General features: G+C 69.9%; 51 protein-coding genes (1 of these 51 running past the window's edge). 31 read left to right on the forward strand and 20 right to left on the reverse strand.

Going from position 1 to position 57,671, the window contains the following annotated elements; genetic code table 11:
• Positions 1-53 precede the first annotated feature (53 nt).
• The 7 genes from I4Q55_RS35855 to I4Q55_RS35885 form a co-directional block, all read right to left on the reverse strand.
• A complete protein-coding gene (locus I4Q55_RS35855) occupies positions 54-260 on the reverse strand; it encodes a hypothetical protein (RefSeq protein WP_206792026.1) in 207 nt (68 codons plus the stop codon).
• Between the two features lie 63 nt (positions 261-323).
• Positions 324-1,235 (reverse strand): hypothetical protein, encoded by a 912-nt coding sequence (locus tag I4Q55_RS35860; RefSeq protein ID WP_206792025.1) that lies wholly within the window; start codon positions 1,233-1,235, stop codon positions 324-326.
• A 103-nt stretch (positions 1,236-1,338) separates the two neighbouring features.
• Positions 1,339-1,719: an HAD family hydrolase gene (locus I4Q55_RS51080; RefSeq protein WP_206792127.1), complete on the reverse strand. Its 381-nt coding sequence runs from the start codon at positions 1,717-1,719 to the stop codon at positions 1,339-1,341.
• A gap of 271 nt (positions 1,720-1,990) precedes the next feature.
• A complete protein-coding gene (locus I4Q55_RS35870; RefSeq protein ID WP_206792024.1) occupies positions 1,991-3,163 on the reverse strand; it encodes an ABC transporter permease in 1,173 nt (390 codons plus the stop codon).
• Positions 3,160-3,843 carry an ABC transporter ATP-binding protein gene (locus I4Q55_RS35875; RefSeq protein WP_206792023.1) on the reverse strand — a complete coding sequence of 228 codons (684 nt, stop codon included), beginning with the start codon at positions 3,841-3,843 and terminating at the stop codon, positions 3,160-3,162. Before I4Q55_RS35875 ends, I4Q55_RS35870 begins: the two co-directional genes overlap by 4 nt.
• The gene (locus I4Q55_RS35880) at positions 3,840-4,913 is read right to left on the reverse strand and encodes a peptidoglycan-binding protein (RefSeq protein ID WP_206792022.1); all 1,074 of its coding nucleotides are present in this window, start codon (positions 4,911-4,913) and stop codon (positions 3,840-3,842) included. The genes I4Q55_RS35875 and I4Q55_RS35880 overlap by 4 nt, the downstream gene beginning before the upstream one ends.
• Positions 4,903-5,484, reverse strand: coding sequence for a hypothetical protein (locus I4Q55_RS35885; protein WP_206792019.1), 582 nt, complete (start codon positions 5,482-5,484; stop codon positions 4,903-4,905). The genes I4Q55_RS35880 and I4Q55_RS35885 overlap by 11 nt, the downstream gene beginning before the upstream one ends.
• Positions 5,485-5,562: 78 nt before the next feature.
• On the opposite strand from I4Q55_RS35885, the gene I4Q55_RS35890 reads away from it, so the two are divergent.
• Together I4Q55_RS35890 and I4Q55_RS35895 are read left to right on the forward strand one after the other, a co-directional pair.
• A complete protein-coding gene (locus I4Q55_RS35890) occupies positions 5,563-6,249 on the forward strand; it encodes a response regulator transcription factor (protein ID WP_206792018.1) in 687 nt (228 codons plus the stop codon).
• Positions 6,239-7,996 (forward strand): cell wall metabolism sensor histidine kinase WalK, encoded by a 1,758-nt coding sequence (locus I4Q55_RS35895; RefSeq protein ID WP_206792016.1) that lies wholly within the window; start codon positions 6,239-6,241, stop codon positions 7,994-7,996. Before I4Q55_RS35890 ends, I4Q55_RS35895 begins: the two co-directional genes overlap by 11 nt.
• A gap of 124 nt (positions 7,997-8,120) precedes the next feature.
• Here the strand turns inward: I4Q55_RS35895 and I4Q55_RS35900 are convergent, their stop codons facing one another.
• Together I4Q55_RS35900 and I4Q55_RS35905 are read right to left on the reverse strand one after the other, a co-directional pair.
• Positions 8,121-8,696 (reverse strand): GNAT family N-acetyltransferase, encoded by a 576-nt coding sequence (locus I4Q55_RS35900; RefSeq protein ID WP_206792014.1) that lies wholly within the window; start codon positions 8,694-8,696, stop codon positions 8,121-8,123.
• A 267-nt stretch (positions 8,697-8,963) separates the two neighbouring features.
• Entirely contained in the window at positions 8,964-9,557 is a 594-nt protein-coding gene (locus I4Q55_RS35905) for a PadR family transcriptional regulator (protein WP_206792012.1), read from the reverse strand.
• An 89-nt stretch (positions 9,558-9,646) separates the two neighbouring features.
• On the opposite strand from I4Q55_RS35905, the gene I4Q55_RS35910 reads away from it, so the two are divergent.
• From I4Q55_RS35910 to I4Q55_RS35925, 4 genes are all read left to right on the forward strand, one after another.
• A complete protein-coding gene (locus I4Q55_RS35910; protein ID WP_206792010.1) occupies positions 9,647-10,462 on the forward strand; it encodes an SGNH/GDSL hydrolase family protein in 816 nt (271 codons plus the stop codon).
• 54 nt (positions 10,463-10,516) lie between these two features.
• Positions 10,517-12,079 carry a sensor histidine kinase gene (locus tag I4Q55_RS35915; RefSeq protein WP_206792009.1) on the forward strand — a complete coding sequence of 521 codons (1,563 nt, stop codon included), beginning with the start codon at positions 10,517-10,519 and terminating at the stop codon, positions 12,077-12,079.
• Positions 12,080-12,083: 4 nt separating this feature from the next.
• Complete coding sequence (locus I4Q55_RS35920) at positions 12,084-12,737, forward strand: response regulator transcription factor (protein ID WP_307793337.1); 654 nt, start codon at positions 12,084-12,086, stop codon at positions 12,735-12,737.
• Positions 12,738-12,903: 166 nt separating this feature from the next.
• Positions 12,904-13,743 (forward strand): S1 family peptidase, encoded by an 840-nt coding sequence (locus I4Q55_RS35925; protein ID WP_307793343.1) that lies wholly within the window; start codon positions 12,904-12,906, stop codon positions 13,741-13,743.
• Between the two features lie 143 nt (positions 13,744-13,886).
• Here the strand turns inward: I4Q55_RS35925 and I4Q55_RS35930 are convergent, their stop codons facing one another.
• Positions 13,887-15,269, reverse strand: a complete 1,383-nt coding sequence (locus I4Q55_RS35930; RefSeq protein ID WP_206792007.1) for an MFS transporter — start codon at positions 15,267-15,269, stop codon at positions 13,887-13,889.
• Positions 15,270-15,370: 101 nt separating this feature from the next.
• Positions 15,371-16,300, reverse strand: a complete 930-nt coding sequence (locus I4Q55_RS35935; RefSeq protein WP_206792006.1) for a dihydrodipicolinate synthase family protein — start codon at positions 16,298-16,300, stop codon at positions 15,371-15,373.
• A 121-nt stretch (positions 16,301-16,421) separates the two neighbouring features.
• Here I4Q55_RS35935 and I4Q55_RS35940 point away from each other — a divergent pair, with 121 nt between their 5' ends.
• Positions 16,422-17,402, forward strand: a complete 981-nt coding sequence (locus tag I4Q55_RS35940; RefSeq protein WP_206792005.1) for a LacI family DNA-binding transcriptional regulator — start codon at positions 16,422-16,424, stop codon at positions 17,400-17,402.
• A gap of 22 nt (positions 17,403-17,424) precedes the next feature.
• On the opposite strand, the gene I4Q55_RS35945 is transcribed toward I4Q55_RS35940, so the two are convergent.
• Complete coding sequence (locus I4Q55_RS35945; RefSeq protein ID WP_206792004.1) at positions 17,425-19,329, reverse strand: maleylacetate reductase and hydroxyquinol 1,2-dioxygenase domain-containing protein; 1,905 nt, start codon at positions 19,327-19,329, stop codon at positions 17,425-17,427.
• Between the two features lie 11 nt (positions 19,330-19,340).
• On the reverse strand, positions 19,341-21,110 hold the full coding sequence (locus I4Q55_RS35950; RefSeq protein WP_206792003.1) for an FAD-dependent monooxygenase: 1,770 nt from the start codon (positions 21,108-21,110) through the stop codon (positions 19,341-19,343).
• Positions 21,111-21,212: 102 nt separating this feature from the next.
• On the opposite strand from I4Q55_RS35950, the gene I4Q55_RS35955 reads away from it, so the two are divergent.
• The gene (locus I4Q55_RS35955) at positions 21,213-22,175 is read left to right on the forward strand and encodes a LysR family transcriptional regulator (RefSeq protein ID WP_206792001.1); all 963 of its coding nucleotides are present in this window, start codon (positions 21,213-21,215) and stop codon (positions 22,173-22,175) included.
• 60 nt (positions 22,176-22,235) lie between these two features.
• On the opposite strand, the gene I4Q55_RS35960 is transcribed toward I4Q55_RS35955, so the two are convergent.
• Positions 22,236-24,194 (reverse strand): acetoacetate--CoA ligase, encoded by a 1,959-nt coding sequence (locus I4Q55_RS35960; protein WP_206791998.1) that lies wholly within the window; start codon positions 24,192-24,194, stop codon positions 22,236-22,238.
• A gap of 143 nt (positions 24,195-24,337) precedes the next feature.
• Between I4Q55_RS35960 and I4Q55_RS50350 the strand changes: the two genes are divergently transcribed.
• From I4Q55_RS50350 to I4Q55_RS36010, 10 genes are read left to right on the forward strand one after another with little or no spacing between them, the layout of a single operon-like run.
• Positions 24,338-25,258, forward strand: coding sequence for a VOC family protein (locus tag I4Q55_RS50350; RefSeq protein ID WP_206791997.1), 921 nt, complete (start codon positions 24,338-24,340; stop codon positions 25,256-25,258).
• Positions 25,255-26,475, forward strand: a complete 1,221-nt coding sequence (locus I4Q55_RS35970; protein WP_206791996.1) for a CaiB/BaiF CoA-transferase family protein — start codon at positions 25,255-25,257, stop codon at positions 26,473-26,475. The genes I4Q55_RS50350 and I4Q55_RS35970 overlap by 4 nt, the downstream gene beginning before the upstream one ends.
• Positions 26,468-27,265: an enoyl-CoA hydratase/isomerase family protein gene (locus tag I4Q55_RS35975; RefSeq protein WP_206791995.1), complete on the forward strand. Its 798-nt coding sequence runs from the start codon at positions 26,468-26,470 to the stop codon at positions 27,263-27,265. The genes I4Q55_RS35970 and I4Q55_RS35975 overlap by 8 nt, the downstream gene beginning before the upstream one ends.
• Entirely contained in the window at positions 27,265-28,488 is a 1,224-nt protein-coding gene (locus I4Q55_RS35980) for an acyl-CoA dehydrogenase family protein (RefSeq protein WP_206791994.1), read from the forward strand. The genes I4Q55_RS35975 and I4Q55_RS35980 overlap by 1 nt, the downstream gene beginning before the upstream one ends.
• A complete protein-coding gene (locus I4Q55_RS35985; RefSeq protein ID WP_206791993.1) occupies positions 28,485-29,240 on the forward strand; it encodes an SDR family NAD(P)-dependent oxidoreductase in 756 nt (251 codons plus the stop codon). Before I4Q55_RS35980 ends, I4Q55_RS35985 begins: the two co-directional genes overlap by 4 nt.
• A 17-nt stretch (positions 29,241-29,257) precedes the next feature.
• Positions 29,258-30,133 carry a 3-hydroxyacyl-CoA dehydrogenase family protein gene (locus I4Q55_RS35990; RefSeq protein WP_206791992.1) on the forward strand — a complete coding sequence of 292 codons (876 nt, stop codon included), beginning with the start codon at positions 29,258-29,260 and terminating at the stop codon, positions 30,131-30,133.
• A 22-nt stretch (positions 30,134-30,155) separates the two neighbouring features.
• Positions 30,156-31,031 carry a 3-hydroxyacyl-CoA dehydrogenase family protein gene (locus I4Q55_RS35995; protein WP_206791990.1) on the forward strand — a complete coding sequence of 292 codons (876 nt, stop codon included), beginning with the start codon at positions 30,156-30,158 and terminating at the stop codon, positions 31,029-31,031.
• Positions 31,028-31,813: an enoyl-CoA hydratase-related protein gene (locus I4Q55_RS36000; protein ID WP_206791987.1), complete on the forward strand. Its 786-nt coding sequence runs from the start codon at positions 31,028-31,030 to the stop codon at positions 31,811-31,813. The genes I4Q55_RS35995 and I4Q55_RS36000 overlap by 4 nt, the downstream gene beginning before the upstream one ends.
• Positions 31,810-32,787: an acyl-CoA dehydrogenase gene (locus I4Q55_RS36005; protein ID WP_206791985.1), complete on the forward strand. Its 978-nt coding sequence runs from the start codon at positions 31,810-31,812 to the stop codon at positions 32,785-32,787. Before I4Q55_RS36000 ends, I4Q55_RS36005 begins: the two co-directional genes overlap by 4 nt.
• Before the next feature lie 7 nt (positions 32,788-32,794).
• Positions 32,795-34,042, forward strand: coding sequence for an acyl-CoA dehydrogenase family protein (locus I4Q55_RS36010; RefSeq protein WP_206791983.1), 1,248 nt, complete (start codon positions 32,795-32,797; stop codon positions 34,040-34,042).
• A gap of 39 nt (positions 34,043-34,081) precedes the next feature.
• On the opposite strand, the gene I4Q55_RS36015 is transcribed toward I4Q55_RS36010, so the two are convergent.
• A complete protein-coding gene (locus I4Q55_RS36015; protein ID WP_206791982.1) occupies positions 34,082-34,798 on the reverse strand; it encodes a FadR/GntR family transcriptional regulator in 717 nt (238 codons plus the stop codon).
• 125 nt (positions 34,799-34,923) lie between these two features.
• Between I4Q55_RS36015 and I4Q55_RS36020 the strand changes: the two genes are divergently transcribed.
• Positions 34,924-36,084, forward strand: a complete 1,161-nt coding sequence (locus I4Q55_RS36020) for an alcohol dehydrogenase catalytic domain-containing protein (protein WP_206791981.1) — start codon at positions 34,924-34,926, stop codon at positions 36,082-36,084.
• Here I4Q55_RS36020 and I4Q55_RS36025 read toward each other — a convergent pair.
• A complete protein-coding gene (locus I4Q55_RS36025; RefSeq protein ID WP_206791980.1) occupies positions 36,075-37,274 on the reverse strand; it encodes a flavin reductase in 1,200 nt (399 codons plus the stop codon). The two genes, I4Q55_RS36020 and I4Q55_RS36025, sit on opposite strands and share 10 nt — an antisense overlap.
• A 158-nt stretch (positions 37,275-37,432) precedes the next feature.
• On the opposite strand from I4Q55_RS36025, the gene I4Q55_RS36030 reads away from it, so the two are divergent.
• The 5 genes from I4Q55_RS36030 (at position 37,433) to I4Q55_RS36050 (ending at position 44,087) form a co-directional block, all read left to right on the forward strand.
• Positions 37,433-39,010 (forward strand): ABC transporter substrate-binding protein, encoded by a 1,578-nt coding sequence (locus I4Q55_RS36030; protein WP_206791979.1) that lies wholly within the window; start codon positions 37,433-37,435, stop codon positions 39,008-39,010.
• A gap of 377 nt (positions 39,011-39,387) precedes the next feature.
• Positions 39,388-40,329 (forward strand): ABC transporter permease, encoded by a 942-nt coding sequence (locus I4Q55_RS36035; protein WP_206791978.1) that lies wholly within the window; start codon positions 39,388-39,390, stop codon positions 40,327-40,329.
• Complete coding sequence (locus tag I4Q55_RS36040; RefSeq protein WP_206791977.1) at positions 40,326-42,296, forward strand: dipeptide/oligopeptide/nickel ABC transporter permease/ATP-binding protein; 1,971 nt, start codon at positions 40,326-40,328, stop codon at positions 42,294-42,296. Before I4Q55_RS36035 ends, I4Q55_RS36040 begins: the two co-directional genes overlap by 4 nt.
• Positions 42,289-43,260 carry an ABC transporter ATP-binding protein gene (locus tag I4Q55_RS36045; RefSeq protein WP_206791976.1) on the forward strand — a complete coding sequence of 324 codons (972 nt, stop codon included), beginning with the start codon at positions 42,289-42,291 and terminating at the stop codon, positions 43,258-43,260. The genes I4Q55_RS36040 and I4Q55_RS36045 overlap by 8 nt, the downstream gene beginning before the upstream one ends.
• Positions 43,261-43,283: 23 nt before the next feature.
• Complete coding sequence (locus I4Q55_RS36050; RefSeq protein WP_206791974.1) at positions 43,284-44,087, forward strand: nuclear transport factor 2 family protein; 804 nt, start codon at positions 43,284-43,286, stop codon at positions 44,085-44,087.
• A 48-nt stretch (positions 44,088-44,135) separates the two neighbouring features.
• On the opposite strand, the gene I4Q55_RS36055 is transcribed toward I4Q55_RS36050, so the two are convergent.
• A complete protein-coding gene (locus tag I4Q55_RS36055; RefSeq protein ID WP_206791972.1) occupies positions 44,136-45,026 on the reverse strand; it encodes a fumarylacetoacetate hydrolase family protein in 891 nt (296 codons plus the stop codon).
• Positions 45,027-45,240: 214 nt separating this feature from the next.
• Between I4Q55_RS36055 and I4Q55_RS36060 the strand changes: the two genes are divergently transcribed.
• Positions 45,241-47,484, forward strand: a complete 2,244-nt coding sequence (locus I4Q55_RS36060) for a zinc-binding dehydrogenase (RefSeq protein ID WP_206791970.1) — start codon at positions 45,241-45,243, stop codon at positions 47,482-47,484.
• A 25-nt stretch (positions 47,485-47,509) separates the two neighbouring features.
• Here the strand turns inward: I4Q55_RS36060 and I4Q55_RS36065 are convergent, their stop codons facing one another.
• A complete protein-coding gene (locus I4Q55_RS36065; RefSeq protein WP_206791968.1) occupies positions 47,510-48,046 on the reverse strand; it encodes a cupin domain-containing protein in 537 nt (178 codons plus the stop codon).
• A 98-nt stretch (positions 48,047-48,144) separates the two neighbouring features.
• Between I4Q55_RS36065 and iolM the strand changes: the two genes are divergently transcribed.
• Positions 48,145-49,326: a scyllo-inosose 3-dehydrogenase gene (iolM, locus tag I4Q55_RS36070; protein WP_206791966.1), complete on the forward strand. Its 1,182-nt coding sequence runs from the start codon at positions 48,145-48,147 to the stop codon at positions 49,324-49,326.
• A gap of 52 nt (positions 49,327-49,378) precedes the next feature.
• Here iolM and I4Q55_RS36075 read toward each other — a convergent pair whose 3' ends face one another.
• A complete protein-coding gene (locus I4Q55_RS36075; protein WP_206791965.1) occupies positions 49,379-50,896 on the reverse strand; it encodes an FAD-binding oxidoreductase in 1,518 nt (505 codons plus the stop codon).
• 140 nt (positions 50,897-51,036) lie between these two features.
• On the opposite strand from I4Q55_RS36075, the gene I4Q55_RS36080 reads away from it, so the two are divergent.
• Together I4Q55_RS36080 and I4Q55_RS36085 are read left to right on the forward strand one after the other, a co-directional pair.
• Complete coding sequence (locus I4Q55_RS36080) at positions 51,037-52,683, forward strand: FAD-dependent monooxygenase (protein ID WP_206791964.1); 1,647 nt, start codon at positions 51,037-51,039, stop codon at positions 52,681-52,683.
• Between the two features lie 35 nt (positions 52,684-52,718).
• Complete coding sequence (locus tag I4Q55_RS36085; protein WP_206792125.1) at positions 52,719-53,096, forward strand: carboxymuconolactone decarboxylase family protein; 378 nt, start codon at positions 52,719-52,721, stop codon at positions 53,094-53,096.
• Between the two features lie 283 nt (positions 53,097-53,379).
• Here I4Q55_RS36085 and I4Q55_RS36090 read toward each other — a convergent pair whose 3' ends face one another.
• Positions 53,380-54,867, reverse strand: a complete 1,488-nt coding sequence (locus I4Q55_RS36090; protein ID WP_206791963.1) for a non-reducing end alpha-L-arabinofuranosidase family hydrolase — start codon at positions 54,865-54,867, stop codon at positions 53,380-53,382.
• Between the two features lie 464 nt (positions 54,868-55,331).
• On the opposite strand from I4Q55_RS36090, the gene I4Q55_RS36095 reads away from it, so the two are divergent.
• The 3 genes in view from I4Q55_RS36095 to I4Q55_RS36105 are tightly spaced (at most 52 nt apart) and all read left to right on the forward strand, a layout consistent with a single transcriptional unit that may run on beyond the window.
• Positions 55,332-56,012: a haloacid dehalogenase type II gene (locus tag I4Q55_RS36095; protein ID WP_307793336.1), complete on the forward strand. Its 681-nt coding sequence runs from the start codon at positions 55,332-55,334 to the stop codon at positions 56,010-56,012.
• A 17-nt stretch (positions 56,013-56,029) separates the two neighbouring features.
• A complete protein-coding gene (locus I4Q55_RS36100; protein ID WP_206791962.1) occupies positions 56,030-57,304 on the forward strand; it encodes an FAD-binding oxidoreductase in 1,275 nt (424 codons plus the stop codon).
• Between the two features lie 52 nt (positions 57,305-57,356).
• Positions 57,357-57,671, forward strand: partial view of an ABC transporter substrate-binding protein gene (locus tag I4Q55_RS36105; protein ID WP_242546940.1) — the beginning only. It continues 615 nt past the right edge of the window; the window shows 315 of its 930 coding nt (coding positions 1-315); the start codon lies at positions 57,357-57,359; the stop codon falls past the right edge of the window.

The raw sequence follows: 57,671 nt of genomic DNA on the forward strand, positions 1-57,671 counted from the left end.
AACAGCAACCCGGCCATCGCGGACGGGGTCGTGGTCGGCGGCGCGGTGGCGGTCTACACGAGCAGCGGCCTCGGCCCGGCCGCGGCCAACCCGGCCGCGCCCGCGGGCACGCCGGAGCGGTACCTGGACCTCTCCCTGTTCCCCGGCGGCACACTGCCGGCCGGGGTCACGATCACCGAGGGCCAGGCGTGGAACACGCTGGCCCGGATCGTCGCCAACCTCGCCACGGTCGGGTTGACGCCACGCGACGTGATCACCATGAAGGCCTACCTCAAACGCCCGGCCGGCGCGGCGGACGCGGACTACGCGGGGTGGAACCGGGCCTACCGCCAGTTCTTCGCGAACGTGGATCTTGCCACGGGTGACACGGTCCCCGTGCCGACGGGAACCGGCACGCCCATGCCGCCCAGGATCGCCAACACCGCACGGCCGGCGCGGGCGACGCTCGAGGTGGCCGGACTGGCGGTGCCCGGCTGGCTGCCCGTCCCGGTGGCCGGCTGCGCGGCGAGACGGCGTTGGAGACCGAGGACTGCCTTGGCCCTGGCGAACTCCGCCGGGGTGAACGGCAGCAGCGACCGGGTAACGACCACCACGCCGCCCTCGATGTCCGGCAGCCACATCACCGTTCCGTTCATGCCTTCACCGGCCCCTTTCCGGCGACGGCCGGCGGGTTTCCGTTCGATGCCGCAATCGCCCAGTACCGCCAGCAGCAACCGGATCAGGTCCGGTTCTTCCGCGGCCGCCATCGTCAGCACGCGGGTCGGCAGGTCGACGAACTCGTACACGTCCGCCGGGACGACCCGTACGTCCCGGCCACCGCCCAGTTCGGCGACCGTGGCGATGTCCGCCGCTGTCGCGCCGGCCGGCGCGCGGACGAGAAACTCGTCCACCACACCGTCCGGTACCGCGAGCACCTGCAACGAGACGATGTCGTAGCGGTGCGCCGCCAACGCGGCCGTCACCCCCGCCAAGCTCCCCGGCACGTCACGCACCGTGGCGCGCACCCGCCACGCCACCCCGCTCCGCGGCGGACCTCCGTCCGCGCCGCCGCCCGCCGGCTTCGGTCGCGGACGGTGGGCCCACCACCGGCGCCACGCGGCGGTGACGATCATGAGCCCGCCCAGCGCGAACAGCATGACCGGCCCGACGCGGTTGTGTTCCAACGTGCTGACGAACAGATCGGCAAGCCCGGTGGCGATGAACAGCGCGGCGAGCTCGATCAGCTCACGGCTCATCGAGGTCCTCGATCGATCGGCGGTCTTCGGCCGTACCCCGGCTTCGGTCATGCGGCCAGCATCCGCGGCCTCTCTTACCCCGCCCGCGTCGGTCTGTCACGATTCAGTTAACCGGCCGCGGCCGACCGGCCCGCCCGGGCAATCCGGCCGTTACCCACCACGGCCTCACCGGCGTGTGCTCACGGTTGTGGCACGGACACGAGTGCCTGGTGGTGGCGACCGGCCCGCGCGAACCTGCCCCAGACTGAGACTCAAGGTCGTTCAGCTCGGAACCGAGCAACGTGGCGAGCGTCTTGGCGGCAATCCGGGCGCCGGACGCTTGGTGGTGAGCCAGTTCGAGCACCGCCTGGTCCCGCGCGGTAGCGGGGTTCGGGACGGCGAGGACGGTCATCCCGGCGGCGTGGGCCGAGCGGATGCCCGACGCGGAGTCCTCGACCGCCACACAGCGGTCCGGGGCCGGCCCGAGGCGGCGCGCGGCGAACAGGTAGGGCCCGCCTCAGCGCCGTCTTGCCGCTCCTGTTTCGCAGCCTCCCAAAGCCGTCGCGGCTCGCCACCCATGCGCAGGCCGCGGTCGAGCGCGCCGACCGGTTCACACGATGGCAGGTTCCGCCCTTCCCGCCCGGCCAGTGCCGCGACCGATGGAGAAACCGACGAGGTGTTCCGGCGCCTCGCTGATCGCTGGGTGCGCTCCGATCGGGGATGTACACGGCAGCAGCGGCTCGATCCGGGTCTACGCCGTGATCGATGCCCGGCTCTCACAGGGCCAACGCCTCCGTCGGGGTGAGCCGGGACGCTCGCACGGACGGGTAGACCCCTGCGGCCGCGCCGATGAGCAACGCGCCGGCCAATCCACCGGCCAGGGTCTCCGGTTGTAGCACCAGCGGCCACTGCTGGCGGAGCACGTAGGCCGCACTGGCGCCGATGCCCAGGAGCAGGCCGAGTCCGCCGCCCAGACCGGACAGAGCCACTGCCTCGGTGAGGAACTGGCTGCGGATGTGGCCACGGGTGGCGCCCAGGGCCCGGCGGAGACCGATCTCGCTGCGGCGCTCCAGTACCGAGATCACCATCGTGTTGGCCACCCCGACGCCGCCGACGAGCAACGCGACTCCGGCCAGTCCCAGCAGCAGTGCGGAGAACGCCGTGTCGGTGGCCCGTTTCGCGGCCAGCACCTCGGACGGCTTGGTCACCTGCACGGCGTCGGGCCGCTCCGGGTTGGCCGTGCGGGGCAGGATCGAGCGCACGTCCTCGACGGCGGACTCGGCGGCCTGGACGTAGAGCAGGCTGGGGTGGCCGTCGAACCCCGGAAAGGCTTGCGCCGCGGCCCACCCCACCAGCGCCGACCGATCCAGCTCCGGGTGGAGCGGCAGCGGATCGAGCACGCCGATCACCGTGAACCAGCTGCCGCCGATGTAGACCTGCGGGGCCGGTTGCCGCGCCAGGTCGGGAACCCCCAGCCGCGATGCGGCGACGGCGCCCAGGACGACCGTGGGAAAGCGCTCGGTGGCCGCGTCGAGGAACCGCCCGGATCGGACGTGTCCGCGGACCGCGGACAGCAACCCGAGGTCGCTGGCTTGGACGGTTACTCCGGTCACCTCGGCGGGGTCCGAGTGGTCGGATCGGGTGATCCGGGCCGGGGTCTTGCCCACCGCCTGCACTTCGGTCACCGGGCCGATCCGGCGCACCATGGCGGTGGATTCCCGTGGCAGCGGCACCGGTGGCCGGAGCTGGACGGGCGAGGACACCACGAGGACATTGGTGCCCAGCGCGGAAAGCTGGGCGGCCAGCGCCTGCCGGCTCGACGCCGGGATCGTGGTCACCAGGACCAGCGTGGCGATGCCGATGGAGATGCCCACCGCCGACAGCGCGGCGCGGGCCTTGCGCGTGCGCAGGCCGACCAGGCCGACCGAGAGCAGATCACGGAGGTTCACCGCACACCGCCGGCGGTGTCACGGACGAGCCGGCCGTCGCGGAGCTCCAGCCGTCGAGGCAGCCTGGCCGCGATGTCCCGATCGTGGGTGATCACGGCGACGGTCGTTCCCTCTGCGTTCAGCCTGCCCAGCAGCTCGAGCACGGCCGCCCCCGTCGCGGTGTCCAGGGCGCCGGTCGGCTCGTCGGCGAGCAGCAGCGCCGGCTGTTTGACCACGGCGCGGGCGATCGCCACCCGCTGCCGCTCGCCGCCCGAGAGCTGATTCGGCCGGTGATCGGCGCGGTGGGCCAAGCCGACGCGCTCCAGTGCGGCCAGCGCCAGCGCCCGGCGGCGACGGTGGGGTATCCCGGCGTACAGCAGGCCGGTGGCCACGTTCGCGGTCGCGCTCAGGCCGTCGATGAGGTGGAACTGCTGGAACACGAAGCCGATGCGGCGGCCGCGCAGCGCGGACAGTTCCCGGTCGGACAGGCCGGCGACGTCCTGGCCGTCCACCTCGACAGTGCCCGACGTCGGCCGGTCGAGCGTACCCATCACGGTGAGGAGGGTGGATTTGCCGGAGCCGGACGGCCCCACGATCGCGAGGAGTTCGCCCGCCCGGATCGTCAGGTCGACACCGTCGAGCGCGCGCACCCCACCCGAGTAGGTCATGCCGGCCCCGCGGACGGCGAGTACCGGGGTCACGACGCGGTCACCACGATCATGCCCTCGGCCACGCCGGCGCCGCTGACCTCCACCATGCCCTGGGCGAACAGCCCGGTCGTGACCGGTACCAGAGCGCCGCCGGGGGGTTGCAGCGCATACCCGCCCTCCTTCAGCGCCAGCAGCGCGCCGACGGCCACCGCGAGCACGCCGTGTCTGCTCGTGGCCGGGAACGCGACCTGCACGGACGCCGAGTCCAGGGAACCGGCCTTGGCCGGATCGTCCAGGGCGACGACGAGATCCACCCGCTGCGAGGCCGGTGAGCCGTCACCGCTGCCGTCGGCGGAGTTACCGCCCTTGGCCACGGTCCCCACCGAGCTGACCGAACCGCCGGCGGTGCTCCCGTCGGGCAGCTTGACGGTCACCTTGTCCCCGGCCTTGTGCGAGCCGACATCGGTCGCGTCGATCTCGACGGTGACGGACTTGGTCGTGGCGCTCACCTCGAACAGCGAGTTCGTCGCCGGATCGCCGAGCTGCGCCTGGATCGCGCCCACACGCACCGGGCCGCCGAAAACGACGACGTCTCCCACGTCCACCACACCGGTGGGCTCCACGCCTTGGGCGGTCTGCCACCGTTTGATCGCGTCGATCAGGGATTGCGTGAGGACCGCTTCGCCCTTGCCGGCCCGCGGCTGCGTGCCGATGCGGTACCCGAGCGCATTGAGGTTGTCCGCCACCAGTTTGACGTCCTTGCCGACCAGGTCGGGGCGGTCGAGCTTGCGGTACAGCGGGGTGTCACCGAAGAACAGCGTGACCGGCTTGTCGTTGACGCGGTAGAGCTGACCGGCCCGGTCCACCGTCGCGCCGGTGGCGGGCAGCCAGGTCACGATGCCCGAGCCGGTTCCCCGGATCATCCGGGTGTGGCCGTAGCCCAGGGTACCGGCCACGGAAGTACTGGTGGAAAGGTCCGTCCGGCGCACCTGCGTGGTGCCGGGGGTGGCCGGCGCCGCCGCCATCGGCTGGGCAGGCGGCTCGGCGAACCACCAGACTCCGGCCCCGGTGACCGCCGCGACCACGGCCACGAGCGTGATCGTCACTGCTTTACCCGGCACGGTAGGCTTCCTTGCGGCAGTCGAACTGCACTTTGGCCTGCTCGTCCTGGGACATCGTCGGCCGGCCGTCGTAGTTCCAGCCACCACCGTTGGGCAGCGGGGTGACCTTCAGGCCGCGGTTGTTGAGGCAGGCGATCTCCTTGCGGTAGCCGTCCATGTAGTGCGGGTTGGTGTCGGGTGAGAGTTCCGGCGCGGGCAGCGGCTTGATGGGTTCGCACTGGTCGAAGGCGCCGTTGTAGGCCGGGTTCCGGCCCCGGATCGTGGCGTCGTTGTCTTTCGGCGCGAGTGTTCCCGGTTCCTTCTCGACGTAGGGGACACCGTGGTCCTTGAGGCACTTCCAGTACACCTGGGTCCAGCCCCACCATTCGGCGTCGGTGGTGTTGAGCGTCTGGCGCGGGTGGCGGTCCACTGTGGAACCCGTGGCGGTCGCCCCGGTGCTCGCCGAAGTCTTGCCGGTGGGCAAGGAGGCCACACTCGGCGCTGGGTCAGGCGGGCCTCCGCAGGCCACGGTCGCGCACAGCGCCGCCGCCACGCACAGGCCCAGCTTCAGCCGTCGGGAAATCATCGTCATGGGAACAGCTTTGGCGGATCTCGTCAGCATCCGGTTAAGGCGCTGTTCGAATGATGTCTCTCCGATTAGGTTGGGGCGATGTCCTCCCGTGTACTGGTCGCCGAGGATGACCCGCACCAGGCCCAGGTGATCCGCCTCTACCTGGAAGGTGAAGGGCACACCGTCGAAGTCGTGCACGACGGTCAGGAGGCGCTGGCGTGCGCTCGCGCGCGCCGGCCCGACCTGCTGGTACTCGATGTGATGCTGCCGGGGATGGACGGGCTCGACGTCTGCCGCACCCTGCGCACCGAGTCCGACGTCCCCGTGCTCGTGCTGACCGCGCGCGACTCCGAGTACGACCTGCTGCGCAGTCTCGACCTCGGGGCCGACGACCACATGACCAAGCCCTACAGCCCCCGCGAACTGGTGGCACGCGCGCGGACACTGCTGCGCCGGACGCGATTCGGTTCACAGACCGGCTTTCTGTCGCGGGTCGGGGATCTGGTGGTCGACCGGCAGCGGCACACCGTCCATCTCGCGGGCCGGCCGGTGGAGTGCACCCACGCGGAGTTCGCGCTGCTCGAGGTGCTTTCCGGCCAGCCGGACCGCGCGTTCACCCGGGAGCAGCTGCTGGAGCTGACCCGGGGCACCGACGCCTACGTCACGACGCGGACCATCGATGTGCACATACTCAACCTGCGCCGCAAGATCGAGCGTGACCCGGCCCGCCCGGCCCGCTTGGTGACGGTGTACGGCGTCGGGTACAAGCTCACCGATGCGGGCTAGGTTCGCCCGCCACCGCAGCCTGGTCGTCCGGCTGACGGGGGTCTCCGCACTGATCGCCGTCAGCTCCATCGCCGCGACGGCATGGCTGGCGGCCGAAAGCACGACCGAGGCGATCCGCCGGGAACAAGGGCGAGCGTTGTCCGCCGACGCGTCCATCTACAACGAGCTGATCGGCTACGCGTCGCGTAACCCGGCCTGGAGCGGCGCCGGCGACACCGTCCGCCTGCTGGCGGCGAAAACCGGCCGCCGGATCGTGCTGACGACGCCCGCGCGGGCAGCGATCGCCGACTCCGCCGGCGGCGCGGTGGCGCTGCCCGAGCAACCCCGCGCGGTGGTCGACCCGCTCCACGTGGACCCGGCGTTGCTGCCCGGTACCTCACCCGGCGGAATCGATTCCCGCGTGGTCGGACCGTACGCCCTGACCGCAGACGAACGCGTCAGCCTGCAGACCGCGGCCGCCCTGGCGCAGTTCTGCCTGCAGGACACGGGAGTTCCCGCACAGGTCCGGGAACTGCCGTCGGGACGGCCGGTCGTCAGCCCGCCCAGTGGCGGCTTCGTCCGCACCCAGTGCGACACGGACGCACTGGATCAGCCCACCCCGACCGAATCCAGGGCGCTCGCCGAGTTGAACACGCTGGTCGCCACCTGCCTGAACCGTCAAGGCGCCACCGAGCCCGCCGTGGTCACGCTCGGCTTCGCCATGACAGGCAACCAAACCCTGACGGCGAAGTCCTGTGTGGACTCCTCACGCCGGGCACAGCTGGCCGGGTACGTCGCCCCGCCCGCACTGCTGTTCGTGCTCGGTCCCGGCGGAGAGCCCCAGTCCGGGTTCCCGTTGTCGGCCACGAATTCCGCGCGCATCACCCTGCTGACGCTGGGGGTGGTCGGCCTGGCCGTGCTCGTCATGGTGGCCGTCACCTCCCGGCTGGCCCGGCCGCTGCGCGCGCTCACCGAAGCCGTGCGCCGGGAGCAGCGCGCCCCCGTGACCTCCCGGGACGAAATCGGCTACCTGGCCGAGGCGTTCAACACGCTGGTGAAGCGCCGCGAAGAGATCGAGCAGCAACGGCGCACGATGATCAGCGACATCGCCCACGAACTGCGCAATCCGCTCAACGCCGTCCGCGGCCGGCTGGAAGCAGCCGAGGACGGACACCTCCCACTGGACCGCGCGCTGACCCACTCCCTGCTGGAAGACACAGCGTTGCTCCACCACGTCATCGAAGATCTGCGGGACATCGCGGACGCCGACGCGGGGCAGTTGCGGATCCATCCCGAAGCGATGCGAGTCACCGACCTCGTCGACCAAGTCGTCGTCGCGCACGCCCCGGACGCCCCGGACGTCACCCTCACCGCCGCCGTAGCCGACCCGGACCTCGTGCTGATCGCGGATCCGGTACGCCTGCGCCAGACCATCGGCAACCTCGTGGGCAACGCGCTGCGGTACACCCCACCGGGTGGCCAGGTCACGGTACGCGCGGCGGCCGACGGCGACGAAGTCGTGTTCGAAGTCGCCGACACCGGAGCCGGCATCCCGCCCGAAGACCTGCCGTTCGTGTTCGACCGGTTCTGGCGCGCCGACAAGTCCCGTGCCCGGCAGACCGGAGGCAGCGGACTGGGCTTGGCCATCGTGCGGGACCTGGTCACCGCGCACGGCGGCACGGTCGCCGTCAGCTCGCCCTCGGGTGCGGTGTTCACCCTGCGACTACCACGGTCCGGCCCCGCGGAACGCCAAGGCGGTGATCGGTGAGCTGCCGCTTCTCGACGAGCGACCGCGCAGCGCTCAGCCGCACGAGCTGAGTTGACCTACAACCCCACCCTGGAATTTGCCACGGACCGGCAGCTTGACTCATCCCGGCGCGGCCGCGGTCGCCTCATCGGCAACGCTGCGGGCTCATCACCTTCTCGAACCTGAACATGTGATCGGTCCCGTCCCCGTCCTGCGAATCACCCGGCGAGGCCCGGTGATCATGGGGGTCCGGGTGGCCGGGGTGGAAGAACTCCACGATCGCGAAACCGCACCTGTTCACATAGAAATGGATGTTCCGCCGCTCGAAGTAGGGCGTAAAGGTGGTCCACACCCGCGTTTCCGGGTACCTCGCCTCAACAGCACGCCACGCCAGGACCCCCGTCCCCCGGCCTTGCTGATCGCCGTCCACGAAGAAGAAATCCAACGAGTTCAGCTGGGTGTGCTCGTCGATGGAGACGACCACGCCGCCGACCACACGATCCTCCCGGACCACGTGCAGCACCTCGGCGCCCGGCTCGCGCAGCGTCTGCCACACGTCCTCGTCCGAGGGAATCGGCTCGTCCGGGTCGACGCCGAGCTCGTGCACGGCGGCATCGGTGAACGCACGCTGAAGCCGCCGCGCGAAGCCGGAGTACTCGTCCGGCCGCGCCTCGACCAGCTGCACCAGCCCCCCGCCCGGGACGGTCCCGTCGACACCCACCCGCCGCTCCTTCACTCGTGGATTCGATGACGCCCGCGGCCCCGAGGTCCGCCGGCGACACCATGCCCCGACACCGTAACCGGTGTGCCCCGTGTGACCGGGTGCAGCAGGCTCCCGCTTGCCCTGGGGAGATGTAAGACGCGATCATCGGCGCTGTCCGAGCTGCTGCGCCTGCAGTAGTCCCGGGGTCGGCCCTCCGGGCTCTGCGCAGCACCAGGTTGGCGCCGCAACTCGCGGAGCGCGCCATCCAGCGCCGATCATGCCGCGCTACCGGGATGGATCCGAGGTGGGCGCCGGCTGACCGTCCCGCGTCGCCCGGTCGCGCAGGAGCGCGGCGGCCCGCACAGACCAGTCGTGGTGTTCCTGCTCGAACCGCCGGCCGCGCAAGCACGTCAGGTAGGGCCCGATCGGAGATCCGTGACGCAGGTAGGTCTCCTCGTCGAGGTCCCCGCGGAACCGCCGCAGGATCTTGTCGAGGATCTCCACCTTGGCCGCGGCTGCCGCGGCTCGCTGTTCCAGTTGCGCGATCACCGGTGCCGCGTCGACGTGGTCGACGGCCTGGACCTTGACCAGCAGGTCGTCGCGGATGAACGACGGCTTGCTCACGGCGGCGGCGAAATCCGCCAGCTCGGCGAGGCCGGCGTCGGTGACCCTGAACAACCGCTTGGTGGGACGGGTTCGCTGGACCACCTCCCGGCCGCTGATCAACCCGTCCTTCTCGAGCTTGGACAGCTCCAGGTAGAGCTGTTGCGGCCGGGCGTACCAGAAGTTGGCGACGCCCACGTCGAACGCCTTGGCCAGCTGGTAGCCGCTGTACTCGCCGGACAGCAACGCCGCGAGCACAGCATGCCGCAGACTCACCGGCGCGTCTCCTCGTCGTCGACATGGGGGCCGACGCCATCATAGCCATGGTTATGATTAGTCAACATTATGACTAGGAGGGTGGCGTGATGAGGCCCGAGGAACCCGTGCCCGGCGGCAAGTACCTGCGCTACGTCGCCTTGGGTGACAGCCAGACCGAAGGCGTCGGGGACGGTGACGACATCGTGGGCCTCCGGGGATGGGCCGACCGGCTCGCCGAACGCCTCACCATCGACAACCCCGATCTCCAGTACGCCAACCTCGCCGTCCGTGGCCGCCGCGCGGACGAAGTCCGGTCCGGGCAACTGGGGCCGGCTCTGGCGCTGCGTCCCGACCTGGCCACCGTTGTCGCCGGAGTGAACGACCTGCTCCGGCTCCGAGTCGAGACCGCCACGGTGGCCGGTCACCTGGAAGCGATGTTCGCCGCGCTCACCGAATCCGGGGCCCGCGTGGCGACCGTGACCTTTCCCGACCTCACCAGGATCATCCCCCTCGCCCGACCGGTTCGCTCCCGCATCCTCGACATCAACGACCGGATCCGGGCCGCAGCCGCTCGGCACGGAGTCGCCGTCGCGGAAATCGCTCTGCACCCCTCCGTCGCCGACCGCCGGTTCTGGAGCGAGGACCGGCTGCACTGCAGCCCCCTGGGGCACCAGCTGATCGCCGACGCGGTCGCGCACGCCCTCCAGGTGCCGGGCAGCGACGATTCCTGGAACGAACCCGCACCACCGTTGCCCGCCCCACCGTCGACGCACTGGCGCGCCACCGCCGAACTGCGTTGGGCAGCCACCTTTCTCGGCCCTTGGCTCGGCAGGCGCCTGCGCGGCCAGTCCTCCGGGGACCAGCGCACGGCCAAACACCCTCAACTCCACCGCATCAAGGACCACAGAGCTGAGTGTCGCTGACAACTCGGCACGTTCCGGCGAACCGCCGTTGGCGTGCGGTACGTGGAACCGGGTATGACGGGATTCCCTTTCTCGCCCGGTGCACTTCGGCTCACCTCACGAGCCGCGGCTTGCGGCCCGGAACTGGCCTCGCTGGTCTTCGTCGGCGGGGTCACTTACCTGGCCACGCAGTACATCGCCGTGACCTGGACTCCGGCCCCCTGGGAACAACCCGGCACCGGGTTGTTCGTCGCGGGTGCCGCGATCGTGCTCGCCGCCGCACGCCGCCGGTTTCCGGTGCTCGCGCTCCTCGCCGCCGCGCTGCTGGTGGGGCGGTACCCGGCCGCCGGAGTCACGCTGGCCATGACGTCCTACGGCGTGGCTGCGCGAACCCGGTCGGCCCGGTCGCGGGGTACTGCACTGGCCGTAGCCGCGCTGATCCCCTTCACGATCGGATTGATATTGATCGGGTCGCGCCTTCAGTGGCAGCTCGCGCTCGGCGGGTTCGGGCTCGTCGCGGTGCTGTGCGTCGTCGGGCCCACCGTCGTGCAGGCGCTTCTCGCCCAGCGGGAACGGCTGATCGACGTCCTCCGGCAACAGACCCGGTTTGCCGCATCGGCTGCCCGGCTCCAGGAGCGGTCCCGCATCGCGCAGGAGATGCACGACCTGCTCGGACACCGCCTCAGCCTCATCTCCCTCTACGCCGGCAGCCTCGAGCTCGACGCGGGACGCCCGGTCGAGGCCACCGAGCCGGCCCGGCTGATCCGGGACACCGTGCAGATCGCGATGGACGAGCTACGTGCGACATTGGGCATCCTGCGTCAGGGGGAAGCCGGCGCGACCGAGCCGATCGACCACACCGGCACCCGCTCCGACGTCCGCCGGCTCGTCCGCCAGGCCCAGGCCGGCGGCACCGAGGTCGACCTGACCTGGCACGGCGACGACCTGACCGAAAGCACACTGCCGGTCCGGCAAGCGGTGCACCGGATCGTCCGGGAAGGCCTGACCAACCTCCACCGGCACGCGGCCGGCGCGCAAGCCCACGTCGTCGTGGACCACGGACCCGCCCGGGTCCGCGTGCAGATCGTCGACGACGGCCGCGGTGGGACCGGCACAACCGGCTCCGGCCTCGGGCTGGTCGGCGTCGCGGAACGGGTCCGGCTGCTGGGCGGCACCCTCACCGCCGGTCCCCTGCCGAGCCGCGGGTTCCGGCTGGCGGCCGAAGTGCCGCTGGCCATCCCCCCACCCGGCGCCGGCCGCGCCGAACCCGGCACCGGTGAGGAACCCGACGACCGCTGGGGCCGCCTCGGCCAGGCGGTGGTGCTGGCCACGGGCCTGGCCGGGGCGGTCGCGATCCTGGTGGTCGTGTTCTCGATGCTCTCCTACGCACCGGGCATGGTCGACCGGTTCGACTCGATCGGCCTCGGCGTCACCCGCGGCCAGGTCACCGACTCGGTCGGCCCGGACGACTCGCTGGCCCACCGGGCCGCGCGGGGCGCGGAACCTCCCACGCTCCCGGGCGTGGACTGTTCGTACACCTTCACCTACACCGAGGACGGCGCCACGATGATCGAACGCTACTGCTTCCGCTCCGACGTCCTGGTCGACAAGACCCGGTTCCCCCTGCCGGCGGCCTGACGCCGTGGACCGCATCCGCGTCCTGCTCGCCGACGACGAGCACCTGGTGCGCGCCGGGATCCGGCTCGTCCTGCGGCACGCCGAAGACATCGAAGTCGTCGCCGAGGCGGGCGACGGCGACGAAGCCGTCGACCTCGCCTGCCGCCTGCCACTGGACGTGGCACTCGTCGACATCCGCATGCCCGGCGTCGACGGCCTCGCCGCGCTCGAGCAGCTGACTCACCGGGCACCGGCGGTCAAAGTCGTCATGCTCACCACGTTCGGCGAGCCCGGCTACATCACGCGGGCCCTGCGCGCCGGCGCGGCCGGGTTCCTCCTCAAGGACACCGGCCCCCAGGAGCTCATCCAGGCGGTGCGGGCCGCGGCCCGCGGGGGCGCCGTCCTGTCCCCGCGGATCACCAAGGACCTCATCGACCGGTACGTGACCACCGACGACGGCGAGGCGCGCCGGCTCGTGGGCACGCTGGCGGAGCGGGAACGGGAGGTCCTGGTCCAGGTCGGGCTCGGCAAGTCCAACGCCGAAATCGCCGGCCAGCTGTTCATGGGCGAGGGCACCGTCAAGACCTATGTCAGCCGGATCCTCGCGAAACTGGGCTGCGACAACCGGGTCCGCGCCGCGATCATCGCGCACGAAGCGGGCATCCTGCCGGCTGCCTGATCCGAGACGACCGGCGACTTGACACCGGCGGATCGTCTCGGGAACGCCGTACCGCTGAACACCTCGGCCAGTCCCCGCGTGGAGCCGGGTGAGAACCCGATCACCGAGCACGGAGGTCTGCGAAATGCCTTCCCGGCACCGAAAGCCGAGCAGAGTCAAGCTCTTGGTGGCGGCCGCCGCCATCGTGGCAGCCGCCACGGCCGCCATCGCCATCCCCCATGCGGACGCGGCCGGCACCGGGCCCGCGGACAGCGGCGCCGCGGCGCGCGCCATGACCGGTACCGCGTGGGCGATCGACGCGGACACCGGGCAAACGGTCGTCACGGCCGACAGCACCGTCCAGGGCGAGAGGTGGGACCGCCTGATGGCGGCCACCCGCGGGCAGCAGTTCCGAGTCGAGCGAACCCCCGGAGTCCTCAAGCTGTTCGCGGGCGGCGGCGACGCCATCTTCACCGGCCGGGCCCGGTGCTCCCTCGGGTTCAACGTGACCACGAGCGACGGGAACCCCGGCATCCTCACCGCCGGCCACTGCGCCACCGCCGGACGGCAATGGTCCCTGACGCCGGACGGTCGATCGGTCGCCACCGTCCAGCAGGCCACGTTCCCCGGCACCGGAGACTTCTCCCTGCTCACGTACAACAACACCGCGACCGAGGCACCCAGCGTCGTCGACGTCGGCGGCGGCCGGACGGTCGCCATCACCAGGGCCGCCGCGGCGAAGGTCAATCAGCAGGTGCTCCGGATGGGCAGCACCACCGGCCTGCACCAGGGCCGCGTCACTTCGCTGAACGCCACGGTCAACTACCCCGAAGGCCGGGTCACCGGGCTCATCCGGACCACGGTGTGCGCCGAGGGCGGCGACAGCGGCGGACCGCTGTTCACCCGCGACGGTTCCGCCGTCGGCATCACCTCCGGCGGCTCCGGCAACTGCCGGACCGGCGGCGTGACGTTCTTCCAGCCGGTGACCGCCGCCCTCCTCGCCGTCGGAGCCGGCATCGGCGGCTGACTTCGCCACCGCCCTGCGCACGGGGGTGCGCGGCCCGGCCCGTGCGGTGCGCGGGGGATGTCCAGCACCGCACGGGTCTTCCGCAGTGCTACCGATGGAATCCGTCTCGACGAGCTGTTCCACACCGCCGAGCCTGTCCTCGGTCACGGTGAAAGCTCTTCGAGAACCTTGTTCCCGGTTTCGATGGCGAACAGGATGGTGACGATTCCGCCGATGAGGGCGACCGCGGCGAAGGCGGAGAAGACGTAGCGGATGCCGAGGTCGGCGACGATCCAGCCGACCAGCAGCGGGCCGACGGAGGAGCCGGCGCGCAGCCAGGCGCTGCCGAAGCCGGTGCCGATCGCGCGCAGCCGCGTGGGATACAGCTCGGCGGAGTAGAGGTACAGGGAGAACGAGATCGTCTGCAGGATCGCGTAGGCGAGCGTCGCCATGATCAGAACCTGGATCGCTGTGGTGGCACCGGAAACGGTGAGGGCGACCAGCGGCCCGATCGCGAGCAGGAATGCCCAGGAGTACCAGCGTTTCCGGCCGACCTTGTCGATCAGCAATGCACAGGCCACCGAGGCCAGCACGCCGACGCCGGAGGTGACCCAGCCATAGGCCAGGCTGGTCTGCAAGGGCAGGTGGAAGAGTTGCTTGTAGAGGGTGGGCAGCCAGGTGACCAGGCCGTTGTTGACCAGGTACACCGTCGCCCACAGCACCCAGATCATCAGGGTGCGCCTGCGGTAGATGCCGTGGAACAGCTCGCGCCAGTCCGAGCGGGTCTTCACCTTCGGGTCAACCGGGCGGACGTCTGGCTCGGCCAGGACGTGTCCCTGCTTCACGGCCTCGTTTTCGAGCATCGAGACGACCTTGTCGGCCTTCTCGACGCGGCCCTTGGCAGCCAGCCAGCGCGGTGATTCCGGCATCAGCAGGCGCAGCGGGATGGTCAGCACCGCCGGGATGAGCCCGACGACGAACAGGGCGCGCCAGCCGTAGACCGGCACGAGGAAGTAGCCGGCGATTCCGGCGAACATCAGCCCGACCGGGAAGATGACCTCGTAGAGCAGGAAGAACCGGCCGCGCTTGCGGGCGCCGATGAACTCGTTGATGTAGGCGCTGGCGACGGGGACTTCGCCGCCGGTGCCGATGCCCTGCAGGAACCGGAAGATGAGGATCGACGTGCCGCTCCAGGCGAACAGGCAGGCGACGTCCATCGAGACGAACAGCACGATGGTGATCAGCAGCGTGTTCATCCGGCCGAACTTCTCGGCGATCCAGCCGAAGGTGACCGCGCCGATGAGCTGGCCGACGTAGCCGGCCGACAGGATGGCGCCGACCTGGGCGGGGCTGAGGTCCCATTCGGTGACCAGCTGAGGCATCGCGAAGGCGATGACCAGCACGGTGTAGGCGTCGAAGAAGGTCGCCGAGCCGATGATGACGCGGATCAGCAGGAGCCGGCGGGTGATCGGGAGCCGCTCGAGGCGGGCGAGGAGGGCCGCGGTCGCGGTCGCCGCCGTCCCTCCGCCCGCAGCAATGGTGGTCATGGGGATCGTTCCTCGCTCTCCGCCTCGTCGCGGAGTCCTTCGGGACTGCATTGTCACCGGATCGCGGGGCGGCAGCAGCGTGCTGCCGCCCCGGCAGACGTTCAGAGGAGTTCGGCGGCCTTGAGCGCGAGGACGATCTCCTCTTCGGCCTCGGCGGACAGGTCGATCAGCGGCGACCGCACGGTCGCGGTCGGCAGGACACCGCGGGCTTTGAGGCCGAGCTTGAGCGCCACGGTGCCTTCCATGTGGGACCCGCGGTGGTAGACGGCCTTGGTGACCGGCAGCAGCCGGTCGTGGACCGCGCGGGCGGCCGGGTAGTCCCGCGCCTTGCCCGCGGCGATCAGCTCCAGCAGCGGCTCCGGCGCCAGGCCGCCGTAGCCGACCAGCAGGCCGTCGACGTCGAACATCGTGTGCAGCAGGTACTCGTCGTGGCAGGACAGGATCTGCAGCTCGGGGTGCTCGGCCCGCAGCACCGGGATCTCGGTGTCCCAGCGGCGCATGTTGCGCACCCCGTTCTTGGTGGCGAACACGCCCGGCTGCGCCGCGATCTCCAGCTGGGTCGCCAGGTCGTAGCTGGCCTTCGTGACGTCCGGGTACTGGAACAGGATCAGCGGCAGCCCCGAGGTCTCGAAGATCGCCCGGTAGCGGTCCTGCGGCGCGCCGGTCTGGAAGCCGAACCGCAGCCAGCCGTGCGACGGGTAGACCAGCCCGGCGGACGCGCCGGCGTTCACCGCGCGCACCGCCTCCTCGGCGGCGACCGCGGTGCCCTCGCCGGTGATCCCGGCGATGATCGGGACCGTGCCGCCGACCGCCTCGACCAGGGTGCGGATGGTGGCGACCTGCTCGTCCTGGGTCAGGAAGGTGCCCTCGCCGGCGTGCCCGAGGCAGACCAGGCCCTTCACCCCCTCGAACCCGGCCAGCCACTTGCCGTAGGACGCGAGAGCCGCGTGGTCGACCGCGCCGTCCACGGTGAACGGCGTGACGGGGGCGGGCACCAGTCCGCGCAGGTCAAGGGTGTGCTCCGAAGACATTCTCGAGCCTTTCCGACATCGACGGGAACGGTTGCAGGAACGTTCCCACACGATGCGCCACGGCTGCCCCGACGTCAACCCCTCCCCCGGAAAAGGCCGGCCGGCCAGTAGCCTTCAGCGTGTGGTGACCATCGTCGACGTCGCCCGGGCGGCCGGGGTGAGCAAGTCCACCGTGTCCCGCGTCCTCGACGAACGGCTCCCCCGGTCCAACAGCGAAACCGCCCAGCGCGTCCGCCAGGTCGCCGCCGAACTCGGTTACGTCCGCAACCCGCTCGCGTCCGGCATGCGCCGCGCCGGCACCAGCACCGTCGGCGTGATCGTTCCCCGGCTCACCGACACCGTCATGGCGATGCTGTACGAGCAGATCGCCACCGCGTCGGCAAGCCGCGGTCTCTTCGCCGTCGTGGCCACCACCGAGGACGACCCCGCCACCGAGCAGTTCGCCGTCCAGACCCTCGTCCGCCGCCGCGTCGACGGCCTCGTCCTCACCACCGCGAGGCTGGATGTCCCCACCGCGCAAGGCGTCCCGCACGCACTGGCGCTACGCACCGACGGCATCGGCCCGGCCGCCATCGGCGACGACCGGCTCGGCGCCCGGCTGGCCGTCCGCCACCTCATCGACCTCGGCCACCGCAGGATCGGACTCGTCGGCGGCCCGAACTACGCCTCCAGTGCCCGCGGCCGGCTCGACGGCTACCGCGATGCCCTCGCCGAAGCCGGGATACCGCTCGACGAGTCCCTGATCGCCGGCGACTCCTTTTCGATGAAATCCGGCGAAGCCGCCGGCCGGGCCCTGCTCGACCGCACCGACCGGCCCTCCGCCATCTTCGCCGTCAACGACAACACCGCCATCGGCGTCCTGGCCGCCGCCCACGCCCTCGGCCTTCGCATCCCCGAAGACCTGTCCCTGGTCGGCTACAACGACATCCCCGTCGTCAGCAGCCTGCCCGTCCCGCTCACGACTGTGCGCGTCCCCTTCGCCCAGATCGCCACCACCGCCCTCGACCTGCTGAACGAAGCGAGCGACGACCGGGCGCCGCGGACCGTCGTCGCCGCACCGACCCTGATCCCCCGCCGTTCCACGGCACCACGATCATCTTGAAGTGGCGTGGCTCCCTCTCCGGTTACCGGCGGGCGATCTGGAAGGTGAAATCGAGCCGGCGCCATTCGCCGTCGACGGCACGGCCGTCGGGCGTCGGGCCGGTTCGGGGTTCGAAGTTCACGATGAGGTCGTCCTTGACGCCGAACACGGCGTCGGAGTCGAGGTACTTGCCGCCCGCGACGAAGAGCTGGGTGATCAGGCGCCGGCAGCCCTCGGCCGCGATCATGAAGTGCAGGTGCGGGGCGCGGTAGGGGTGCCGTTCGGTCGCGGCCAGCATCGCGCCGACCGGGCCGTCGGACGGGATGGGATATGCCGAGGGCAGGATGGACCAGAACCGCAGGCGGCCGTCACGGTCGGTGCGGAGCCGGCCGCGGAGGACCGGTCCGTCGAGTTCGGGCAGTTGCACGTCGTAGAATCCGTCCTCATTGGACTGCCAGACGTCCACCACCGCTTCCGCCACGGGCGTGTCGTTCGTGTCGGTGATCTGCACGTCGACCCACAGCGGGGTGCCGGGCATCCCCGCGGCGATGTCGGCGCCCTGCTCCAGTTCGGGTGGGCCGTCGACGTAGAAGGGGCCGAGCACCGCGGACGGGGTGGTGTCGGGGGTGCGGGAGTTGGTGAGGACATCGACGACGCTGGACAGGCCGAGCGTGTCCGACAGCAGCACGAACTCCTGCCGGGTGGCATCGCAGATCTGCCCGGTGCGGGTCAGGAAATCGATGCCGTGTTGCCATTCCTCCTGGGTCAGGTCGTTGTCGATCGCGAAGGCGTGCAACCGCGGAACCAGGTCCCGCAGCAGCGCGCGCAGCCGCGGATCGGGGGTGCCGGCGAAGGTCGACACGACCTGAGCGGTGAGCCGGTCCAGCACCGGCGCGCCGGTGGGCTCGGGACGCTCACCGGCCCAGGCCCGGCGCAGCAACCGCGCGACGCCGTCCCGGGTCGGCTCGGCGGGGTTCGGGTACGGGGCGGCGGTCGCGAGTCCGGCCGCGCGGTCGAGGTCGGACTCGGCCAGGCCGAGTTCCCGCAGTGAGGTCGGCCCACCGGCCTCGGCGATGAGGTCGTACACCGCCGTGGGAGCGTCGGTGGCGCCGAGCGCTTCGGCGATGCGGCGCATCGCATCGGGTGCCGCGGCGGCGTTGTAGGCCATGACGTGCGGGAGCACGACGGTGTGCGTCGGAGCGTGGGGAAGGCCGAAGCTGCCGCCAAGGGTGTGGCAGAGCTTGTGGTGCAGGCCCATGCCGACCGCGCCGAGGCAGGTCCCGGCGAGCCAGGCGCCCTGCAGCAGTTCGGTCCGCGCTTCGAGGGTGTCTTCGCCGAGCCCGCGGAGTCCGCGTGCCAGCCGCCCGATGGCGTCGAGCGCCATCCCGTCGACGACGGGGTTGGCGTCGGGCGAGTAGAGCGCCTCCACGGCGTGCGCGAGCGCGTTCACGGCACTGGTCACCGCGATCGGGACGGGCAGTTCCCGGGAAAGCTCGACATCGTAGATCACGGTCTCGGGCAGGATCTCCGGCGATGAGCGCGTCGTCTTCACCTCGTCCGCCGTCTCGCCCAGGACCGGGGTGACCTCCGAGCCGGCGTACGTGGTCGGCAGGATCACCTGGTCGACCCCGGTGCGGACGGCGAGTGCCTTGGCCAGCCCGGTCGTCGAGCCGCCGCCGACCGCCACCACGCAGTCCGCTCCGGCCTCCCGGAGCAGCGCGAGGGCCTGCTCGGTGACCTCGACCGGGGTGTGCATGGCGGCGCCGTCGAAGCGGCCCACGGCGAGTGGGCCGAGGGCCTTTTCGACCCGGTCGCCCGGTTCCGCCAGGTCCGGGCTCGCCAGGACGAGCGCCCGGGACCGGCCGAGCCGTTCGACCTCGTCACGGACCCGCTCGAGGGTGCCGTGCCCGAAGACGATGCGTGCGGGCCGAGCCGTGTAGGTGAACATTTCCGGTCTCCTCAGACGCGGTCGAGCAGGCGGGCGAGTGCCTCGGTGAGCTCTTTTTCCGGATCGGCGGGCAGTTCGCAGGCCCGCCAGCCGACGTGGGCGTCCGGCCGGACGAGCACGCACCCGGACTCGGTGACCTCGCGCAGCCGCGCCCAGTCGTCGTAGACGTCGGTGTACTCGCGGCCGGGGCCGATCACGTGCGCGGCGATGTCGACGCCGAGCGACCGGGCGGCGCCGGCGGCCGCCTCCGCCCACGCCTGCCCGGAGATGCCGGTGAGCACGGCGAACCGGCCCTTGCCGGTGATGTCGTGGGTGCTGACCCGGTGCCCGCCGTGGCCGAGCCAGCAGTGCGGCAAGCGCGCCCCCGGCCAGGTGGTCGGGTGGTAGTACAGCTCGGGATCGCGGGTGAACTCCGGCTCGGGCGTGTCGTCGCCGACCACCGCGCGGGAGACGTACCGCTGGCCGAGTTCGACACCGTGGGCGTTGAACTCGTAATCCTTCAGCTCCAACGCCTCCCGCAGCGCGGCCCGCTGCGCGGCCGCCTCCGGGGTGTCCTCGGCCCGGGCCCGCATGTTCGCGATCTGCTCGGCCGGGTCGTCGGTCGCGGTGAACCCGAGTGCGTCGAAGATCGGGCCGAACTCCTCGATGGACTTGTTGGCCCGCAACACGATCTGCTTGCCGACCGGGGCGCGCTCGGCGTCGTAGCTGTCGAGCAGCCCCTCCCCCGCCTTCCCGGACAGCACCGCGGCGAGCTTCCAGGCGAGGTTGTAGGAGTCCTGGATGGAGGTGTTGGAGCCCAGGCCGTTCGACGGCGGGTGCCGGTGCACGGCGTCGCCCGCGCAGAACACGCGCCCTGTCCGGTACCTGGTGGCGTACATCTTGTTGTTGCCCCACAACGAGGTGGAGCGGATGGTGACCGGGGTCGTGTCGTCGCCGACCAGATCGTGCACGATCTTGGTGGCCATGGCGTCGTCGACCTGCGGGGGCGGCCGGCTGATGTCGTAGCCCCACACGACCAGCCACTCGTCCCACGGCCGGACCATCCGTACCAGGCCCATCCCGATGCCGCCGATGTCCGAACCCGGCTGCAGCACCCAGTACAGGACGCTCGGCCGGTGCTCGACGTACTTCGTCAGGTCGGCGTGGAAGACGATGTTCATGCTCCCCGCCAGATCCATCTGTCCTTCGAAGGGCAGCCCGATGTCGCGGGCCACCTGGCTGCGCCCGCCGTCCGCGCCGATGACGTACTTCGCGCGGATCGGGTAGGTCTGGCCGGACAGCCTGTCCTGCACGGTGACGGTGACACCGTCGTCGTCCTGCTCCAGCGACAGGTACTCCGTGTCGAACCGGATCCTGCTGCCGCGCTCCGCGGCGTGCCCGATCAGGATCGGCTCGAGCAGGGTCTGCGGGAGGTCGCAGTTCTCGGACGGACTGGCCAGCGTGTAGTCGGCCTTGCGGGCCGGGTGCGTCCCCCAGGTCCGGACCCGGCCGATCTCGTCGCCGGCGAGGCTGGTGCAGAAGACCGTGTCGCCCATGAGCGCGGCGGGCGTGCCCTGCGCCTCGATGTCGGCTTCGATGCCCATGTCGCGCAGGATCTCCACCGTGCGCTGGTTGGTGATGTGCGCGCGCGGGGTGTTGGCCGTCCACCGGTACTTGGTGATCACCAGGTGGTCCACGCCGTAGGTGGCCAGGAACAGCGCGGCCGAGGCGCCCGCCGGTCCGCTGCCGATGACCAGGACGTCCGTGGTGACTTGGCCGGGGTTGTCTGGGTTGTCGCTCACGCTGCCTCACCTCTGGGTCCGCTTCGACCGGTGGAACGAGTATGCGAACCCGCCGGCTATACGTCCAATACGAAGTCAATGTCGCTGATATAGCCTCTGAATATGGATCTGCGGGCTCTGGAGTGCTTCCTGGCCGTCGCCGAGGAAGGCTCGATCAGTCGCGCCGCCGCGGCACTGCACATGACACAGCCTCCGCTGAGCGTGCGGCTCCAGACGCTGGAACGCGAGCTCGGAGTCCCCCTGCTGGTCCGCCATGGCCGCGGAGTCGAGCTGACGGCAGCGGGCCGGGCGCTGGCGGAACGCGCGCGCCGCCTGTTTTCCGAGCTCAACACCACGACCGAGATGGTGCGCACGATCGGCCTCGGCACCCGGGGCAGGCTGACCGTCGCCGTCGGCCACACCGTTTCGCCCCGGCTGCTGCCCCACCTGGTCGGCGGCACCATGCTCGAACCCGGCGTCGACCTCGTTCTCACCGAAGACTCCGATCCCGACGTGGTCGAGCGGGTCCACCGTCGCGACGCGCACGCCGGGCTGCTCCACATCGAACCCGGCGGTCCCGGCCGGACACGGCACGCGGCGAGCCGGGCCCGGGCGCTGGAAGTCGCGGTGGTCGCCCGCGAGCCGCTCGTCGCGGTGCTCGCCCAAGCGCATCCCGCCGCCGGCCAGGAACGCATCGACCTGGCCGAGGTGGGCGGCGAACGGGTGGTGGTCACGGCCGAGGCCGGAGCCGGGCTCGCCGCCCACATCCACGCCGCCTGGGCCGGCGCCGGGCGTTCGTCCGACGCCCGGCACGAGGCGACCTCGGTCATGCACGCGCTCGCCCTCGTGGAGGCCGGCGCCGGCGTGACCCTGCTGCCCGCGCAGTACAGCTCGATGCTCTGGCCGGGCTTGATCGCGCGACCGTTGCGCCGGCACACCGCCGTCGTCGAAACCGCCGTCTGCTGGCGGCCCGACGAGGACTCGCCGGTCCTGCGCCGCTTCCTCCGGACAGCCCTGTCCACCCCCGAACCCGACATGCTGGGACCGGAGCACGCCAGGGACGGGCTGGGCGCCGCCCACTGGTGACACGCGCGGCCTGTCCGCGCGCGGCGGCGAGCTGCAGTAACGCACCTCGGACGCACGACACTAGGCGGAGGTCTTGGGCACGTCGATCTTCTCGAAGTGCGCCAACAGGGCCGGGTCGTCGATCGCCTCCCGGCTGACGACCTGCTCCGGGTCCGCACCCTGCAGGATCCGCTTGACCGGCACCTCGAGCTTCTTGCCGGTCCTGGTGTGCGGGATGGCGGGCACCTGGAGGATCGCGTCCGGCACGTGCCGCCGCGACGCGTGCACGCGCAGCTCGTGGCAGATGAGGGCGCGCAGGTCGTCGTCGAGGACGCGATCGCCCTCGAGTGCGACGAACAAGGCCAGCCAGTAGCCGCCGTCCGGCAGGTCGACGCCGACGACCAGCGCCTCGGCCACTTCCGGCACCTTCTCGACGACCTCGTAGATGTCGGCGCTGCCCAAGCGGATGCCGTTGCGGTTCAGAGTCGCGTCCGAACGGCCGTGGATCACGACGCTTCCGCGTTCGGTGATGGTCGCCCAGTCGCCGTGGCGCCAGACTCCGGGGTAGACGTCGAAGTACGCCGCTCGGTACCTCGACCCGTCCGGGTCGTTCCAGAGCTGCACCGGCATCGTCGGCATCGGCTTCGTCACCACCAGCTCGCCGACGGTCCCCCGGACGGGTTCGCCGGCTTCGTCCCACGTGTCGACGGCAACGCCCAGCGGCCGCGCCGAGAGCTCGCCAGGCCAGATCGGCTTCGTCGGAGCTCCGGTGGCCAGGGCCGAGACGATGTCCGTTCCGCCGGACATCGAGACGAGCGGTATGCGGTCGCCCAGCTGTGCACGAATCCAGTGGAACGCGGCAGGCGGCACGGGTGAGCCGGTGGCCCCGATCATGCGGAGCCGGTGTCCGGAAGGCACCTGGGTGCCGTGCCGCTCGCACGCCTGGAGGTAGCCCGGGCTCGCGCCGAGGATCGTGGCGCCGTGTTCGGCGGCGACCGCCCAGAGCCGGTCCGGCGTCGGGTGGGCCGGACTCCCGTCGTAGGCCACCATCGAGCCGCCGATGAGCAGCATGTTGACGGCGAAGTTCCACATCATCCAGTTGGTCGTCGTGTACCAGAGCATGCGGTCCGCCGCGCCGGCGTCGAGCTGCAACCCGACGTGCTTCTGGTAGTCGAGGGTCACGGCGCCGTGCCCGTGGACGAGGCCTTTCGGGATTCCCGTCGTCCCGGAGGAGTAGAGCACCCACAGGGGGTGGTCGAACGGCACCGGCGTCGGCACCAAGGCGTCATGCGCCGTCGCCAGGACCTCGTCCCACGTTGCAAAGTCGCGATCGGCCATGATCGGTGGCAGGCCGAGATGCGCCACGTGCACGACGTGCTCGACGGTCGGCAGCAGTTCGAGGAGCCGAGCGCCTTCGTCGCGGCGATCGAAGGTTCGGCCGCCGAAGTGGTAGCCATCGGCGACGAGCAGCAGACTCGGCTCCAGCTGTGCGAGCCGGTTGGCGGCGGCCTCGGCCGCGTAGTCCGGTCCGCAGCACGACCACACCGCTCCCAGGCTGGCCGTCGCCAGGAACGCGACGACCGCGGCGGCGCAGTTGGGGATGTAGGCGACGACCCTGTCCCCCCGGTTGATCCCACGCTCGGTCAGGGCTGCCGCGACGGCGGCGACCTGGTCTTCGAGAGCGCCCCACGTCAGCGACCGGCTCGCCCCCGGCTCGGTCACTTCGACGACAGCGACAGCGCCCGCGTCGCGTTCCCGGAAGACATGACTGACGTAGTTGAGGCGCACGCCGGGGAACCAGGTCGCGCCGGGCATTTCCGCGGAGGCGAGCACCGTGGCCGGTGCCGGTTCGGAACGCATGTCGAAGAAGTCCCACGCGGCCGCCCAGAACTCCTCCAGGTGCTCGACGGTCCAGGCCCAGAGGTCGTCGTAGTCGTGGAACCGAATGCCGTACGCGGCTTCGACGAGCGCCGCGAACTCCGCGAGCCGGCTGCGGGCGGCGTCCTCCGGATCGGGGACCCAGACGGGGATGGCTGACATGGGTGCTCCAGTCGCTGGTAGTCGGAAAGCGAAACTACGACGACAACACCTTGACGCATAGTCTGATGTTTGTCAGGATCCACGGAAGACAAATGTCAGACCGAATGGCCGAGGGGAACCGCGGCCCTCGAGGGAGAGTGATCGTGGTGTCAGCAACCGCGGCAGGCCGGCCTGCGCCGCTGGTGTCGAGCCTGGGCTATGTCGGCGTGACCGCTGTCGACCTGGGCGCCTGGGAACAGTTCGGCACCCAGGTGCTCGGCCTCGAAATCGCCGAATCCGGTCCCGATCGCCTGCTGTTGCGCGCCGACGAGCGTGCGTTCCGCGTCTCGGTGACCCCCGGCGACGGGAGCTGCGACTTCATCGGCTGGGAGGTCGCGGACGCGGCCGCGCTCGGCGAGGTGGCGGCGGCGCTCGGCCGCATCGGCGTCGAAACCACGCGCGATCCGGTGCTCGCCAAAGAGCGCAGTGTCGCCGACCTCGTCCGGGCTGTCGATCCGGCCGGGACGAACCTGGAGTTCTTCTACGGCCAGGAGACGCCGGGGACGCCGTTCAAGTCGCCGACGAGCGCCACCTTCGTCACCGGAGACCTCGGGCTCGGGCATGCCGTGCTGGTCGTGCCGGACATGGCCGAGGCCGAGCGCTTCTACCTGGAAACGCTGGGCTTCCTCGAGTCCGACCGCGTCCGGACGCCGCGTTTCGACGTGCTGTTCACCCACTGCAACCCGCGGCACCACAGCCTGGCGATGATGCCGACGAACACCGGGCTCGAGCCGGGTCTGCACCACTTCATGATCGAGGTCGACGACCTCGACACGGTGGGTCACGCGCTCGACAAGGTCCTGGACGGCGCCGCGCAGCTCAACAGCTCGATCGGCAAGCACATCAACGACCTGATGGTGTCGTTCTACTGTCAAACGCCCTCGAAGTGCGAGGTGGAGTACGGCGTCGGGGGCATCACCATCGATGACGCGACCTGGGTCCCGAGCGTCCACACCATCGAGAACGTGTGGGGACACCGCCGGATGCCGGGCGCCCCGCCGGACGGCATGCCGGACGGGATGTGAGCGCGCAGCCGGCCGGACCGCTCGGTGGTTTGCGGATCGTCGACCTCTCCACGTCGTACGCCGGACCGACGGCCTCGATGTACCTGGCGGATCTCGGCGCCGACGTGATCAAGGTCGAGCGTCCGGGCTCCGGAGACGACGCCAGGGCCTGGGGGCCGCCGTTCGCGGACGGCGCGTCGGCGTGGTTCGCGTCGGCCAACCGCAACAAGCGGTCGATCTGCCTCGACATCCGCTCCGACGCCGGCCGGAAGGTGCTCGCCCGGCTGATCGATTCGTCGGACGTGTTCGTGCAGAACACCAACCCCGCCAAGCTGGTCGAGCTCGGGATCGACCCGAAGTCGGTGCGGACGCGCAACCCCCGCCTCATCTACTGCGCGTTGTCCGGGTTCGGCCTGGACGGTCCGGACGCGCATCTTCCGGGATACGACCTGGTCGCCCAGGCCCGCTCGGGTCTGATGTCGGTCACCGGAGAGGAAGGGCGCAGTCCGCAGCGCGTGTCGACGGCCCTGTCCGACATCGTCACCGGGATCTGCGCGGCGCTGGCGGTGTCGGCTGCCGCGGTCCGGCAGGCGAGCACCGGCCAGGGCGATGTCATCGACGTTTCGTTGCTCGACACCGACCTCGCGCTGATGGCGCCGAGACTCGCCGCGTTCCACGCCGGCGAGCCGGAACCCCGCCCCAGCGGCGGCACCGACTCGGTGCTCGCCGTCTACCAACCGTTCCAGGCCGCCGACGGCACGCTGGTCATCGCGGTGGGGAACGACCGGATGTGGACACGGTTGTGCGCGGTACTCGGGTTGGCGGAGCTGGCGGCGAACCCGGCCCTGTCCGGCAACGCGGGCCGGCGACGGCATCGGCCGGAGATCACGGCGCGCGTCGCCGAGGTCATCAGGACCAAGCCGGTGGCCGAATGGCTGACCACCTTCGAAGGCGCCGGCGTGCCCGCTGCTCCGGTTCAGACCCTGTCGAAGGTGGTGTCCGATCCGCAGGTCCAAGCGCGGCGCGGGCTGTTGCCGGTCCCCGGATCGGACGGCTCGCTGGTCACCGTCCACGCGCCGTTCCGGCTCGCGTCGAACCCCGAGCCCCGGAACGAGCGGTTTCCCGAACTCGGCGCCGACACCGAGTCCGTGCTGGCCGGCCTCGGTTTCCCGAGGGCAGAGATCGAGTCGATGTTGCTCGAAGCCGGCCTCGTCGCCAAGGAGAAGCCCCATGTCTGAGCTGCCCCCTCCGGTGGTCCTGGTGGAGGATCAGGGGCCGGTCCGAGTGGTGACCATCAACCGGCAACACGCCTCCAACGCGCTCAACCGTGAAGTCCTGCGTGAACTGAAGTCGGCCGTCGTGGCGGCCCCTGGCGCACGGGCCCGCGCTGTCGTGTTGACCGGTGCCGGCCGGAAGGCGTTCTGTGCCGGCGCCGACCTCAAGGAGCTGGCCGGTCTCGGGCCGGACGACGCCTATGCGCTTCTGGCGGACGGTCAGGCGACGCTGCGCGCCATCGAGCGCTCGACGGTTCCCGTGATCGCCGCGGTCAACGGGCCGGCCCTGGGCGGTGGCTGCGAGCTCGTGCTGGCGTCGACCTTCAGTGTCTTCGCCGACCATGCGACCCTCGGGCTCCCTGAAGCAGGCCTGGGCCTGATGCCGGGCTACGGCGGGACTCAACGCCTGCCCAGGCTGATCGGCCGGGCGGCAGCGGCACACGTCATGGTGACGGGAGCACGGATCGACGCGGCGCGGGCCTTCGCGTGGGGGCTCACCCCGGTCGAGCCGGTGGCGGGGAACCCGTGCGAGGCTGCGCTTCACCTCGCTCGTGAGGTGGCTACCAAGGGTCCGCAGGCGGTACGGGCGATCCTCGCGGCGCTGGACATGGGCGCGGACGCGGCCATCGACGCCGGCCTGGCCATGGAGACCGGGCTGGCCGCAGTCGCGACCAGCGGTCCGGAAGGTGCCGAAGGGGTCGCCGCGTTTCTCGCCAAGCGTGCCCCGGCGTTCGCGGCCGGGGGCGATCGGTGATGCAGTTGCAGCCGCTCGAGCTCGACCACGTGGCCGACACCTATCTCGGCCTGCACGACCTCCTCGACGAGCCCGCGGTGGACCAGTCGCTCACCGAGCGCGAGAGCACGTTGCGCCACCTCGCGCGCGGCATCGTCGCGCGCGAGGTCGTTCCCCGCGCACCAGAGCTGGATCGCGAAAGGACGTTCGCTCACGAGAGCTATCAGGCGCTGGCCTCGGCCGGGCTCGGTGGGCTCGTCTTCCCCGAAAAGCTCGGTGGCACCGGCGACTCCACTGTGGCCTACGCAGTGGTCATGGAGGAGATCGCCGCGGCCTGCGGGGCAACGAGCCTCGTCTTCATGACGCAGACCCACGCCGCATACCCGATCCTGGTCGCCGGCTCGGAACCCGTCCGCGAGCAGTACATTCCGCCGCTGCTCTCGGGTACCGCCTACGGATCCATGGCGATCACGGAGCCCGATGCCGGGAGTGACGTCTCCAGTCTTCGGACGACAGCGGTCCCGCAGGGCGGCGAATACCGCCTCAACGGCACCAAGACCTTCATCACCACCGGTGATCGCGCGGACGTGATCGTGTGTTTCGCGACCACCGACCGGACGTCGAGGCGAGCCGGTGTGAGTGCCTTCGTCGTCGAGGCGTCGTGGCCCGGTGTCACCCACGGCAGTCCGTTCGGCAAGCTGGGCATGCACGGGTCGTCGACCGCCGAGGTGTTCTTCGACGACGTGGCCGTGCCGGCCGCGAACCGCCTCGGCGACGAGGGCGAGGGCTGGTCGATCGTGCTGCGATCGGTCATCAAGTCCCGGATCAGCGCCGCGGCGCAGGGCGTCGGGATCGCCCGGGGAGCCTATGCCCGGACGCTCGCGGTGCTGCGGCGCATCCACGGCAGCAGGGTTCCGGCCGACGTACTGCACGACCTGGCCGGGTGGCGGAGCCGGATCGTGCAGGGCCGGCTGCTCCTGCACGCGGTCGCCCGTCAGGTCGACGCCGACCCCGGCACAAGTCCGGGCCGAATCGGGCTCATGAAGCAGGCCTGTACGGACCTCGGCTGGGATGTCGCCCTCGGCGCCACGGCGCTGCTCGGACCGTATGGCGACCTCGCCCTGCTCGGCGTCGAGCGATGCCTCCGAGATGCCCGGGTCACCCGGATCTACGACGGAACCAACGAGATCCAGCGACTGCTGATCAGCCGCGAGATCGCGAACGTGATCGAGGAGATGCCATGAACGGGGTGCTGGACGGCAAGGTCGCCGTCGTGACCGGGGCGGGCCGCGGCCTCGGGAGGGCCATGGCCCTCGCCCTCGCCGACGCCGGTGCCTCGGTCACCCTCGCCGGGCGCACCGCCACGCACCTGGAGGAGCTTTCCACCGAGATCAAGGCATCGAACGGCGAAGCACTGGCCTGCCCGACGGACGTCACGGACGAGGCCGCTGTCGAGCGGATGGTCGCGGCCACGGTCGAGACCTTCGGGCGCGTCGACATCCTGGTCAACAACTCCGGTGTCCTCAGCACGACGCCGCTGCTGGACCAGCCCGCCGAAGACTGGGATCGGATCATCGGCACCAACCTTCGCGGGACGTTCCTCGCCACGAAAGCCGCCGGTCGCCACTTCGTCGGCCAACGATCGGGCAAGGTGCTCAACGTCGCGTCGAGCTTCGCGCTCAAGGGCATCCCCCACCACGCCGCCTATTGCGCTTCCAAGGCCGCGGTCATGGCCTTCACCAGGTCGATGGCAGTCGAATGGGCGCGCCACAACGTGCAGGTCAACGCCCTTGCGCCGGGCTATTTCACGACCGACATCAACGCGGACCTGCGTGCGGACGAGGAATTCACGGAGAAGGTGCTCAAGACGATCCCCGCTCGCCGGATGGGCAGCCCGGACGAGCTGGCGCCGTGGCTCCTGCTCCTGGTGGGACCCCAGTCCGCGTACACCACCGGCTCGATCGTCGTCATCGACGGCGGTCAGTCCCTGCAGTGAGCGCCGACAGGAAACCCATGAATCAGCACAGCACGGTAGCCGTCCTCGGGGCGGGCACGATGGGATCCGGTATCGCGACCGTCATGAGTCGCGCGGGCTACCGCACCCTCTTCTACGACGTCGACGAAGCAAACCTGCGCCGAGGTGTCACCACCGTCAACGGTTTCTTCGATCGGAGCGTCAGCCTTGGCAAGCTCGACCGGGAACAGGCGCTCGAAGCCAAGTCGAAGCTGGTCGGAGTCACCGAACTGCGCGAGATCGCCGACGCGGACGTCGTCGTGGAGGCCGTCTTCGAGGACCTGGCGCTGAAGAAGGAGCTCTTCGCCCGCCTCGACGAGATCGTCTCGGCGAGCGCTCTGATCCACACCAACACCTCGACGCTCTCCGTCACGGGAATCGCCTCGGGTTCACGCCACCCGGAGCGCGTCGTGGGCACGCACTACTGCAACCCGGCGCCCCTCATGAAGCTCGTGGAGGTGGCGGACGGACGGCACACGGCGGACTGGGCACACAAGGCCACAGTGGACTTCCTGGGCTCGCTCGGCAAGACGACGGTGATCACGAAGGACCGCCCCGGATTCATCGTGAACAGGTTCCTCATCCCCTGGGAGAACCGGTGCATCGCCGCCCTGGAATCGGGTCTCGGCACGGTGGAGTCCATCGACGCGGCGGTGACCGGGGCGCTCGGGCACCCCATGGGGCCGTTCCGGCTGCTCGACATCGTCGGCCTGGACATCCACCAGCAGGTGGCCACGAGGCTCTACGAGCAGCTGCGCGACCCCCGGTTCTTCCCGCCCCCGATGGTCGAGCGCATGGTCGCGGCCGGAGACCTGGGCCGCAAGACCGGCCGCGGCTTCCACACCTACGACGACACCCGGCTGTTCGGGTCCTGACGCGACGACCGAGGAGAGACACATGATCGACAGCCACCTCGACTTCGCTCGCACGGGCGTCATCGGATTCGGGACGATGGGCGCGGGCATCGCCCAGGTCGTCGCGCAATCGGGACGGGCCGTGACCGTCCTCGAGCTGGACGCGGGCCGGCTCGAGACCGGGTTGGCGGCGGTGCGCACGTTTCTCGACGGCGGCGTCGCGCGCGGCAAGCTGACCGAGAACGAGCGCCACGCTGTCCTGGGCAGGATCACGGGAACCACCGACGTCCACGACCTCGCGGGCGCGGATCTGATCATCGAAGCAGCCACCGAGAACTCCGGCACCAAGCGGGAGATCCTTGCGCGAGTCGCTGCCGAAGCCGGTGATTCCGCCGTGATCGTGACGAACACCTCGGCGCTGTCGGTCACGGACCTCGCCACCGCCCTCCCCCGCCCCGAGCGGTTCGCCGGACTGCATTTCTTCAACCCCGCGCCACTGATGCGCGTTGTGGAGATCGTGCGAGCACTGCAGACCGGCGAGACCGTGGTCGAACGGCTGGTCTCCCTCGTCGAGTCGTTCGGGAAGACCGCTGTCGTCGTGAAGGACCGTCCCGGGTTCCTGGTCAACCACCTGCTGATGCCGTACCTCAACGACGTCATCCAGGAGTACGACGACGGTCTCGCCACCGCCGAGGACATCGACACCGCGCTCAAGCTCGGTCTGGGGTACAAGCTCGGTCCGCTCGAGCTTCTCGACCTGATCGGGCTCGACGTCCATGACCATGCGACGACGAGCGCTTACGAAGCCACCCGGGATCCGGCTTACGCACCGCCGCCCCTTCTGCGGCAAATGGTGGCAGCCGGCTATCACGGGACGAAGAACGGCCGGGGCTTGCGGACGGGGCAGGTGCCGGCATGAATGCCCCTGCCTACGAGGACATTCTCGCCACTGTCGACGGACCGGTCGTCACCTGGACCATCAACCGGCCGGACGCCGGCAACAAGCTGCGCGCCCAAACCTGCCGGGAGCTCACGGACGCCCTGCAGAGGTTCCGGCTCGATCCGGATTTGCGGGCAGCGGTCCTGACCGGTGCCGGGGACAAGTTCTTCTGCATCGGTGGCGAGCACGATCCGATGACGTCCCTCGACCAGTCCCAGGTGCTGCCCATCATCGATCTCTATCAGGCCATCGACACGACTATGAAGCCCATCGTCGCGGCCGTCAACGGATTCGCCGTGGGCGGCGGAAACGTCCTGCACACCGTCTGCGACCTGAGCGTCGCCAGCGACAGCGCCGTGTTCCGGCAGGTCGGCCCCATGGTGGGCAGTTTCGACGCCGGCTACGGGACTTGGTACCTGGAGGACACGATCGGCCGGAAGCGGGCGAAGGAGATGTGGTACCTCAACCGCAAGTACACCGCCGATCAAGCGTTCGCCATGGGTCTCGTCAACGAGGTCGCCCCCGCCGCCGAGCTGGTCGCTCGCGCGCAGGAGGTGGCCGCCGAGATCGCGTCGAGGAGCCCGCTCGCGATCGCCGGGCTCAAGGCGGCATTTTCCGGGCGCCACAACGGTGTCTCCGGTCAGGCCCGCATGGCGCACGACCAGCTCCTCACCCTCTACTTGGCCACGCAGGAGGCGCACGAGACGAGCGCGGCCTTCGCCGATCGGCGGTCGCCGGACCCCGGGAAGTTCTGGTCGTGAGCTGGTTCGGACCACCGCTGACTTCCGATCAGCACGACGTTCTCAAGCTCGTCGACGAGTTGCTCCGTGACGTGGACCCCGACGACGTCGCGAAGGTTCGCGAGTTACCGGGTGCGCTGGCCGCGCTCGGGTTGTGGACCGTCGGGGTACCCGAAGAGCTCGGGGGTGGCGGCGCCGGCCGGCCGATCACCGCGTTGGTGATCGAGCGGATCAGCCGCGTGGTGCCCGAACTGGGCGTGGCTTGTGCGCACGCCCACGCCGCGGCGCTCGCCGTACCCGGCGACATCCGCGCGCTGCTGCACTCGGGCAGGATCGAGATCGTCGTGGTCGAGTCCTCGGCGCTCCACGTGTCGGTCGATCTCGCCGGTGGGCGGTGGACGGGGCAGATCGATCGATTCGACGCCTTCGATCCCGACCAAGCGCACGTGGTGCTGCTGGGGGCCGAGCCGGTGCTGGTCGAGCCGGCGGGGATCTCCGTCGGCCGAACACTGCGGACGACCGGCCTCAGCAGCTTTCGCACGGTGACGCTCACCCTCGACGGAACCTCCGTGCACCCGCTGCCTTCCGATGCGGCGGCAGTGCGGTCGAGCCTGCTCGCAGGACTTGCGGCGGTCGCGGCCGGCATCGCCGGAGCTGCCGTGGACGCGGCGAGCGCCTACGCCGCGCAGCGACACCAGTTCGGCGGCCCGTTGGCGGCCTTGCCCGTGGTCCGGGCGTCGTTGACCGACCAGGTGCAGCGCACAACCGCCCTCACCCACGCGGTCTTCGCCGGTGCGCCGGACTCGCTGGGTGCGATCGCCGTCGCCAGGCTGGGCTGCGACCTCGCGCTGGAGGTCGCGGACGCGGCGCTGCAGGTTCACGGCGGCTACGGCTATCTGCGCGAGTACCGGATCGAGCGGTTGCTGCGCGACGCCCTGTCGCTGCGTGCGTCCGCCGACATCACCGGCGCACCATCGATCCTTCAACCGGAGTGAGGAAACAATGTCCGACAACATCACGCTCGACGCCCGGCAATTTTCCGCTTCTGCCGAGCAGGACCTCACTCTTGAAGTGGCGCTCGGGATCGCGCGTTCGCTCCGCCCGCAACTGGTCGCAGAACAGGCCGCCACCGAGGCCCGCACCACCTATTCACCCGAGCTGCACCAAGTCTTCAAGGATGTTGGCTACTACCGGCTCCTGGTGCCCAGGGCCTACGGCGGCCTGGCCTGGACGATGCCCGACTTCGTGCGGCTGATGGGCGAGGTGGCGCGAGGCTGCATGTCCACCGGCTGGTGCCTGTGCCTCGGCGCGAGCCACGCTCTGCTGGTCAGCTCGCTCTGGCCGAGGTCGGCCCAGGACGCGGTGTTCGGGGACGGTCACGTCGTGATCCCGTCGACGGCGCGACCGGGTGGCCCGGCGACCCGCGTCGACGGTGGCTGGCGGCTCGACACCACGCATCCCTACTCGTCAGGGTCGCCGTACTCCACCCATTACGTGGGCCAGGCGTTCGAGTACGGGCCGGCCGGGGGCGCGCCGGTTCAGCAGATGCTCTTCGTCGCGCCTCGGGACGCCTACGAGATCAAGGACGACTGGGGGAACACGCTGGGACTGAAAGGCAGCGGGTCGAACACCATCGTCTTCCACGACGCCTTCCTGCCGGACGACCATGTCCTCGAGGGCACCATGCAGGTCGACATCAGGAGTTCGCACACGTCGCCGGGTTTCGAACAGCACGGCAACCCGATGCACCTGGCGCCGGGTCAAGGTTTCTTCGGCCTGGACCTGGCGACCGTGTTCGTCGGCGGGGCGTTCGGTGCGCTCGACGAGTACGAGCGCCTCATGCGGGAACGCAAGACCGCGGGTGACGCCGGGCGGGCGCCGGCCGCACGGCTCACCGACCCCGACTACCAGCGCTGGTTCGGCCTCGCCACCGCCCGGTTGAACTCGGCTCAGGCGATCATCCACGACACGGCGGAGCGCTGGATGGAGCTCTGCCACCGCGCCGCGGCCGGCGGCGAACCGTTCACGACAGCCGACGACATGATGCTCAACATGATGTGCCGCGAGGCGACCCGGCTCGCCTGGTCGACGGTGCAGGACACGATCTTCCGCACCGCGGGGTCGTCGGCGGCGGTCAACGGAGAGCGGATGGAGCGCGCCTACCGGGACCTGTCGCAGGCGTGGGGCCACGTGAACATGATCATCGAAGACTCGATGGCGCGGGCGTGGACGGCCCGGACCCTGGACTGAACCGGGGTGCCGGACGCTCTGGACGGAGCGGGTCTCCGCTCAGAGCGCGTGGTGCCGGGCCATGTCGAGCTGCGAGGTCATGGCCGCGGCCGCCTTGTCGGCGTCGCCCCGGACGATCGCGTCGACGAGCACGCCGGTCAGGTCGCGGGCGGCCGCGGCGTCTTCGGCCGGCAGGTCGCGCATGTACACCGGGATGGTGACGCCACTCATCGCGGAGACGAAGGACGCCAGCAGCCTGTTGCCGCTCGCCTCGGCCACCAGCGTGTAGACCGCCTGACCGAGCTCGAAGAGCTCGGGGTCGCGCGCATCGCGCGAGGGCCGGCTCATCATCTCGTTCTGCCGGTCGATCAGCCGGGTGAACTCGGCCACCTGCTCCTCGGTGCGGTTCTGCGCGGCGAGCCGCGCGGCAGGAACCTCGAGCATCCGGCGGACGTCGTTGATCTCGTCCATCGTGAGGCTGCCGAACTTGAGGATGGTCTCCAGCGAGCCCGAGATCAGGCTGGTGAGCGACTCGTGGTCGACGTTCTGGACGAAGCTTCCGCCGCCGGCGCCCGGCACCTTGGAGATGAGCCCCTCCGACACGAGGACGCGAAGCGCCTCCCGGACCGTCGAACGACTGACCTGGAACTCGCGCGACAGCTCGGCCTCGCTCGGCAGGCGTTCGCCACGCTTGAACGTCGAGGACACGATCGCGTCGCGAAGCTGCTTCTCGACCTGCTCGCGGGGCCGGCGGACGGGCTCGGGACTGAAGGGCATAACTTCGATTTTATCCAACACAGCTCTTCCCTACCACTTGGGGATTCGTCGGCTGTTCCGCACTGAAGGCCCTGTCTGGCAGCATACCATCAGACTGTAATTTGTTGGATGTTTGGAGGTGGGCGATGCGAGCCCTGGTCGTCACCGGTGACTGGCAGCCCCGGCCGGGCTACGTACCCGACGAAGAGGAGATCGCGGGCCGATGGGCGCGCAACGCCAGCCAGGTGTGGCGCCACCCCCAATGGGCGGCCGCCACCCTTCCCGATCCCGTCCTGCGGTCCGCGACGGATGTGCTCGTCCGCGTGCGGGCCAGCGGCGTCGCCGTGTCGACACTGCGAATGACGGCCACCGATGACGACGGCTACGTCACCCTCCCCTATCGCATGGCTCTCCCGCTCGTCCCCGGGCACGAGTTCGCGGGGGAAGTCGTCGAGGTCGGCTCCGCGGTGCGCGACCTTCGGGTCGGTGACGCGGTGGCGGTCGAGACGCTCCGGCCGTGCGGCCGGTGTCCTGCCTGCCGACGTGGTCAGGTCAATGCGTGCCTGGACGGACAGTTCGCCGGGTTCGACATCGACGGCGGCCTCGCCGAATACGCGGTCGTGCCCTCCGCCCACGCTCGTTCGCTGGAGGCGCTCCGAGAGCGCTTTGACGACGACGGTGTCTTCCAGGTCGGAGCCCTCTGCGAGCCCGCCGCGATCGTCTACAACGGACTGTTCGAGGTGGACCGGCACCTGCGACCGGGCATGCGCGTCGGGGTCCTGGGGTGCGGCCCGCTGGGGCTCGCCGCGGTGGCGTTGGCCAGAGCCGCGGGGGCAGCTCGAGTCCTGGCGTTCGATCCGGTCCCCGGCCGCGCCGGCCTGGCCGAGCTGCTCGGCGCGGATCGAGGCTGGTCGGAACGCGACCTCGAGCCCGCCGCGCTTCCCTCTGTCGTGCAAGACGAAACGGCCGGGCGTGGCGTCGACGTCGTCGTCGATGCCAGCGGGGCGCCCGGGGAGGTGCTGCCCGTGGCGCAGCACCTGCTCGCCATCGGCGGCCACGTCGTGCATCTCGGTGTCGGTGGCCCGCCGGGTTCGTTCCGGCCGAAGGCGACGATGGGGCGCGCGGCGACCCACGCGTTCAGCATGGGGCACATCGGTGGCTTCGACCCGGTCATCGCCCTGCACGCCGCCGGGAGGATCGATCTGACTCCGATGGTCGGCGGGCGCTGGGCCCTGCACGAAGGCCTGGCCGCGGTCGAGCACGCCACTGACAAACGTGTCGCCAAGACCCTCGTCGTTCAGACCTGAAGGAGAGCCGTTGCCGCCGGCAGACTGGCCTCCACCTGCGCCGCGGCGGCTCGGAGGTCCGAGGCCCACCGCTTGATCCGTTCGCCCGAGGCGGGCGTCGGCAGCTGGGCGAGCCTGAGGAGCAGGACGACGTTGCCGTCCTCGCCGAGGACGGGCGCCATGAGGCCGCCGATGTCGTATTCCCGTTCGTCGGCGAAGTCGGCGGTGTCCACCGACGGCATGGACTCCGCCATGCGCGCCAACAGCGCTCGCTCGCGTGCCGGAGTGAGGTCGCCGGCGGCGTACTCGACCATCATGGCCGCGACGTCGGCCTGATCGCCGGATCCGCTGGAGGCGATCTGCCACGCGGCGTAGCCCCGTGCCCGGATCGCCGCCAGCCGCTGCCGGTGGGCCGCGAGCCGGTCCGGGTCCTTGCCCACCATCGCCAGCCATCGCGCCACGGCTTCGTCCGACGCCCATGCCACATACGCCTCGCCGAGTGGTGGCTTCATCGGCAACCTCTCCCCGAGAAGCTCCCGCATGACCGCGGATCCGCCGTGCGCGGTGGCCGCGGTGGTCAGTTCGAACTCGTTCACGGCGACGAGCACGGCGGCCTCGCAGGCCAGATCGCGGGCCAGGACCTCGATCTGCGGGCGAGCCAGGTCCGCGAGCCGGATTCCCGAGATCAGGTCGGCATCGCCGCCGGCCGTCATGCCGTGGGGCGAGAAGCCGCCGTATCCGCCCTGGAAGAACAGCAGCGGCGTGACCTGCCGGCGCACCTCCATGGACTCGACGTCGCAGACCTGGATGAAATGATCTCCCGCTTCGATGGCCTGTCGCGGCGCACAGTGGACGTGCGCCACCGCTCCGGCGATGGCCGGCGCTCCGGCCGGGGACGCACTCCATTCGACGCCCCTGAACTTGGCGGGCACCGGGCTCGACATCGTCCGGCACAGCTCCACCTGGTCGTGCGCGAGCACGTTGATGCAGAAGGACCGCGCGGTCCGGAGCCGCGCGAACGTCCTGGACGCCCGAGTGGGCAGGAACGCCACCAACGGCGGATCGAGCGAGACCGCGGTGAAGGTCCCGATGACCATGCCCACGGGTTCGCCGTCGTCCGCGATCCCGGTGACCACCGTGACGCCGGTCGGGTAGTGCCCCATCACTTCGCGGTAGCGCAGTGAGTCGATCAGGGGAAGCGGGTCGGTCATGGCAGCTCCTCGGGTCGTTGACACCGGAGTACATCCTCTGTGAACTGTCAGACATTTGCAAGAGATCGAGTGACCAGCACCGCGCGACCATTGACGCAGGTTGTGATCGCGGTTACGTTGGCGATCGATAAACATCGCACATTAGACCGAGGTGTCTCTTGTCCGTCAAAACCACCCGGCGCCGTGTGGCGTCCCTGCTCGCCGGCGTCGTGGCGTTGGCATCCGGCGTCTCCGCCTGCTCGAGCGGTTCCTCGGCCGGGGCCGCGAACGGCGAGACGCTGACCATCTCGGTCTCGGGCGATCCGCTCAATCTCGATACGGCGAACTGCGTCCCGTTGGTCTTCTGCAGCGTCGCCTACGACCCCTTGATCCACATTTCTCCCGGTACCGGCGAACTGCAGCCGGGTCTGGCCACCTCCTGGGAGTGGGTCGACAAGGAGCACCGCACGTTCCGCCTGACGCTCCGCCAGGGAGCGAAGTTCGGGGACGGCGCGCCGCTGAACGGCGAGGCCGCGGCGGCGTCGCTGAACTCGTACCTCCAGGCGCCTGGGCCCTTCGCGTCGCTCAGCTACCCGCTGAAGGGAGCACAAGCCGCCGGGTCGGACAAGGTCGACGTGCAGTTCGCGGAGCCGGTCTCCACCCACTACGCCCTCTACCTGCTCGCCGGCCAGAGTGGTGTCGGATACGTCGTGGGCCCCAAGGGCGCGGCCGACCGCAAGAACCTGCTCGCGGACACGGACGGCATCGGCCCTTACAAGCTTGATCCCACCCAGACCGTCAAGTCGGTCAAGTACGTCTACGTCCCGAATCGCCAGTACCCCAACCAGGACGCGATCAAGTACGAAAAGGTCGTCCTGAAGCCCGTGATGAACCCGCAGACCCGGCTGAACTCGATCAGGTCGGGCGAGGTGGACTGGGCCCTCAACATCGCGCCGACGGACCTGTCCGCCGTCACGCAGAGCGGCGCCTCGATCGCTCGCGGTCCGCTCGGATCGTTCGCCTCGATGGCGCTGATCAAGCGCGCGAACGGCCCCTTGGCCGACGAGCGGGTCCGCCAGGCTCTCGCCTACGCGACTCCGCGCCAGGACATCGCCACGGCGATCTTCGGGACCGACGCGGTCCCGACCAGTTCCGTCGTCGCCGACGGCGCGGAGGGCCGCAACGCGGGCGGCGTGAACCAGTACGCGTACAACCCGGAGAAGGCGCGGCAGCTGCTCGCCGAGGCGGGACACGCCAACGGACTCAAGATCCAGGTCTTCGACCCGTCGTTCTTCGATCCGGGAAGCGCCGTCGGTCAGGCGCTCAAGGCGGCCTACGCGAAAGTCGGCGTGACGCTCGATCTCGTGCCCAGCGACGCGTCCCCGGGCGTGGTCGCCCAGCAGATGGGCAAGTACGACGCGGTGATCATGACCAACGGCGCGAACGGCCTCTCGGAGGCGGTCTTCACCATGTTCCGGCCGATGGGGCTGGCGAACCCGCTGGGCGTCCCCCTCGATCCCCAGCTGACCGACCTGATGCGGGCGGCTGCCACCACCGCGGACCCGCAGGATCAGGAGGCGAAGATCAGGATCGCCACGGCGCGCCTCGACGAGCTGGTCTACGCGGTCCCGATCGCCAGCATTCCCACCCTGCAAGCCATCAGCTCCAAGGTCGCCAACGTGCGCGAGAAGTTCTGGACCATCGAAATGAACCCGTTCAGCCCCGTCGCGAGCGAGGCCTGGCGTCCGGCGAAGTGACACCGGGTGTCCCCTGTGGACCGACGGACCGCGCGGGCTCGATCCGGGAGCCATCGCCGCCGACCTCCCGTCCGAAAGCTGGGAGCGTGCCGACGCGATCAATCCGACGGGAGTCCTCCATGGAATCGGGGCTGCCCTGAACGGCGCTTGAAGTATCAGAACCCGGTGTAGGTGACCCGAAGCGGTCGGAGTCGAGGAGAAGTCTTGTCAGCGAGAGTCGAGATAGCCAGGACGGCCGTTCGTGCCCCGTCTCCGAGCACCGTTCGTACGGTCGAGGCGACCGGCGTCGCCAGTCTCACGCCGGACGTGCGCCGACGGCAGCCAGCCGAGCAGACCGCCGGAGATCGTTCCCGATCGGACCGGATCGGCCGGCTGCCGTGATCCGGCTGATCGCGCGCCGCCTGCTGCTCGCGGTGCCACTTCTCCTGATCGTCTCCACGCTGACGTTCGTGCTCACCGCCGTGGCACCCGGGGATCCGGCCGCGACCATCCTGGGCAGCTCGGCCACCCCGGAGTCGATCGCCGCGCTCAACGCGAAGCTCGGTCTGGACGACCCCGTCGTCGTGCAGTACTGGCGCTGGCTCGGGCATGCGGTCACGGGCGACCTCGGCACGTCGGTCGTCACCTCCCAGAGTGTCGGCCAGGCGATCGGAACGCGGCTGCCGACGACGCTCTCCCTGGTGCTGCTCGGCACTCTGGTCGCCGCGGTGGCCGGGATCGGGCTCGGCATGGTGAGCGCTCTCGGCGGCCGCCGCCTCGGCCGCGTGACCGACGTCCTGGCCGTGGTCGGCTACGTCATCCCGAACTTCTGGCTCGGCCTCATGCTCGTCTACTTCCTGTCGGTGAAGCTCGGCTGGTTCCCGGCAACGGGCTATGTCGGACTCGGCGACTCGCCGGGAGGCTGGCTTCACTCCCTCGTCCTGCCCGTCACCGCACTCGCGGTCATGGGGGCCACCGCCGTGGCGAAGCAGACGCGCGACGCGATGCGTGAGGTGATGGGCCGCGAGTTCGTCACGGCGCTGCGCGCGGACGGCTTCTCCGAACGGCAGATCGTGTTTCGCCATGGGCTGCGCAACGCGGCGATCCCCATCGTGACGGTGACCGGGGTGCTGTTCATCGGCATGTTCGGGGGAACCGTTCTGGTCGAGTCGGTTTTCGTCCTCCCCGGCCTGGGCGGGCTGGCGGTCAGCTCCGCGCAGACCGGTGACCTGACGATGCTCCAGGGCGTCGCCGTCGTGTTCTGCCTGGCGGTCGTCGCCGCGAACCTCGCCGTCGACCTCGCGTACGGATGGCTCAACCCGAAGGTGCGTGTGCAGTGAACGACGCAACCGCCGCTGTGCCGGTCCCGCCGCCGAACCCGCTGCAGACCGTCCTGCGCCAGTACCTCCGCAACGGTCTCGCCACCGGTTCGCTGATCGTCCTGGCCGTGATCGTCGCTGCCTGCGTGCTCGCGCCCTTGCTGACCTCGGGTGGACCGAACCAGGTGGACCTGGGGCACAGCCTCGCGGGACCGAGCGCACAGCATCTCCTCGGAACCGACCAGCTGGGCCGCGACCTGTTGACCCGCCTGCTGTACGGCGGCCGGACCACGCTCTTGAACGCCTTCGTCGTCAGCTTCGTCGCCGTGGCCGTTGCGGTCCCCCTCGGCGTGGTGGCGGGGTACGCCGGCGGGTGGGTCGATCGTGTCGTGATGACGGTGACCGACGTCGGTCTCTCGCTTCCCGCCATGGTGGTCATGCTCGTCGTGGTGTCGACGTTCTCCGGGCACCTCGGATTGGCGATGATCGCTTTGGGGTTCCTCCTCGCACCGCCCATCGTGCGCAACGTCCGCGGCCCGGCTTTGGCGGTGAAGGGCGAGCTCTTCGTCGATGCGGCTGTCGTCGCCGGCCTGCCGTCACGACGGATCATCTTCCGGCACGTCCTGCTCCGGGTCCTCGGGCCCGTGCTGGTCCAGGGTGCCCTCGCCACGGCCATCGCACTGCAGTTCACCGTCGGCTTGTCGTTCCTGGGCTTCGGGGCGAAGCCCCCGGACCCCGACTGGGGCTCGATGATCGCCGAGGGGTCCCAGGTCCTCAACTCGAGTCCCTGGCCCCTCGTGTCCGGCGGCGTTGCCTTGGGGCTGGTGTCGCTCGCCTTGGTGCTGATCGGTGACGGCGTCCGCGATGTCGCGGTCGAGGCATGGAGCGGCGCACCCACCCGCCGGAGGCGTTCGCGGAAGCCGGGCCCCGGGGTTCTTGCCGGGCGAGCGCAGCGGCCCGCCGACGCCGAACCGACGCCGGCCGGCGAAACGCTGCTGACGCTCCGCGACGTTTCCGTGGCGTACTCCGCCAGTGACGGCCCGCGGTGCGTCGCGAGCGACGTCAGCTTCTCGATCGCGGCCGGGGAATCGGTCGCCGTCGTCGGCGAGTCGGGGTGCGGCAAGAGTTCGATCGCACGAGCCATCGCCCGCCTGCTTCCGCATGGCGGGGAGATCGTCGCGGGCTCCATCCGGTTCGACGACTACGACGTCGCGACGCTGGAGGGCCGCTCCCTCCACGGCTACCGCCGCAACGCCGTCAGCTACATCGCTCAGGATCCGATGACGGCCCTGGACCCGACCCTGCGGGTGGGAGTCCTGCTCCGCCGGATCGTCCAGGCCGGCGACGGGCTCTCGCGCAAGCAGGCCGAGGCCCGCGTGCTCGACCTGCTCGAACAGGTTCAGCTTCCGGATCCCGCCGGCGTGGCCAAGCGCTTTCCGCACGAGCTCTCCGGCGGGATGGCACAGCGGATCGGAATCGCGCGCGCGATCGCGACCCGGCCGCGCCTGCTCATCGCGGACGAGCCGACGACCGCGCTCGACGTCACCGTGCAGTCCGAGATCCTGAGCCTCCTGCGCTCGCTGCAGAAGGACCTGGGCATGGCACTTCTCCTGGTGAGCCACGACTGGGGCGTGGTGGCGCAGGTCTGTGACCGGGCCCTGGTGATGTACGCCGGCGAGCTGGTCGAGCACGGGCAGCTGAACAGGATCACGCACGAGCCGGCTCATCCCTACACCTCGGCGCTCCTCGCGTGCCGTCCCGCCACCATCGTCGACGACGACCTGCCGCTTCCGACGATCCGCGGTGCGGTCTCGGCGCCGGGAGAGTGGCCGACCGGGTGCCGTTTCGCGTCGCGCTGCGACTTCAGCACCGATCAGTGCCGGTCGGCAGCCGTTCCGCTGACCGAAGTGGACGGAGAGCACAGTGTGCGCTGCCTGAACCCCCTTCGCGTCGGCCCCGAACACGAGGAAGTGTCGGAACGTGTCTGAGTCCCCCCTGCTCGAGGTCTCCGACCTGACGATCGAGTACCGGCGCGGCATCCACCGGGTCACCGCGGTCTCGGACGTGAACTTCACGATCCGGGCCGGCCGGACGCTCGGCCTGGTGGGCGAGTCCGGCTCGGGAAAGACGACGATCGGTCGCGCCATCCTCGGGCTGGTGCCCATCAGCGCCGGACGCATCCTGTTCGACGGGCAGGACGTCAGCGCCGACGCGCATCGTCGCCGGCGCCGGGAACCGGGCCAGATCCGGGCGATCTTCCAGGACCCGTACAGCTCGCTCAACCCGTCGCTGCCGGTCGCCGTCAGCGTCGCCGAGGAGGTGCCCCGGAGCCGGCGCGTGCGGAGCGAAGCGTTCGCCAGGCTCTCGGACCTGTTCGACCGCGTGGGCCTGCCCCGCGCGGTGGCGGCGAGCTACCCGGCGCGGCTCTCCGGAGGGCAGCGCCAGCGCGTCGCCATCGCGCGCGCCCTCATGAGCGATCCGAGCCTCATCATCTGCGATGAGCCGGTCAGCGCGCTCGACGTGTCAGTCCAGGCGCAGGTGCTGAACGTCCTCAAGGACGCGCAGCGCGCCAATTCGCTCAGCTACTGCTTCATCGGTCACGACCTCGACGTCGTGCGCTACATGTCCGACTGGATCGTGGTGCTCTACCGCGGCCGGGTGCTCGAGGACGGGCCCGCGCAGACGGTGGCCCGTCGCCCACGCCACCCGTACACCCAGGCCCTGGTCGCGGCCTCGCCCGAGCTCGACCGGCCGGCTCAGCCGCGCCCCGTGCGCGATCCTCGCCCCGAGCCACCGCGGGGCGGAGGCTGCCCCTTCGCCCCCAGGTGCGGGTTCGCGGAGGACCGGTGCTGGGTCGAGCTGCCGCCGGTCCACCCCGCAGCCGACGGCGGACACGTGGCCTGCCACCGCTATGACGCCGCCGCGGACACGACGGCCGGAGTCCTCCTCTGAGTGCGACCGGAGAACCACAGCTCATGCTCGAACCCGAACGCCGGCGTCAGTCGGTCCTGCGCATCTACGACGCCCTGACCGCCGGACGCCTCCACGACGAGAGCGGCGACGATCTCGAGACGATCTTCTGGCCGGACGCCCGCCATCACCGCTCCGCCCAGCCGCTCGGCGACGGGCCGTCCGGAGCGCGTCAGCTCTACCGCGAGCTGCAGGCTCGCCTTCCCGGAGTCGTCGCGACGGTGAAGCGAACCGTCTCCGATGGCGAGTTCGTGGCCGTGCACTGGCAGGCTTCGACGGATCCGCGTGACGAGTTCAGCGGCGAGTCCTGGTGTGAATTCTTCCGCTTCGCCGGCGACCGGGTCGCGGAGCACTGGCAGCTCCACGCCGCCGTGCCGCCGAGCACGGTCAGCGGGAGGTCGGTGTTCGGCGATGCCTACCAGGGCACTCACGGTACGGAGGAAGGGGACGCCGCTCTGACGGAGATCAACCGCGAGATCGCGTCGGCGGCCTTCGCCCGGTTCCTCGAGTTCGACCCCACTGTCGTGGCCGATCACTGGGGCGAGGTCTACCTCCAGCACAACGAGAGCATCCCCGACGGTCCTGACGCCCTCCGCCGCTCCCTGGCGGAAATCGGCGGCCTTCCGGATGAGTTCAGGCCGAGCTTCACGGTGGTCGTCACGGTCGCCGAAGGCGATCTGGTGTGGCTCCTCGAGCGCGTCCGCGTCGGAAAGCTGACCGGCCTCGGTGTCGACATCTTCCGGCTGGCCGATCGCCGGATCGTGGAGCACTGGGACATCCCGGCGCTCAGACCCGATCGCCGGGGTTGAGCAGGAAGTCCTTGCTCCACCCCGGCGACCGTTTCCGGCGCCGCCGTGTCAGACCGCGGCCGTCGCCGACTCCTCGATCCACTCCACGGGCGCGCCCTCCTGGACGATGCGGTTCTCGAGGTGACCGATCCCGTCGATCTCGACCCGCACGATGTCACCGGGTGCGAGGAAGCGGTTCTCCATGACGCCGACGCCGCCGGGGGTACCGGTCGCGATCACGTCGCCCACCTCCAGGGTCGCGGCGCTCGACAGTTCCTCGATCAGGCGGTAGCAGTCGAAGATGAGGTTCTCCGTGGTGGAGCTCTGCCGCACCTCGCCGTTGACGATCGTGCGGATCGGCAACCGATGCGGGTCGACCTCGTCGGGCGTGACGAGCCACGGCCCGATGACGCCGTGCCCGTCGAACGACTTGCCGAGCACCCACTGGCCCCCGCGCATCTGGAAGTCCCGGACGCTGTAGTCGTTGACGACCGTGAAGCCGGCGATCACCCGGTGGGCGTTCTCCCTGCTGACGTGCCGGCAGCGCTTGCCGATCACGACTCCCAGCTCGCACTCGAAGTCGAGCCGGTCGGACACCGCGGGCCGCTCGACGTCGGCGTAAGGTCCGGTGACGGTGTTGGGCATCTTCGCGAAGACGGTCGGGAACTCGGGGAACGGCTTCCCGGTCTCGCGGACGTGCTCGGCGTAGTTCATCCCGATCGCCCAGAACTTCGGCGGCCGGGGAATCGGCGACATCAGCGTCGAGGGGTCCAATGCCGACCGGGCGGCCCCCGAAGCGATCGCGTCCGCGATCACGCCGAGACCGACCTCGCCGAGCTCGAGGACCCCCACCAGCGTGCCGGGCAGTCCGGGCGCCGCCTTCGCGATCTCGACGATTTCGTCGCCGACCACGACCACCGCCGCCGGACCGGACTCTGTACGCACTGTCGCAAGCCGCATCGGGCGTCTCCCGTCTCCTTCCGAACCTGTCGGAAGTGCATCGTCGAAAGTGAGAGGCGAGAACCTCCCCGCTGAAGTTTGACATCAAAATGATCGATTGACAAATGTCAGACAGATGCCATAGCGTCGGCTCCGGGCGGGCGGTGTGCGCGCCGGCCGGATTCGCCACGAGGCGGGACGCGGGCACGCCCGAGACAGCGATGGGAAGTAAGCAATGACCACTGTGGATGTGGATCCGACCAGCACTGGACAGCCCGCATCGGTGGGCGCGGGTGAGCCGGACTTCGAGGAGCGCACAGACCGTCTCATCGAGAAGGCGAAGGTGCTGATTCCGACCCTGCGCGCACGCGCGCAGGAAGCCGAGGCGCTGCGCTACCAGCCGCCGCAGACCGTCAAGGACGCCGAGTTCCTCATGGATGCGCTCACCCCGCGCGTGTGGGGCGGCCAGGGGCTGGGATCCCGCGCGCTCTGCGAAGTCGCCCGCGTTCTGGCGCACGGCGACACGTCCGCGGCGTGGACGCTGGCGTTCCTGATGGAGCACAGCTGGATGGCGGCCCACCTCAACTGGGACGCGCAGAAGGAGATCTTCGCCGGGCGGACCTTCATCCTCGCCTCCGCGCCGCTGACGCCGGCCGGCAAGGGCGAGAAGGTCGACGGCGGATTCCGGGTCAGCGGCACCTTCCGCTACGCCTCGGGGCTGTGGAACTCGACGCACACCTTCCTTTCGACGATGGTCACGATCGACGGCGCCATGACGCCGACGACGTTCCTCATCGAACTGGACCAGCCCGGCGTCACGATCAACGACGACTGGCACATGTCCGGCATGGCGGCCACCGGGAGCGCGAGCGTCACGCTCGACGACGTCTTCATCCGCGACAGCTACAGCATCCCGCTCGAGGAGATGCTGTCCATCGACAAGCACCCCGGCACGTCGCACGAGGAGAAGTTCCTCCGCTACCCGCCCTTCGCGAGCCTCGGGATGATGATCACCGCCATCGCGCTGGGCTCCGCCGAGGCCGTGGTCGACATCGTGAAGTCGCGCCTAGGGACGACCCGGGCCTTCGGTGGCGCGACGCGCCAGGACCTGCCGCAGTCCCGGATGCGGTTCGCGGAAGCGTGGGAGAAGCTCCGCTGCGCCCAGCTGCTCTACACGCACATCCTGGAGGGCTCGATCCGGAAGTGCGACGCGCTGGAGCCGTGGAGCCAGGAAGAGATCGGGCAGATCGAGCTCGATCAGACCACGATCGTCCACCTCGCGCAGGAGCTGATCGGCATCCTCTGCGACGGCATGGGCTCGAGCCCGTACCAGAGCAAGGAGGCGCTGCAGCGCTACCGGCGGGACATCAACGTGATCGCCAACCACGCGTTCATGGACTGGGACCTGGTGGCCGAGCGGTCCATCCGCTACGTCCTGGGTCTCGGCACCCGTTCCACCGACATGTTCCGCAGCCAGGTCACCGCGCAGGGCGGAGTCGCGAACGACCGCATTCCGGGGGCCACCGACAACGAGGAGAAGACGATGAAGGCAGCAGTGCTCAACGAGGTCGGTGGCGTTCCCGCCGTCGGTGAGTTCGACGCTCCCCAGCCGGGTCCGGGCGAGCAGGTCGTCGACGTGATCGTCGCGGCGCTCAACCCCATCGACCTGCGGCTTGCGGCGGGTGGCCCGTTCGGTCCTCCGGTGGTTCCCTCTGTTGTCGGTTCCGAGGGCGTGGGCCGGCTCGCCGACGGCACCAAGGTCTACTTCAGCGACGCGAAGGCACCGTATGGGGCGCTCGCCGAAAAGGTCCTGCTCGGCGACCGTTCGCGCTCCTACGCCATCCCCGACGGCCTCGACGACGGTCTCGCGGCGGCGCTCGGCACTTCGGGCATCACGGCGCTGACCGCCCTGCAGTGGCGCGCCGAACTCCGGGCGGGTGACGAGGTGCTGGTCCTGGGCGCCACCGGCGCGGTCGGCCAGGTCGGCGTCCAGGCCGCCAAGCTCCTCGGCGCCGGCCGGGTCGTCGGTGCGGGGCGGAGCGCCGAGACGCTCGAGAAGCTCAAGAGCGACGGGAAGATCGACGACTTCGTCGTGCTCGGCGGCCAGGATGACGCGGCAGAACTGAAGGCGTCGGCCGCGATCGGCTTCGATGTCGTGCTCGACACCGTGATGGGCCCGGCCTTCGAGGCCGCGCTCCCCGCCACGAAGATGGGCGCTCGCTACGTGGTCGTGGGCATGTCCGGCGGAACGCCTGCCAGCTCGATCGCCTACCCGTTCCTGACCGGCCGGAGCGTGTTCGGGTTCCTGAAGCCGTTCGTGCCGCTCGATGCCTGGGAGGCCGCCTACCAGCAGCTGGTCGGCTGGGCGAACGCCGGGCAGCTGAGCATCGAGGTCGAGCGCGTGCCGTTCGCGTCGATCGGTGACGCGTGGGGCCGGATCCTGTCCAGCCCGCACCGCAAGCTCGTCGTCGAGATCTGATCTCGACGACGAGCGGCGTGCCGGCTCAACCCGCCTGTTCGGTTCCGATCGAGACGGCGGCGAGGATCGCGGGCTCATCGGCCCGGTTGGTCCACGCGTGGCTGGTGCCGTTCTGGATGACGACGTCGCCGGCCCGCAGGTGGGTCTCCTCCCCCGTGTCGAGGCCGAGCCACAGTTCGCCGCTGAGCACGATCTGGTAGTCGACGGTCCGCGTCGCGTGGAAGCCCGGCCGATCGGGGTCGAACGTGTCGGCCAGTCCGGGAAGCTCGCGTGCCTGCTCCTCGCCTGCCGCCTCGAAGTCCACGTCCGAGAGAGCGGCGGCGGGAGGGAACCTCACGATGGTCAGCGCCGAGCCGCCCGGACCGGGCATGAGCGTCGTGAGGCTCGGCGTCGGGTCCGCCGGCGTTCCCGCCGGCGCGACCGCGCCGGCCAAGGACCAGACCACGGTGTTGCTGAACCCGGGCAGGTGTTCGAAGTCGTGGGTCCGCGGCGCGGGCCCGTCGGAGACGACGCAGCTGCGTCCGTCCCGGTCGAAGCCGGTGACGACTCGGCGGATCTTCATCGGTTCTCGTTTCTGTCGGCCCGCGGTGCTTCCGGGGATGCACTCGATGGTACTAAATGTCAGATGTTCAACATAGGACTGAAGTCTGACCTCAGTCCGTGACCGCCGAAGGTGCCGAGCTGATGCGTGCCGTGGTGATCAATGGCGAATGGGCGCCGCGCCGTGACCTCTCCCCGGAGGAGGTCGCAGGCCGGTGGGCGCGAGATGCCACGGCGGCCTGGCGCGAGCCGACGTGGACGCTGGGCGAGCGTGCGGTGCCCGGCTTGGCGGGCCCGTACGACGTGCTCGTGCGGAGCAGGGCGGTCGGCATCTGCGGGTCCGATGTCCATCTCTACGAGACGGACGACGAGGGGTATGTGCTGCTCCCCTACCGGGTACGGCTACCGCTCGTCCCCGGGCACGAGATCGCCGGCGAGGTGGTCGAGGTGGGCGCCGGGGTACGGGGTGTCCGGCCGGGTGACCCGGTGGCGGTGCAGACGCTGCAGTACTGCGGACGGTGCGGTGCCTGCCGGTCCGGGCTCCCCGGCCACTGCGCCGACGCCGAGGACAGCGGCTTCACCATCGATGGCGGGATGGCCGAGTTCGTGCTGTCGAGGGAGAGCAACGTCCGCTCCCTCGCCGCTGTGCGCGAGCGGTATTCCGAGCGCGACACCTATGAAATCGGTGCGCTCTGCGAACCGGCCAGCGTCGCTTACGTCGGATTGTTCCTGCGCGGCGGCGGATTCCGCCCCGGCGGCGTCGCGGCAGTCCACGGCTGCGGGCCGATCGGGCTCGCTTCGGTTTCCCTGCTCCGCGCGGCCGGCGCGGCGAAGGTGCTGGCGTTCGACACGGAGCCGGCTCGGTGCAAGCTCGCCGAGTTGGTGGGAGCGGACGCCGCCTACGACGTCACCAAGCTGCGTGGTGACGGAATGCGTCCGTCCGATGTGGTTCTGGAGCAGACGTCCGGCGAAGGCGCCGACGTCTGCGTCGAGGCCGCGGGGGCGGCTGCGGCCGTCCTGCCGGAGATCGAGAGGTCGATCTCGGTCGGCGGCAAGGTGGTGCTGCTGGGTTCGGAGAGCGGCGCGGTACCGATGCAGACGATGGCCTACCTGCTGCGCGGGGCGAGTGTGCACGGGTCGATCGGGAACATCGGTGGGCTCGATCCCGTCATCGCTCTGCATGCCGCGGGCCGGATCGACCTTCGCCCGATCGTCACCGCGCGCTTCGAGCTGGCTGCGGCGACCGATGCCGTGCGGCAGGCTTCGCTGCGCCAGGACGCGAAGATCCTCGTCAAAGTGTGACGCCCGCAGTCCACAAGGCCCGCCGGACCGCTCGGTCCGGCGGGCCTTGTGCTCAACGCCGAGCGCGCAGCTTCCGGGGCCAGATCCCCTGCTTTCCGGCCTGGAGGATCCCGTTGGGGTCCACCGCGTCCTTGATCGTCTCGACGAACCGCAGATACGCGTGGTCGTTGAAGTCGAAGGTCGCCGCCACGGCGTCCATCTTGAAGATGTGCGAGCGGTACAACCCGTACCCCTCGGCCGCGATCCGCTTGAGCATGGGGTCGTAGTTGTCGTAGATGCGCTTGGTCTTCTCGGCGTCCTTGGGGTCGAAGAACATCACGGACACGACCAAGATGCTGGTCGGGAGGAGCATGCAGCCGGCGGCGTACGGCTCGCCGAACTCCTCGTACATGCCGCGCACCAGCCGGATCATCTTGAGCACCTCGGTGCCGACGAGGGGCCCGACGGGCGAGAAGTCGAGGTGGCCGGTGTCCGGGCCGAAGGGAACCTTGTACAGGTCGAGCAGCTCCATGCCGGGGATCCCCGCCTGGACCTTGTCGTCGTGGATCCCCTCGAGCGGACCGGTCCGGTCGGTCCCGTCGAACACCTTGCGGCCTATCTCGACACCGGGAATCGCGCCGAGGACCCGCTCGACGATGCGCCACTTCGCCTCGACGATCTCGTCGTATCCGTAGAGCGCGAAGCGCAGCGCCCACTTCTGACTGTCCGGGTCGAGGTCGGGCTGTCCCTCGGCGTTGGCGGCGACGCCGCGGCCGAGGAACGGGTAGTTGTTGATCGTCTCGTCGAGCATGAGCTCGCGCATGGCGTCGATGACCGGGACGATGATCTCGTCGCCGTCGAAGTGGACCCAGCAGGATGCGTACTTCTCGGGCCGCTTCATCAGCCGCCAGCCGATCTGCGTGACGATCCCCATGTTCGACTGGAAGAACAGGCCGTCGACCATCGGGCCGAACCCGAAGGGGTAGGCGTGGAAGGCGCGGTTGCCCGCCATGGCCCCCATGCCGGTGCGCATCAGCTCGCCGTTCGGCAGCACGACCTCCATGCCGACGACGTTCTCGGCGTGTGAGCCGATGCGCGTGTGCCCACGGCCGTACTCGAGGCTGTTGCCGATCACCGATCCCCAGCCGAGGTCCGGGATGGACGACCACCACTCACCGCCGTGCTCCTCGAGCGCGTCGACCAGGTCGAACCAGCGAACGCCGGGTTCGACGACCGCGTAGCCCAGCTCGGAGTCGACCTCGAGCACCCGGTTCATCCGGGACAGGTTGACGAGGATGGAGCCGGGCACCCTCGGCGAAGCGCCACCGTACCCGTAGTTGCGGCCGGTGCTCACCGTCCACAGCGGAACCTCGAACTCGTTCGCGATGCGAACGACGGCCTGCACCTCCTCGACGCGGGCGGGCAGCACTGCCGCCGCCACGTCGAGGTCGTCCGAGCCCAAGACCCAGAAGGGGTCCCGGAACTCGTCGAGGTCGGCGCGGCTCCTGAGCACGGCGTCGGCCCCGAGTGCCTTCTCGATCGCGTCGACGGCTCGGGCGACCGCCTCCTGGTCCACCAGCTGGGCGTCCATCCACCAACTCCTCTACGACGGATCCTGTGCGCGATGGGATGATAGTCTGACATTTGCCACTTGGTGAAGACTGGATTGATGACCTTCCAGGCCATATTGTGACTGCCAGGCGCTGCGGGGACGAGGAGAGAGGTTCGACCATGAGTACGAACAGGCCGGCGGACGTCCCGGTGGTCATCGCGGGCGGCGGCCCCGTCGGTTCGTCGCTGGCGATCGACCTGGCGCTGCGCGGTGTGCCGAGCATCGTCCTCGAGCGACGGGAGCGCGGAAAGCCGTTCCTGCTGCGCACCAACATGACGAACGTGCGCTCGATGGAGCACTTCCGCCGCTGGGGCATGGCGGACGCGTTGCGCGAGAACGACCCGGTGCCCGAGGACATCCAGCGCGACGTGTCGTTCGTGACCCGCCTCAACGGCCATCTCATCCTCAACCTGCCCCGTTCGTACGAGTGGAGCGAGCCGCTGCCGTTCGCGTCCGAGGTCGCCGAATGGGCTCCGAACGAGGGCATCGAGAAGACCATGTGGGCCCGGGTCGCCGAGCTGCCCCTGATCGACTACCGCAACGAGAACGAAGTGGTCACCTTCGCGCAGGACGACGACGGTGTCAGCGTCGAGGTCAAGGCCGCGGACGGTGTCGCCTACCGGGTCCGCGGCTCCTACCTCGTTCTCTCCGACGGCTCACGCGGGAACCTGCGCCGGGTCCTGAACGTGCGCCACGAGGGCCGGACCCTGGCGATGAGTCTCTCGTGGCACTTCCGTTCCAGGCAGCTCCGCGAGGTCTGGACCGCAGGACCTGCGGTGTCGATGGCCTACTTCTACAACGAGGACCGCGGAAGCGACTTGATCACGTCGCAGGGCCCGGACACCTGGCAGTACTTCGCCGGCCCGGCGCCGCAGGGCATCGACGGCGACGACTGGGGCCAGGTCAAGGGCCTCATCCTCAAGGCCGTCGGACAGGAGGTCGATCTCGAACCGCTCTCCGGTGGCGCTTTCGCCGAGAACTCGCTGCTCGCGCCACGGTTCGACTTCGGGCGCGTCATGCTCGCCGGCGATGCCGCGCACATGGTTTCCCCTCAGGGTGGCTTCGGCATGAACTCCGGGATCGGGGACGCCGCGGACCTCGGCTGGAAGCTCGCCGCGCTCGTGCAGGGGTGGGGCGGTCCGGCGCTCATCCCGTCGTACTCCATCGACCGGCGGGAGGCCGTGCGGTTCATCCAGCTGGGCTCGGAGGCCAACCACGCCCTTGGCGCGATCGAGCTCGTCCAGGACGGGATCGAGACTGAGGGGCCCGAGGGCGATGCGGTTCGAGAGGCGGTCAAGCAGGACATCCTCGAGCGCAAGCTGGTGCAGTTCAAGCGGATGGGCGGGCAGCTCGGCTACCGCTACTCGGCCTCCCCGCTGATCGTCCGCGACGGCACCGAGCGTGATCTGCCCGAACCGACTTTTGCGGATTACACGCCGTGTGCGGCTCCCGGTTACCGCGCGCCGCATCTCTGGTTGACGGACGGGAGCTCGCTCTACGACCACCTCGGCCCCGGGTTCACGCTGCTCGACCTCGGCGGAGTGGACGCAACCGAGCTGGCGAAGCGCGCCGAGGAACGCGGGATTCCGCTGGCGGTCTTCGCGCCGGCTGAAGGGGACCGCGAGTCGCTGCTCGCCCTGTATGAGCGCCGGGCCGCCCTCGTGCGCACCGACCACCACGTCGTCTGGCGGGGAGACGAGCTACCGGCGGAGATCGAGCACCTCCTCGACATCGTCACCGGACACGCCTCGTGGGGGCACCTGTGACCGACCTGGAGCGCGACCCGGATTTCGTGCGGGGCATGCGAGTGCGCCGAGAGGTGCTGGGCGATGACCGGGTCGACGGCTCGATCGCCCGGTCGAGTGATTTCAACCGTCCGTTCTTCGACTACCTGACCCGATCCGTGTGGGGCCAGGTGTGGAGCCGCGAGACGTTGGACCGCCGCACACGCAGCTGCATCACTCTCGCCATCCTCACGGCACTCGGGCGCGAGGACGAGATCGCGCTGCACACCGAGGTGGCGGTGCGCAACGGACTGACTCCCGAAGAGATCGCGGAGGTGCTGCTCCACTCGGCGGTGTACGCCGGCGTACCGCATGCCCGCGGCGCCATGCTGATCGCCGAACGCGTGCTGGACGGGCTGGCTGCTTCTGCCGATTCTCCCCCCGCCACAACATGATCCGCGCCCTACGCGGGCACATCCGCACAGTTCGGCGGGGATCAGACGCTCGGCCGCACTCGCACGCGTCGATCAGGCCGTTGCGCGACAACGCGCTGAAACCGAGGTAGCTCTCCACGGTCGCAGGTTCGATTCCAGCCCGGGGCACCACAAGGATCCGGGTTCTCCGCGGGCGAAGGCGGGGCTCGGCCGTGCACCGAGCCCGCCTTCCGGATCCACCCGTTCCTGATCGTCCGCCGGTTTTCGGCGAACGTCCGGAGCTGGACCTGCGTCACGCCACTGGCTAGCGCTGCAGCGTCAGCACCCCCGGCCGGTAAGGCAGGAGGGGGTAGTCCATGCCGTCGGAACCGGGGTCGCGCCCCTGGTAGAGGAACTGGAGGTTGCAGGGGTCGATGGTCTTGGTCTGGTCGGGGTTGGTACGGACCAGATCGCCGTGGCTGATGTCGTCGGTCCAGGTGGCGCCACTGTTGGCCTTGCCCGCGAACGGGTTGCTCTCGGTGGCGGCCTGCGGCGTCCACGTGCCGCTCAGGCTGGTGGCCGTGAACGAGCGGAAGAAGCGCTGCGCTTTCGGCCACGCCCCTCGCGCCTCGACGATCATGAGGTACTGGTTCTGGCCCTGGACCTTGTAGACCTCGACCGCTTCGAACAGGTTGTCCTGCGTGTCGCTCATGATCGTCGTGTAGTTCGAGCCGAAACTGCCCGGGAAGTTCCCGATGGGCATGCTGGCGCGGTAGATCTTGCCGTTGTCGCCGGCGAAGAACAGGTACATGTTCGTGTCGTCGGCGATGAGGGTCTGGTCGATGGGGGCGGTGACGGGGATGCTGCCCGTGAACAGCGTCTGCGGCGCGGACCAGCCGTTGGGGTTGGTGGGGTCGCTCGAGGTGCGGTAGGAGAAGGTCGGCCCGTCCCACTGGTAGGCGAGCACCCAGATGTTCTTCGGGGCGAAGTAGAACAGTGTCGGCGCGACGGCGTTGAACGACATCGAGTTCTGGGTGGCGGTGGCCATGTCGGACCAGTTCGTGAAGGGGCTGAAGCTCATCGATCGCCAGTTCGATTGGCTGTCACTGGTCGTGCCGTAGACGACGTGCTTGCCGTTGTAGACGACGTGGGTGAAGTCCTTGAGGGACACCCAGCCCTGCTTCGGGGTGGCCAGCGGGCCGGTCGACGTCCAGCGGTAGGTCGACGGCAGCGTGCAGGTGCCGCTGCCCCCGCCGACCTGGACGAGTTGCCATTGCTGGTTGCTGCCGTTCCAGTCGCCCCACTGCGCGACGCCGGCGCCGTCGGCGGTCGACAGGCCTTGCACCTCGGCGGCCTTGTTGCTGTTGCGGTTGATCAACCGGACGTACCCGTCGGGGGAGTCGGCCAGCCGGAACTGCTGGTTGGCGCCGTTGCCGTCGGCCCACTGCACGATCGCGGCACCGTCTGCCGCCGACCAGTCGAAGACGTCGAGCACCTTGCCGGAGTGCCGCGCGCGCAGCCGGTAGTAGCCGCCGCCGGAGTCCACGAACTGGAACTGCTGGTTGGTGGCGTTGGTGCGGGTCCACTGGACGAGGTTGGCGCCGTCGGCCGTGGACGCGCCGTTGACGTCGAGGGCCTTGCCGCTGTTGCGGTTCACCAGGACGTACCAGGCGGTCGTGTCCACCGTGGCGGCCGACGCCGGCGTCGTGGCCACCGTGAGCAGCCCACCCACGAACACCACCACCGCCACCGCGGCCACCCCCGACCGCCACCGGCGACGCCACCTCGCGGCGCGCGCAAACCCAACCGACATAGCGTCTTCCTTTCACCATGGGATCGCCGACACGAGGCGGGCGGCATCGGCGCGGACGCCGACGACACCCGCGCACGGACAACTGCCCGAACGGAGTGTTAGCGCTAACACTTTTCGGGACGGGTCCGTACGGGAATGAGCGTGGTTATAGGTGTGGAGCAGCCAACCGGTCGTGCGACTGAGCGCACCCGTGGACTGTGAACGATAACATCGGCCGTGTCAAGATGTTACGGGCACGTTTTCGCAGGAAGACGCGCATGAGACGCTGGACCCCGCCGAGGCGGCGGCCGTCAAGCTGACTCACCCGTTCGCCGACCGTCGCTCAAGGCCGCGATCCGGGTAGCCGATCCCGGGAAGGGTGAGCCGGCCCCACTCGGCACCGGCCTCGCGTAGCCGACGCAGCGTTGACAGCTTCCCCAGGATGGTCGACAATCGACAAACGACGACTGAACACAGGAGGAACAGTGAGTTTCGAGAGCAAGCCGAAGTTCGCCACGTTCGACATGAACGGGACGTTGATCCACTTCCGCATCAACGAGGTGATCCGCCGAGTACTGGGTGACCGGCTCCCCGCCGACATCGCCGACACCTTCCTGCGGACGGGCAACGAGTTCCGGTACGACGAGACCCTGGGCGACTACAAGCCGTTCCACCAGATCATCGCTCACTCGCTGGAGCGCACCATGCGCCACTTCGGCCTGGAGTACCGCGCCGGTGACGCCGAGGCGGTGTACGAACAGATCCCCACGTTCACCCCGTACCCCGGTGTCACCGAGGCCCTGAACCGCCTGGCCGAGGCGGTTCCGCTGGTCATCGTGACGAACACCGACGACGCGCACGCGCCGAGCCTCGTGGAGAACCTCAAGGCCCCGTTCGAGGTCGTCATCACCGCCGAGCAGATGGGCTGCTACAAGCCGCGGCTGCAGGCGTGGCGGTACACGCTGGACAAGCTCGGCGCGACGCCCGACGAGATCGCGTGGGTCTCGGCGAGCCCGAAGTACGACCTCCGCTCCGCGACCGTCATGGGCTTCGAGAACAAGGTGTACATGGACCGCGGCTTCGAGCCGGACCACCCGTGGCTCGGCTGCGAGCGGATCACCGACATCGCCGACCTTCCCGTCCTGTTCGGCCTGCCCCGCCCCTGAAGAGCAGGAGAACAGCGATGAAGTTCACCCCGTACTGGCTCGACACCGCACCACAGGGCCCCTCCCGGTCGCGGACCGAAATCGGCGGGCGGGTCGACGTCGCGGTCGTCGGTGCCGGGCTGACCGGTCTCTCCGCGGCCCTGCACCTGGCGCGGAAGGGCGCCGACGTCCAGGTCTTCGAAAAGGAGACCGTCGGCTGGGGTGCGTCCGGCCGCAACGGCGGCATGGCCACCACCGGACTGTCGATCGGCTTCCGCGACGCGGTCAGCCGGTACGGCCTGGACACCGCGAAGGCGTACCTGCTGGCCTACCACGACGCGGTCGACACCGTCGAGAAGCTCGTCGGCGACGAGGGCATCGACTGCGATTTCGCCCGCACCGGCAAGCTGAACCTCGCGTCCAAGCCGGCCCACGTCGACGGCCTGCGCAAGACCGCCGAGGCGCTGTCCGGGATCGGCGTCGAGACACGCTTGGTGAGCAGGCACGAGCTCGGCGCGGAAATCGGCTCCGACTGCTTCCACGGCGCGCTGGTCGACTCCAAGAGCGCGGGTCTGCACGTCGGCAAGTTCGCCAAGGGACTCGCCGAGGCAGCGGTGCGGGCAGGTGCCACGATCCACGAGAAGGCACCGGTCGAGCGGTTCCGGCGGCTGCACGGAACGCGGCACGAACTGGTCACCCCGCGGGGAACCGTGCAGGCGGACCAGGTGCTCGTGGCGACCAGCGGCTACACCGGCCGGCCGTTCCGCTGGCAGCAGGTCAGGATCGCGCCCGTCGGCAGCTTCATCATCGTGACCGAGCCGCTGGGCGAGGACGTCTGCGACGAACTGCTGCCGACCAGGCGGATGGCGTCGACGTCGAAGAACCTGTTGAACTACTTCAGGATCACCCCGGACCACCGGCTGCTGTTCGGCGGCCGTGCCCGGTTCACCATGTCCAACCCGCAGTCGGACGAGAAGTGCGGGCGCATCCTGCAGAAGGCGATGACCGAGACCTTCCCGCAGCTCGCGAACGCACGGGTCGACTACTGCTGGGGCGGTCTGGTCGACATGAGCATGGACCGCATGGTGCACGCCGGCGAGCGTGACGGGTTGTTCTACTCGCTCGGCTACTCCGGTCACGGCGTGCAGATGGCCACGCACATGGGCAAGCAGATGGCCGAGTACCTGAACGGGACGACGAGCGCGAACCCGTGGCGCGACTTGAAGTTCACCCGCATCCCCGGGCATTTCGGACCGCCCTGGTTCCTGCCTTTCGCAGGCGCCTACTACAAGTTCAAGGACCTCATGAAGTGAGCGGGCCGCCTCGTCCCGCACCATGTTCCCAGTCTGCAGAAGGACGGCAACCATGCGAGTCACCACACCACTGCGTGCCGCGTCGGCCGCGATGTCCCTGACATTCGCGCTGGTCGCGTGCGGGTCGGTCGACACCACCCAGCCCAAGGAGCCCGATCAGGTCGAGCACACCGACGACATCTCGGTCGGTGTGCCGCCGGATCCGGCGGCGGTGAAGCTGTTGCCGGAAGCCGTGAAGGCCAAGGGCACGATCTCGGTGGCGATGGACCTGTCGAGTCCGCCCACGACGTTCATGGCGGCGGACAACAAGACCCCGATCGGGTTCAACCCGGACATGGCGCGGCTCATCGCCGCCAAGCTCGGGCTG

It is taken from the genome of Amycolatopsis sp. MtRt-6, assembly GCF_017308975.1.
In the GTDB taxonomy this organism is placed as follows: domain Bacteria; phylum Actinomycetota; class Actinomycetes; order Mycobacteriales; family Pseudonocardiaceae; genus Amycolatopsis.

Coding starts and splice junctions, on each gene's coding strand:
- I4Q55_RS35915 (WP_206792009.1), top strand. CDS start 10,517: ATGACGGGATTCCCTTTCTCGCCCGGTGCACTTCGGCTCACCTCACGA.
- I4Q55_RS36065 (WP_206791968.1), bottom strand. CDS start 48,046: ATGAAGATCCGCCGAGTCGTCACCGGCTTCGACCGGGACGGACGCAGC.
- I4Q55_RS36055 (WP_206791972.1), bottom strand. CDS start 45,026: ATGCGGCTTGCGACAGTGCGTACAGAGTCCGGTCCGGCGGCGGTGGTC.
- I4Q55_RS36010 (WP_206791983.1), top strand. CDS start 32,795: ATGTCCGACAACATCACGCTCGACGCCCGGCAATTTTCCGCTTCTGCC.
- I4Q55_RS35895 (WP_206792016.1), top strand. CDS start 6,239: ATGCGGGCTAGGTTCGCCCGCCACCGCAGCCTGGTCGTCCGGCTGACG.
- I4Q55_RS36090 (WP_206791963.1), bottom strand. CDS start 54,867: ATGTCGGTTGGGTTTGCGCGCGCCGCGAGGTGGCGTCGCCGGTGGCGG.
- I4Q55_RS36100 (WP_206791962.1), top strand. CDS start 56,030: ATGAAGTTCACCCCGTACTGGCTCGACACCGCACCACAGGGCCCCTCC.
- I4Q55_RS35960 (WP_206791998.1), bottom strand. CDS start 24,194: ATGTCAGCCATCCCCGTCTGGGTCCCCGATCCGGAGGACGCCGCCCGC.
- I4Q55_RS35930 (WP_206792007.1), bottom strand. CDS start 15,269: ATGACCACCATTGCTGCGGGCGGAGGGACGGCGGCGACCGCGACCGCG.
- I4Q55_RS35860 (WP_206792025.1), bottom strand. CDS start 1,235: ATGAGCCGTGAGCTGATCGAGCTCGCCGCGCTGTTCATCGCCACCGGG.
- I4Q55_RS35975 (WP_206791995.1), top strand. CDS start 26,468: ATGTCTGAGCTGCCCCCTCCGGTGGTCCTGGTGGAGGATCAGGGGCCG.
- I4Q55_RS36075 (WP_206791965.1), bottom strand. CDS start 50,896: ATGGACGCCCAGCTGGTGGACCAGGAGGCGGTCGCCCGAGCCGTCGAC.
- I4Q55_RS35890 (WP_206792018.1), top strand. CDS start 5,563: ATGTCCTCCCGTGTACTGGTCGCCGAGGATGACCCGCACCAGGCCCAG.
- I4Q55_RS35945 (WP_206792004.1), bottom strand. CDS start 19,329: ATGTTCACCTACACGGCTCGGCCCGCACGCATCGTCTTCGGGCACGGC.
- I4Q55_RS35980 (WP_206791994.1), top strand. CDS start 27,265: ATGCAGTTGCAGCCGCTCGAGCTCGACCACGTGGCCGACACCTATCTC.
- I4Q55_RS36025 (WP_206791980.1), bottom strand. CDS start 37,274: ATGACCGACCCGCTTCCCCTGATCGACTCACTGCGCTACCGCGAAGTG.
- I4Q55_RS36085 (WP_206792125.1), top strand. CDS start 52,719: ATGCGAGTGCGCCGAGAGGTGCTGGGCGATGACCGGGTCGACGGCTCG.
- I4Q55_RS35855 (WP_206792026.1), bottom strand. CDS start 260: ATGGTGATCACGTCGCGTGGCGTCAACCCGACCGTGGCGAGGTTGGCG.
- I4Q55_RS36015 (WP_206791982.1), bottom strand. CDS start 34,798: ATGCCCTTCAGTCCCGAGCCCGTCCGCCGGCCCCGCGAGCAGGTCGAG.
- I4Q55_RS35985 (WP_206791993.1), top strand. CDS start 28,485: ATGAACGGGGTGCTGGACGGCAAGGTCGCCGTCGTGACCGGGGCGGGC.
- I4Q55_RS36020 (WP_206791981.1), top strand. CDS start 34,924: ATGCGAGCCCTGGTCGTCACCGGTGACTGGCAGCCCCGGCCGGGCTAC.
- I4Q55_RS35935 (WP_206792006.1), bottom strand. CDS start 16,300: ATGTCTTCGGAGCACACCCTTGACCTGCGCGGACTGGTGCCCGCCCCC.
- I4Q55_RS35885 (WP_206792019.1), bottom strand. CDS start 5,484: ATGACGATGATTTCCCGACGGCTGAAGCTGGGCCTGTGCGTGGCGGCG.
- I4Q55_RS35955 (WP_206792001.1), top strand. CDS start 21,213: ATGGATCTGCGGGCTCTGGAGTGCTTCCTGGCCGTCGCCGAGGAAGGC.
- I4Q55_RS36060 (WP_206791970.1), top strand. CDS start 45,241: ATGACCACTGTGGATGTGGATCCGACCAGCACTGGACAGCCCGCATCG.
- I4Q55_RS35910 (WP_206792010.1), top strand. CDS start 9,647: ATGAGGCCCGAGGAACCCGTGCCCGGCGGCAAGTACCTGCGCTACGTC.
- I4Q55_RS36000 (WP_206791987.1), top strand. CDS start 31,028: ATGAATGCCCCTGCCTACGAGGACATTCTCGCCACTGTCGACGGACCG.
- I4Q55_RS36050 (WP_206791974.1), top strand. CDS start 43,284: ATGCTCGAACCCGAACGCCGGCGTCAGTCGGTCCTGCGCATCTACGAC.
- I4Q55_RS36080 (WP_206791964.1), top strand. CDS start 51,037: ATGAGTACGAACAGGCCGGCGGACGTCCCGGTGGTCATCGCGGGCGGC.
- I4Q55_RS35990 (WP_206791992.1), top strand. CDS start 29,258: ATGAATCAGCACAGCACGGTAGCCGTCCTCGGGGCGGGCACGATGGGA.
- I4Q55_RS35995 (WP_206791990.1), top strand. CDS start 30,156: ATGATCGACAGCCACCTCGACTTCGCTCGCACGGGCGTCATCGGATTC.